General features: G+C 61.5%; 43 protein-coding genes and 3 pseudogenes. 30 read left to right on the top strand and 16 right to left on the bottom strand.

Features of this window, described 5'->3' with window-relative positions:
* Positions 1–216: 216 nt before the first annotated feature.
* The 4 genes and pseudogenes from GNP00_RS22685 to GNP00_RS22670 form a co-directional block, all read right to left on the bottom strand.
* Positions 217–1,551, bottom strand: coding sequence for an NAD(P)/FAD-dependent oxidoreductase (locus GNP00_RS22685; RefSeq protein ID WP_011579029.1), 1,335 nt, complete (start codon positions 1,549–1,551; stop codon positions 217–219).
* Positions 1,552–2,068: 517 nt separating this feature from the next.
* On the bottom strand, positions 2,069–2,443 hold the full coding sequence (locus GNP00_RS22680) for a cupin domain-containing protein (protein WP_011579030.1): 375 nt from the start codon (positions 2,441–2,443) through the stop codon (positions 2,069–2,071).
* Between the two features lie 127 nt (positions 2,444–2,570).
* Complete coding sequence (locus tag GNP00_RS22675; RefSeq protein ID WP_011579031.1) at positions 2,571–4,088, bottom strand: aldehyde dehydrogenase; 1,518 nt, start codon at positions 4,086–4,088, stop codon at positions 2,571–2,573.
* 39 nt (positions 4,089–4,127) lie between these two features.
* Positions 4,128–4,631: pseudogene (locus GNP00_RS22670) on the bottom strand (hydantoinase/oxoprolinase family protein); the annotation flags it as partial.
* 626 nt (positions 4,632–5,257) lie between these two features.
* Between GNP00_RS22670 and GNP00_RS22665 the strand changes: the two are divergent.
* From GNP00_RS22665 to GNP00_RS22655, 3 genes are all read left to right on the top strand, one after another.
* A complete protein-coding gene (locus GNP00_RS22665) occupies positions 5,258–5,947 on the top strand; it encodes a helix-turn-helix domain-containing protein (RefSeq protein ID WP_011579033.1) in 690 nt (229 codons plus the stop codon).
* 381 nt (positions 5,948–6,328) lie between these two features.
* Positions 6,329–7,180: a type IV toxin-antitoxin system AbiEi family antitoxin domain-containing protein gene (locus GNP00_RS22660; RefSeq protein WP_011579034.1), complete on the top strand. Its 852-nt coding sequence runs from the start codon at positions 6,329–6,331 to the stop codon at positions 7,178–7,180.
* Positions 7,167–8,099: a nucleotidyl transferase AbiEii/AbiGii toxin family protein gene (locus GNP00_RS22655; RefSeq protein WP_011579035.1), complete on the top strand. Its 933-nt coding sequence runs from the start codon at positions 7,167–7,169 to the stop codon at positions 8,097–8,099. Before GNP00_RS22660 ends, GNP00_RS22655 begins: the two co-directional genes overlap by 14 nt.
* 87 nt (positions 8,100–8,186) lie before the next feature.
* On the opposite strand, the gene GNP00_RS22650 is transcribed toward GNP00_RS22655, so the two are convergent.
* Positions 8,187–8,420 (bottom strand): hypothetical protein, encoded by a 234-nt coding sequence (locus tag GNP00_RS22650; RefSeq protein ID WP_049764983.1) that lies wholly within the window; start codon positions 8,418–8,420, stop codon positions 8,187–8,189.
* A gap of 304 nt (positions 8,421–8,724) precedes the next feature.
* Between GNP00_RS22650 and GNP00_RS22645 the strand changes: the two genes are divergently transcribed.
* The 6 genes from GNP00_RS22645 to GNP00_RS22620 all read left to right on the top strand — a co-directional run bounded on the left by GNP00_RS22645 (position 8,725) and on the right by GNP00_RS22620 (position 14,572).
* The gene (locus tag GNP00_RS22645) at positions 8,725–10,086 is read left to right on the top strand and encodes a DEAD/DEAH box helicase (RefSeq protein WP_011578991.1); all 1,362 of its coding nucleotides are present in this window, start codon (positions 8,725–8,727) and stop codon (positions 10,084–10,086) included.
* A 60-nt stretch (positions 10,087–10,146) separates the two neighbouring features.
* The gene (locus GNP00_RS22640; RefSeq protein WP_041545889.1) at positions 10,147–10,335 is read left to right on the top strand and encodes a hypothetical protein; all 189 of its coding nucleotides are present in this window, start codon (positions 10,147–10,149) and stop codon (positions 10,333–10,335) included.
* Position 10,336: 1 nt separating this feature from the next.
* Complete coding sequence (locus tag GNP00_RS22635; RefSeq protein WP_041545890.1) at positions 10,337–12,274, top strand: AAA family ATPase; 1,938 nt, start codon at positions 10,337–10,339, stop codon at positions 12,272–12,274.
* Positions 12,271–12,732: a hypothetical protein gene (locus GNP00_RS22630; protein WP_011578993.1), complete on the top strand. Its 462-nt coding sequence runs from the start codon at positions 12,271–12,273 to the stop codon at positions 12,730–12,732. Before GNP00_RS22635 ends, GNP00_RS22630 begins: the two co-directional genes overlap by 4 nt.
* A gap of 21 nt (positions 12,733–12,753) precedes the next feature.
* Positions 12,754–13,425 (top strand): DUF262 domain-containing protein, encoded by a 672-nt coding sequence (locus tag GNP00_RS22625; protein WP_011578994.1) that lies wholly within the window; start codon positions 12,754–12,756, stop codon positions 13,423–13,425.
* A 241-nt stretch (positions 13,426–13,666) separates the two neighbouring features.
* Entirely contained in the window at positions 13,667–14,572 is a 906-nt protein-coding gene (locus tag GNP00_RS22620; protein ID WP_166016326.1) for an HNH endonuclease family protein, read from the top strand.
* A gap of 6 nt (positions 14,573–14,578) precedes the next feature.
* Here GNP00_RS22620 and dndA read toward each other — a convergent pair whose 3' ends face one another.
* The 9 genes and pseudogenes from dndA to GNP00_RS22575 all read right to left on the bottom strand — a co-directional run bounded on the left by dndA (position 14,579) and on the right by GNP00_RS22575 (position 23,941).
* On the bottom strand, positions 14,579–15,745 hold the full coding sequence (dndA, locus tag GNP00_RS22615; protein ID WP_011578996.1) for a cysteine desulfurase DndA: 1,167 nt from the start codon (positions 15,743–15,745) through the stop codon (positions 14,579–14,581).
* 11 nt (positions 15,746–15,756) lie between these two features.
* Entirely contained in the window at positions 15,757–16,134 is a 378-nt protein-coding gene (dndE, locus tag GNP00_RS22610; RefSeq protein ID WP_011578997.1) for a DNA sulfur modification protein DndE, read from the bottom strand.
* Positions 16,115–18,130, bottom strand: a complete 2,016-nt coding sequence (gene dndD / locus GNP00_RS22605; protein ID WP_011578998.1) for a DNA sulfur modification protein DndD — start codon at positions 18,128–18,130, stop codon at positions 16,115–16,117. Before dndD ends, dndE begins: the two co-directional genes overlap by 20 nt.
* Complete coding sequence (gene dndC / locus GNP00_RS22600; protein ID WP_011578999.1) at positions 18,127–19,614, bottom strand: DNA phosphorothioation system sulfurtransferase DndC; 1,488 nt, start codon at positions 19,612–19,614, stop codon at positions 18,127–18,129. Before dndC ends, dndD begins: the two co-directional genes overlap by 4 nt.
* Positions 19,614–20,726 carry a DNA sulfur modification protein DndB gene (dndB, locus tag GNP00_RS22595; protein WP_011579000.1) on the bottom strand — a complete coding sequence of 371 codons (1,113 nt, stop codon included), beginning with the start codon at positions 20,724–20,726 and terminating at the stop codon, positions 19,614–19,616. Before dndB ends, dndC begins: the two co-directional genes overlap by 1 nt.
* A 296-nt stretch (positions 20,727–21,022) precedes the next feature.
* Positions 21,023–21,718, bottom strand: a complete 696-nt coding sequence (gene scpB, locus GNP00_RS22590) for an SMC-Scp complex subunit ScpB (RefSeq protein WP_011579001.1) — start codon at positions 21,716–21,718, stop codon at positions 21,023–21,025.
* A gap of 5 nt (positions 21,719–21,723) precedes the next feature.
* A complete protein-coding gene (locus GNP00_RS22585) occupies positions 21,724–22,659 on the bottom strand; it encodes a DUF1403 family protein (RefSeq protein ID WP_011579002.1) in 936 nt (311 codons plus the stop codon).
* A 467-nt stretch (positions 22,660–23,126) separates the two neighbouring features.
* Positions 23,127–23,666: pseudogene (locus tag GNP00_RS22580) on the bottom strand (GNAT family N-acetyltransferase).
* A complete protein-coding gene (locus GNP00_RS22575) occupies positions 23,663–23,941 on the bottom strand; it encodes a type II toxin-antitoxin system TacA family antitoxin (protein WP_011579005.1) in 279 nt (92 codons plus the stop codon). The pseudogene GNP00_RS22580 and the gene GNP00_RS22575 overlap by 4 nt, the downstream one beginning before the upstream one ends.
* 186 nt (positions 23,942–24,127) lie before the next feature.
* Between GNP00_RS22575 and GNP00_RS22570 the strand changes: the two genes are divergently transcribed.
* From GNP00_RS22570 to repC, 7 genes are all read left to right on the top strand, one after another.
* Positions 24,128–25,261 carry a site-specific integrase gene (locus GNP00_RS22570; RefSeq protein ID WP_041545892.1) on the top strand — a complete coding sequence of 378 codons (1,134 nt, stop codon included), beginning with the start codon at positions 24,128–24,130 and terminating at the stop codon, positions 25,259–25,261.
* Between the two features lie 90 nt (positions 25,262–25,351).
* The gene (locus GNP00_RS22565; RefSeq protein ID WP_011579007.1) at positions 25,352–25,618 is read left to right on the top strand and encodes a type II toxin-antitoxin system Phd/YefM family antitoxin; all 267 of its coding nucleotides are present in this window, start codon (positions 25,352–25,354) and stop codon (positions 25,616–25,618) included.
* Positions 25,615–26,037 carry a type II toxin-antitoxin system VapC family toxin gene (locus tag GNP00_RS22560; protein ID WP_011579008.1) on the top strand — a complete coding sequence of 141 codons (423 nt, stop codon included), beginning with the start codon at positions 25,615–25,617 and terminating at the stop codon, positions 26,035–26,037. Before GNP00_RS22565 ends, GNP00_RS22560 begins: the two co-directional genes overlap by 4 nt.
* Positions 26,038–26,082: 45 nt before the next feature.
* Positions 26,083–26,733: a DUF6904 family protein gene (locus GNP00_RS22555; protein WP_049764978.1), complete on the top strand. Its 651-nt coding sequence runs from the start codon at positions 26,083–26,085 to the stop codon at positions 26,731–26,733.
* A gap of 795 nt (positions 26,734–27,528) precedes the next feature.
* Complete coding sequence (gene repA / locus GNP00_RS22550) at positions 27,529–28,722, top strand: plasmid partitioning protein RepA (protein WP_011579010.1); 1,194 nt, start codon at positions 27,529–27,531, stop codon at positions 28,720–28,722.
* Positions 28,722–29,729 (top strand): plasmid partitioning protein RepB, encoded by a 1,008-nt coding sequence (gene repB / locus GNP00_RS22545; RefSeq protein WP_011579011.1) that lies wholly within the window; start codon positions 28,722–28,724, stop codon positions 29,727–29,729. Before repA ends, repB begins: the two co-directional genes overlap by 1 nt.
* Before the next feature lie 154 nt (positions 29,730–29,883).
* Positions 29,884–31,092: a plasmid replication protein RepC gene (gene repC, locus GNP00_RS22540; RefSeq protein ID WP_011579012.1), complete on the top strand. Its 1,209-nt coding sequence runs from the start codon at positions 29,884–29,886 to the stop codon at positions 31,090–31,092.
* 54 nt (positions 31,093–31,146) lie between these two features.
* Here the strand turns inward: repC and GNP00_RS22535 are convergent, their stop codons facing one another.
* Positions 31,147–31,449 (bottom strand): DUF982 domain-containing protein, encoded by a 303-nt coding sequence (locus tag GNP00_RS22535; protein WP_011579013.1) that lies wholly within the window; start codon positions 31,447–31,449, stop codon positions 31,147–31,149.
* A gap of 172 nt (positions 31,450–31,621) precedes the next feature.
* On the bottom strand, positions 31,622–32,101 hold the full coding sequence (locus GNP00_RS22530; protein WP_166016324.1) for a DUF982 domain-containing protein: 480 nt from the start codon (positions 32,099–32,101) through the stop codon (positions 31,622–31,624).
* Positions 32,102–32,875: 774 nt separating this feature from the next.
* On the opposite strand from GNP00_RS22530, the gene GNP00_RS22525 reads away from it, so the two are divergent.
* From GNP00_RS22525 to GNP00_RS22460, 14 genes and pseudogenes are all read left to right on the top strand, one after another.
* Positions 32,876–33,790 carry an ArdC family protein gene (locus GNP00_RS22525; protein WP_011579015.1) on the top strand — a complete coding sequence of 305 codons (915 nt, stop codon included), beginning with the start codon at positions 32,876–32,878 and terminating at the stop codon, positions 33,788–33,790.
* Positions 33,790–34,356, top strand: coding sequence for a hypothetical protein (locus GNP00_RS22520; protein ID WP_011579016.1), 567 nt, complete (start codon positions 33,790–33,792; stop codon positions 34,354–34,356). The genes GNP00_RS22525 and GNP00_RS22520 overlap by 1 nt, the downstream gene beginning before the upstream one ends.
* A pseudogene (locus GNP00_RS22515) lies at positions 34,328–35,264 on the top strand (hypothetical protein). The gene GNP00_RS22520 and the pseudogene GNP00_RS22515 overlap by 29 nt, the downstream one beginning before the upstream one ends.
* Positions 35,257–35,772 (top strand): hypothetical protein, encoded by a 516-nt coding sequence (locus GNP00_RS23200; protein WP_011579019.1) that lies wholly within the window; start codon positions 35,257–35,259, stop codon positions 35,770–35,772. The pseudogene GNP00_RS22515 and the gene GNP00_RS23200 overlap by 8 nt, the downstream one beginning before the upstream one ends.
* Positions 35,773–35,863: 91 nt before the next feature.
* Positions 35,864–36,271 carry a hypothetical protein gene (locus GNP00_RS22505; protein ID WP_011579020.1) on the top strand — a complete coding sequence of 136 codons (408 nt, stop codon included), beginning with the start codon at positions 35,864–35,866 and terminating at the stop codon, positions 36,269–36,271.
* Positions 36,268–36,468 carry a hypothetical protein gene (locus GNP00_RS22500; RefSeq protein ID WP_041545893.1) on the top strand — a complete coding sequence of 67 codons (201 nt, stop codon included), beginning with the start codon at positions 36,268–36,270 and terminating at the stop codon, positions 36,466–36,468. The genes GNP00_RS22505 and GNP00_RS22500 overlap by 4 nt, the downstream gene beginning before the upstream one ends.
* Before the next feature lie 160 nt (positions 36,469–36,628).
* Complete coding sequence (locus GNP00_RS22495; RefSeq protein ID WP_011579021.1) at positions 36,629–38,719, top strand: ParB/RepB/Spo0J family partition protein; 2,091 nt, start codon at positions 36,629–36,631, stop codon at positions 38,717–38,719.
* A gap of 80 nt (positions 38,720–38,799) precedes the next feature.
* Entirely contained in the window at positions 38,800–39,276 is a 477-nt protein-coding gene (locus GNP00_RS22490) for a hypothetical protein (RefSeq protein ID WP_011579022.1), read from the top strand.
* An 81-nt stretch (positions 39,277–39,357) separates the two neighbouring features.
* Entirely contained in the window at positions 39,358–39,747 is a 390-nt protein-coding gene (locus GNP00_RS22485) for a hypothetical protein (RefSeq protein WP_011579023.1), read from the top strand.
* A 78-nt stretch (positions 39,748–39,825) separates the two neighbouring features.
* The gene (locus GNP00_RS22480) at positions 39,826–40,260 is read left to right on the top strand and encodes a DUF4262 domain-containing protein (protein ID WP_011579024.1); all 435 of its coding nucleotides are present in this window, start codon (positions 39,826–39,828) and stop codon (positions 40,258–40,260) included.
* A gap of 124 nt (positions 40,261–40,384) precedes the next feature.
* The gene (locus GNP00_RS22475; RefSeq protein WP_011579025.1) at positions 40,385–40,636 is read left to right on the top strand and encodes a hypothetical protein; all 252 of its coding nucleotides are present in this window, start codon (positions 40,385–40,387) and stop codon (positions 40,634–40,636) included.
* Positions 40,633–41,226, top strand: a complete 594-nt coding sequence (locus tag GNP00_RS22470) for a DUF1419 domain-containing protein (protein WP_011579026.1) — start codon at positions 40,633–40,635, stop codon at positions 41,224–41,226. The genes GNP00_RS22475 and GNP00_RS22470 overlap by 4 nt, the downstream gene beginning before the upstream one ends.
* Positions 41,227–41,677: 451 nt before the next feature.
* The gene (locus tag GNP00_RS22465) at positions 41,678–42,100 is read left to right on the top strand and encodes an antirestriction protein (RefSeq protein ID WP_011579027.1); all 423 of its coding nucleotides are present in this window, start codon (positions 41,678–41,680) and stop codon (positions 42,098–42,100) included.
* Positions 42,101–42,270: 170 nt separating this feature from the next.
* Positions 42,271–44,124: strawberry notch-like NTP hydrolase domain-containing protein (locus tag GNP00_RS22460; RefSeq protein ID WP_166016322.1), on the top strand; the 1,854-nt coding region annotated here is incomplete at its 3' end.

Below are 44,124 nucleotides of genomic sequence, written 5' to 3'. Positions count from 1 at the left end.
AAATTAACTGCCAATTCTCAAATTATGTGCCGGCCGAAGCATCTGGAATCGCTTGTATGGCATTCTCATAATTAAGTGCCAAGCGACATCTGATCCCCCCTGCTATCGAGGCAATCGAGCGCTTCTCGTCTGGTTCTAGCTGAAACAAAGTCCATTAGTCCTGCCCGCTACTAGCTCTCGTTTTGCCGGCTCTGGGCCGGCCAGGTATTTGCAAGTTCAGAACCCGCCGGTGATGAGCTCGATCTTCGAACCATCCGAAAACCGACTGAAACGGAAGGCCTTCGGGTCCACAATAGGCGTATGTCCCGTTACGAGGTCGGCCATGAGTTTGCCCGCCGCAGGTCCGATGCCGAAACCATGGCCCGAGAAGCCCGAGGCCAGGAAGAACCCAGGCACCTTTTCGACGGGTGAGATCACCGGCACGGCGTCGGGCGTGACGTCAATATAGCCCCCCCAGCGCTGGGCGATCTCGGCTTTCGCGAGCACCGGGAAGGCCCGTTGCGCAGCGCAAAGCGCAGAATCGGCGAGACGCTTGCTGGGCGCCGGATCGAGCACGCGATGGTATTCGAACGGGCTGGCCTCGTCGAGCGACCAACGCGTGGGTATTCGCGCCTCGTCGAGGAAGCTGAGGTCGAAACGCAGGTTCAGCGATCGCCATTCCATGCACAATGCAGGCAGAAACTTGAAAGCGTACTTGAAGCTCTTCGGCTCGATCCGAGTAATGTTCTCGTGCCCGGACGCGATGGTATGGCCGCCATCCCTTCGTTTGGAGATAGCAAAATCGTCATGCCAGATAGTCTGTTCCGGCCCGCCGTCGATCGGCTTGGTGCGTAGCACTGAATTCAGCACTTTGAGCTGTGGGAAATCGACGCCAGCATTGCCGGCAAACAGGTTTGACCATGCTCCTCCGGCCAGCACGACCGCCTTGCAGGCGATGTTCCCGCGCTCGGTCACAACGCCGCTTACAGCCCCAGCCGAAGTCTCGATTCCGCGCACGGCGCATTCGATCAGCACATGTGCCCCCCGGTCACGCGCCGCTTCGGCGATGGCCGGCGCCGCAAGCTGCGGTTCGGCCCGGCCATCGGAGGCGGTGTAGAGCGCACCCTTGAGGTCGAGCGTCGAACCGGGCAACAGATCACGGAACTCCTTGCCCGAAACCATCCGGCTGTCGAGCTGATAGGGCGCGAGCAATTCGTTCCATTTCTCGTGTTGGGCATACTGGCGGTCCGTCGCGCAGGTGAAGATGATCCCGGCACGATGAAAACCCGTCTCGCGGCCGGTTCGCTCGTTCAGCTCCGGCCACAGCCGCAGCGCTTCGGCCATCAGCGGCACCTCGCGCGGATCGCGGCGCGAAATGCGAACCCAGCCCCAGTTGCGGCTGGATTGTTCCCTGCCGATGCCGCCCTTTTCGCACAAGGCCACTCGAAGTCCACGCTCGGCCAATTCTAATGTGGTAGACGTTCCGATGATCCCCCCGCCTATGACGACGACATCAACCTGCTCGGGCAGGTCAGCATCACCGTGGACGGGTGTGACGTAGGGGCCGGGCATTGAATACCTTTCTCTACTTCGCAGGGGACGGCCAGCTCGGCAACGCTCGCCTCATTTCGCAAAAGCATCAGCATCCGCTGAACCCGTTGCCTGGCGCCTCGCACTCGTTACTCGTCACGCTACACACGATTAGCGATTTTGCAAATGATTTTTTGTTTCTAGAATGATTTGCTAAACAGTGGCGCACGGCTTTGCTCAAGGCGGCGTAACGTCGCCGGCGGCGCCTCGAACCGTTAGAAAAATGGATGCCTCTGAATTACCTCGCTTTTCTCGGCGGGAATTACGATCGGCCGCAGCGCCTATTTGCGCGGCGGACATGCGGGACCGGAAACCATCTTGCCTGGTGTCGTCGATCTGATCCGCCCTCTACCCAGGTCGGCCAATCTCGGCGACCACAAACGGCCGGAAACGCTACCTATCCAGCCGACCACATCAGATGGTCAAAGGGTTATCACTACATCGACAAGGAACATCATCTACAAGGTAGGGATTTCTCCACCTGATAAATCAGATCTGTTCAATCACGGTTTTCTGCAATTCTTACGATCACGAAAGTCTTCTTTACATAGTTATCGACGGTCCATTCCATGCGGGAACCATTCTCCATCACGAACGCATCGCCAACCTTCATAGTCTGCACGGTTCCATCATCCAGGGACTTGATGGTCACCTCGCCTTCGATAATCTGGCAGAACTCGACAATGCCATCCATGACGTCGAGAAACACTGATTTGTTCGCTTCCCAAACACCGGAGCGGATCACACCCGACCGGTCCTCGAAATGCAGCCATCGACCAAAAAGCGGATCGCCCGAAATGTTATTCTTTGTATCATCGACAACCTGACGAACAGGCGCGTTCTTGGAAAAGTTAGTGATAAGTCCCTTGTTCATTTCATACTCCATTGGTTACGACGGAACGCTTGCAACGCGGTTCAGGCGCACGTCACGTCGCCATTCAGGCAAATCGTCGCTGTGTTCAATTACCGGCTTACCGGAAATTATATCCTTTGCTGGCCAATTATCCGGCGATAGATCCCCGGTTGGAGGGCCCCCGCAGAGTTATCCATATCGTCTTGGTCTGGAGATATTGGTCCATAGCTTCCGTTCCGTTGTCGCGCGACAAAGAGCCGGATTGTTTGTACCCTCCGAAAGGAGTTTTTATATCTCCCTCGGAGAAGCCATTGACCGAGACCGTGCCGCAGGGCAGGCGACGCGCAAGATGAAGCGCCCGATCCAAGTCGCGAGTGAACACGGTTGCGTGCAGGCCGTATATCGTATCCGATGCAATCCGCAGGGCGTCATCCAGCCCCTTGACAGGCATCACGCCCAAAACCGGACCGAAAATCTCTTCCCGGGCGATCGTCATTTCCGGCCTCAGACCCGAAAAAACGGTCGGCTCGATAAAATAACCCCTGCCTTGACGAGCGCCGCCAGTGAGCCGGCGGGCGCCTTCCGATTCACCGCGCTCGATATAGCCAACCACGCGCTTCATATGTTCTTCGGTGACCATTGCGCCGATATCGGTTGAAGGGTCCAGAGGATCTCCGACTTTGTACTTCTCAGCCCGCGCCACAACACGTTCGACGAATTCATCCGCGACGCGGGTATCGACCAGCTGACGCATGTTGGCCGAACAGTTTTGACCACCGTTCCAGAACGCGGAAGAAACCGCATGCTCGACGAGATCATCGTTGAGATCCGCGTCATCCAAAACTATAAAAGGACTTTTGCCTCCCATCTCGAGGCCCACGACCTTGAGATTGCTTTCACCGGAATACCGAAGGAAGAAGCCACCGACTTCAGTCGATCCGGTGAATGAGATGATGTCGACGTCATTGTGTCGACCGATTGCCTGTCCCGCGGTCTCGCCCAGACCTGGCAAGATATTGAGCACTCCGTCCGGCAAACCGGCCTGTTGCGCCAGTTCTGCCATCCGGATTGCGCTGAGGGGTGTCTGTTCGGCCGGCTTCACGATGCAGGAACATCCCGCAGCAAGCGCTGGCGCTACTTTCCAGGCCGTCATAAGCAACGGGAAGTTCCAAGGCACGATAATCCCCACGACGCCCGCCGGCTCTTTAACAATCAAGGCCAACGCACTTTCGCCAGTCGGCGCTACCTTGCCGAACGATTTATCGATAAGCTCACCATACCACTGGAAGAAATTGGCGACTTCCGTACCAATTTCCTTAAGACAATCCGTGATTGTCTTGCCGCTGTCCAGGCTTTCGAGAACGGCAAGCTCAAATGCATTCTCCCGAATAAGATGAGAGAGCCTGGTCAGAACCTCCTTGCGATGTTCAGGCTCTGCACGCGACCATTCTCCGTCATTAAAGCTGCGGCGTGCCGCAATGACCGCTTTGTCAACATCTTCCTTTTTGCAGTGTGCGACCGAACAAAGGACCTCGCCCGTTGCTGGATTGACCGTATCAAATTTATCACCATCTTCTGCCCAACATAGTTCCCCGTTGATGAAAGCCTGTGCTGGGAAGCGGAGAGTTGAAGCGACTTCTCGAACCTTGTCATAAGATATTGTCATGTCCTTCCCACCATTGTGTCGTGTAAAAGTTTAGCTTCAACATCCGAGTGCCGCCGCGACGCCGGGACTCGGTGGCACGAGTACCGTCGGAATTGCCAGGTCCTTGGCCAGCGCGACGCTGTGTAGAGCACCGGCGCCGCCCATTGCGACAAGCACGAAGTCGCGTGGGTCATAGCCACGGCTGATGGAAATCAGCCTTATCGCATCCGACATGTTTGCATTCGCCACCGAGACGATCGCCTGTGCTGCGTCCTCCGTGCCGAGGCCGAGCGGCTTGCCGATGACTTCGTCAATTGCATTGGCCGCCTTTTGCTGCGATAGCACCACCCGCCCGTTTGCCAGGCTGGTACCCAACCGACCGAGGACAACATTGGCGTCGGTGTTCGTCGGTTTGGCGCCCCCGTTCGGATAGCAGGCAGGACCGGGGTCGGAACCGGCCGATTGCGGACCGTTGTGCAAGGAGCCGGCCTGGTCGATCCACGCGAGTGAGCCGCCCCCCGCGCCGATGGTAAGCACTTCAATGCTCGGAAATCGGATCGGGTATTGACTGCAATTTGGCTCTACCATGTGCCAAACCTGATCCCCTTGCACACCGCCTCGCACTTGTTATTCGTCACGCTACACGCGATTAGCGATTTTGCAAACGATTTTTTTCTTTCTAAAATCATTTCACATATCTTGCGCATCGACTTTTCTCAAGGTGGGGTAAACGTCGCCGACGGCAGATCAAGATACAGCAAATAGATAGCTTTGATTATGTCGCTTTTTCGGTGAGGTTTCGACGATAGCGGTGCCGATTTGCGAGAAGGAGATGGATGCGGGACAGGCCGGTTTGGAACATTGACGAGCGTTACGCGCGGCTGGTTGTACCGGACCGAAACAAGTCATGAGTTGGCATATGGCCGTTGTGAACCCTCGCGTGCCCGAAGAACGAAAACCGGTTGCCAACGGGCATCGCAAGCGTCAAACTTGTTTTTAATGCCATCGACTCGACGGCACTGCGCCACCACACCGCCTGATCTGCCGCGTTCAGCCATTTCCTGCCAGAGCTCAAATCGGACTTGCCCTTGCCTCTTGAGATATCAGCAAGTAAGTTTCATTTAACCGGCCCCGAACGGTGAACGGACATAATCGGCACGGATATTGGGGTCCTACAAACTGGATTAGATATGAGCGGAATAAATGCATTGAATGTACAGACCTCGGATGAGAAGGGCCCAGCAAGCCCCTTCTCCGTGGATCAATTGCGTATTGGACCAAGGCTTAAGGCTGCTCGCCGTTTGCAGCGCATTACGTTAGCTGAACTATCCAAAAGAACTTCGATTTCTATTAGCCTTCTTTCTCGTATCGAGAATGACAAATCGGTTCCCTCACTGGAATCTCTTTTCGTAATTACGAACACGATGGGGATCGATATCACCACTTTCCTCACGCTGGAGATTCCTGACGAGTTCCTGATCAAGAAGGAGTCTCGACAGACTGTGACTGTCGTAAACGGCGAGGTTGAGATAGAGGTCCAAGTTCTGACCTTGGACAGTGAGAGTGCACTCCTCGAAGGGTTTCTCCTGAAACTTCCTCCGCGCGCATCGGGCGGCCCGTCCATGTCTCACGAAGGGGAAGAATTGATCTACGTGGTCAAGGGCGAGCTTGAGGTCACCGTCAATGATTCGACCTTTGTAGCCAAGCGTGGCGATTCACTCCACTATCCGTCGCATTTTGACCATACATACCGAAACGCCAGCGACCAGGAGACGGTCGTTATCTGGATTAACACGCCCCCACCGAAAATATCCCGACTACGCAAGCCGCCATCCAACGGGGACGGTGAATCTCACCGGTCTGAAGATCCGATTCGGTAAGTCGCCGCCGTCTTGAATGAGATATTCGACCCACCGCTGGTGGCGGGTGCTTATCCCTTGTTTGCTATCCGAAACTCTCCTTTGCTAAAGAGGATATAGCAGGACAAAGACGGGACGTCGTGGCGCCTCTGCGCTGACCAGACTCTACGCTGCCGTGCGCCGAGCCCTGTGGCAGATTATCGGTCCTCCGGGTAAGAGCTTGCGCGGAAACGCTCGGTGACCATCAAAGCAGGCTTGCGCCTGGTCGCCGGCTCCGTCATCACGGCCGCTTGAGGCGACGAAATGTCAGTTTGAGAATCCACTGATTTGTAGCCTTAGGGTTTATCAAAGGAAGGATACTAAAACTTGATCGAAGTTTGAAAAACCACTATAAACTAAACCATGAGTGAAGAATCCACTGGAAAGTTAAACCAGCTACAGCGTCTCCTCCCCGAGGGCCTGGTCGTGGATTCCGGCTGGCTCAAAGAGCGCGGCTACTCTCCGCAGCTGCTGCGCAAGTACGTTCTGAGCGGCTGGCTGGAGCGTCCCTTCCATGGCGTCTACCGCAAGCCCGGCGGCAAGCTCCTCTGGCAGCATGTCGTCATATCGCTGCAAAGCCTGCTCCTGAAGCCGCTTGTCGTCGGCGGACGCACAGCACTTTCCCTTCACGGCTTTTCCCACTACCTGCGGCAGGAGGAGCGGGAGGTTCATCTCTACGGACCCGAGAACCCGCCGTCCTGGCTGAACAAGCTGACATTGCCGATCAGATTCCTTCATCACAACAGCGCCACCCTGTTCGCCAACGAGCCGATACATTTCGGGCTTACGAGCCTTGAATGGAACCTGAAGGATAACAGCGCGCACCGCGCCGACAACCTGCATGGCGGCTCGTTCCGGGTCATGCCGTGGGGACCTTGGGAGTGGCCCCTCACGCTTTCGACTCCGGAGCGCGCCATCCTTGAAATGCTGGACGGGCTGCCTGCCCATGAAAGCTTCGATGCGACCGACAAGCTGTTCGAGGGGCTCAACACCCTTAGCCCCCGGCGACTGCAGAAACTGCTCTCCGACTGCAAGAGCATCAAGGTCAAGCGCCTCTTCTTCTTCTTCGCCGACCGTCACAACCACCCGTGGCGCAAGCACCTTCACAAGGAGTCTTTTCATCTCGGCACCGGCAAACGCCTGCTGGTTCATGGCGGCCGGCTCGATCCCACCTACCTGATCACGGTCCCGGAGGAGCTTTATGGCGGTCAGTGAAGATTATCGCCGGCAGGTCCAGCTTCTTATGCAGGTGCTGCCGTTCGTTGCCGACGAAAAGGAGTTTGCGCTCAAAGGCGGCACGGCGATCAATCTCTTTATTCGCAACATGCCGCGCCTATCGGTCGATATCGACCTCACCTTCCTTCCTGTGGCCGGCCGTGAGGAGTCACTCGTCGCGATCAAGGCCGCGCTGTTGCGGATCAAGGAGCGCATAGAGAAAGGCGTGCGCAAGGCGAGGGTGGCTGAGAGCCGCCAGCAGGACGGCACGCTCACCCGGCTAATTGTGCAGCTGGGCAGCACGCAGATCAAGATCGAAGTGACACCGGTGCTGCGCGGCACGGTGTTCGCGTCCGACATCCGGCCCGTGGCGCAGGCCGTCGAAGACGAGTACGGGTTCGCGGAGATACAGGTCGTCTCACCCGCCGATCTTTATGCCGGCAAGATCATGGCGGCCCTTGACCGGCAGCATCCGCGCGATCTTTTCGATGTGCGCGATCTGCTTGCAAATGAAGGGCTCGATGAGACGCTGCGGCAAGCCTTCATCGTCTATCTCATCAGCCATGGCCGGCCGATCCGGGAGGTGATCGCCTCGCCGCAGAAAGACATCGCCGCCGAGTACGAGAACAATTTTGTGGGCATGACCGGCGGCGATCCCGTCACCCTCGAGGAACTGATCGCCGCGCGGGAGCAGCTGGTCAAAGGCCTGATCGGCGGCATGCCGGCCACCCACCGGGAGTTCCTTGTCGGCTTCAAGAATGGCACGCCCGACTGGGACAAACTGGGCCTGCCGGCAGCGGCGGAGCTTCCGGCCGTCAGGTTCAAGCAGCTCAATCTCGACAAGCTCCCGGCGGGCGTGCGCGGCAAGCTTGTGCGCGACCTCGCGGAATTCCTGGGCGTTGAAAGTGATGGCCCGTAGCGATCGCGGCGGGACCGTCGCTTGCGTGATCGCGGTCAACGACATCATGGATTGAGCAGCTGACGAAGGAAAAGGATCAGGTCGGCGTTACTCGACGACTTCAAACGGCCAATCGAAATGGGAATACAGAAACGGCTTGCCGCCTTCACGGTTGGTCTCCTTCGCATAGATGCGAAACTTCGTGCCTACAGGGTACAGCTTGCGCAGGGAACGGGAGCATTCGACATCCATCGTAGGCGGAAACTGCTGCCCGGCAACCGGCCGAACATGCACTCGCGAACTCTTGCCCGATTTCACGGCATGATAGATCTTGACGATCACCTGCTGATACCGTGACCAAGGATCCCTAGGGCATATTGTCTGGATCAATCCCACGACCACCGGGCCTCGTCACGTTGACCCTGCGGGAGGGGAGTTCCGGCTGATCGCGGACGGCCTCCTTGAGTTTAGAATTGCAATTCCGACCGGGGAACTGGACGGCGACTTCCACGACAAATTTGGGACTTTTCGAGATGAGGCCGGGGATGCGGTAGCGTTTCATGGGTCACCGAATGACAGCGAAAAGGCTTTTCGAAACTACGAGTCGATTAGTGTTTTCTATTCCTGGATAGACGGTCGCGAGGCCATGCGAGTCCAGAACGAGCAGGAGCGGTTCAACCTCATCTGGAACAACGGTGACATCAATCTGAGGGTCTATGACCTGCCAGACGCTGTTCGGCGCAATTTGATCGAGTTCACGAGCCGCACGGCGCGGCCTTATCCGGCGCCACCGGCGGAAGCGGAGGGCGGCGCCGTTCGATGGGAGCATCAGCGCGATGCAGTCGCCGCTTTTCTCAAGGCTAAGGCCGGCATTCTGGAAATGGCGACCGGCACGGGAAAAACACGAACTGCACTAACCATCGCCGAGGAACTCCAAGCGCGTGGCGAGATCAAAACCGCTGTGGTGGCGGCCTATGGCACCGACTTGCTCGACCAATGGCACAAGGAGCTGGTTCGCCGCACGACCATGCCGGTCTTCCGGGCCTACGAACGCCATCATGAGGCGCAGTCGTTCCTGAACGATCCCGACGGCGCGATCTTGCTGGCGTCTCGTCAGTCGCTCGCCGACATCCTGCCGAAACTGCGTGCTGGTGCCTTCGCCAAGGCGCTGCTCATCTGCGACGAAGTGCATGGGATGGGATCGCCCAGCCTGGTTGCGTCACTGGCCGGTCGTTTAAGGCCGTTCGCCTACCGGCTCGGCCTAAGCGCCACCCCCGAGCGCGAATATGACGGCGACGGCAATCGCTTCATCGAAGACGAAATCGGGCCGGTGATCTTCGAGTTCGGCCTGAAGGACGCCATCCAAAAAGGCATTCTCTGCGGCTTCGACTATGTAGAGCTAGAGTATGAATTTTCCGACGAGGATCGCGCGGCCTTGGCCCTGGCGATCCGCCGCTATCACGCAAAGGCACGCGCCGGTGACGCACCCCCGATTGAAGCGCTGTATCAAGACATCGCACGCATACGCAAACTGTCCCAGGAGAAGATCCCGCCGTTCCGCTCCTACGTGAGGGAGCATCCGGAAGTTCTGCAGCGCTCGCTCATATTTGTCGAGACTGCGGAATATGGTCTGCTCGTTCAAGACATCCTCATGGCTCAGCATGTCGATTTCCATACCTACTATGGGGATGACGACCGGGCGAACCTTGGCCGTTTTGCGCGCGGCGAGCTCGGTTGCCTCGTAACCTGCCATCGGATTTCGGAAGGCATCGACATTCAGTCGGTGAATAACATAGTTCTCTTCGCTTCAGCTCGGGCGCGCTTAGAGACTGTTCAACGCCTCGGCCGGTGTCTGAGGATCGACCCCAACAACACCGAGAAGCGCGCCACTGTCGTGGACTTCATTCGAGTGGAACATGATGATCAAAATGATCCAACTGGGGAATTGAGCGCCGACGAAGAGCGTCGTGACTGGTTTCGGGATCTCTCCGCTAGCAAACAGACCTAGCCATTCTGCTTTGTGTGCTAGCGTCATTTCAACTAAAGCAGCAAAAAAAGGGGATCGCGTGTGGGCGCCTTGCACTCAGACCTCGACACCGCGGTAGCGGAAGCCTTGTCGGCCGCCGTCGATCAATCGGCGGAATTCAAGCGCCGGCTGCGCAAGCTAATCGAGAACGCCACAACTTCGAACCTCGGCGATGACGACGTCCGCGAGGTCATCGAGCTCGCCACCATCGACGACGGCCTGGAGGACTGAAGTGGAGATCAGGGTTCTAGGTTGGCGCTATGAGAACCTGCGCGGCGGTTTGCGCGACGTCAGCATCGACCTGGAGAGCGCGCCGGGCCGTTGGACCCTGATTCAGATGCCGAACGGCACAGGCAAGACCACGACCATGTCATTGTTCCGGGCCGCGTTCTCCGGCGAACACCTAACGCCCGAATTTGTGCGCGATCTGCGCGCCGCCGACGACGTCGACAATGGCCTATTCGAGGTCCGCCTCTCGATCGATCGCAAGCCGTTTCGCATCCAGATCCGGTTGAACTTCAAGGACGGCACGCATCAATATTGGACCGCCCGTTCCGAGGTCCGCAGCGGCGGCCTGGAAGAGGGCCTCTCCCTTCCGGTCGATCTGAAGCGGCTCATGACGTCCGACTTCACGCGGCTCTTCGTGTTCGATGGGGAATTGGCCAAAGAGATTCGCGCGGTGGGCAAGGACCGGGCGGCGATGGCGATCCGAACTCTTTACCGCCTGGACAGGCTGGAGCACCTGAATGTGCAGATCGGCCGGCTTGTCGAGGAGCAACAGCAGCGCGCGGCCGCGGTCTCGACCGCCACTGAACGCAAGGGGGTAACCCGCTGGAAGCGAGCCTACGACGCGGCCGTCGCCCGCAAGACGGCCTTGGCCGCCGAGCAGCGCGAACTGCAGAAGCGTCGCAAGGAAATGGAGGCACGCCGGACCAACCTGGCGGCCGAGATCAACGAGCGGATCGAGCAGGACGACGCGCTCAAGCTGCGCAAGTCGCAGTTGGACTCCGAGCGCGAGACTATCGACCGCGCCATTTTCGAGGCCACCACCCAGGGTATGGGCGTCCTTCGGCTGCCAGCGAAGATCCATCCTAACGTAGTCGAACGGTTGCGCGCACTCGGCAACAAGTTGACCCGGCTCAAGCTCCCAAAAACGATTTCGGCCGAGTTCTTCAAGGAGTTGGCGGAACAGCCCGAATGTGTCTGCGGCCGCGAGATCACGCCGAAGGACAAGGCGGCAATTCTATCGCGAGCCGACAGCTACCTTGCGGAGGACCAAATCCTTGTAATCAACAAGATGAAGCTTGCCCTGCGCGAGAGCAGCGCCGACGCGGCCGAATATACCAGCATCGCCACAACGCTGAACGGTGCCCTGCGCGACCTACGGCGCAATAAGAGGGCGCACGATCAGCTGGAACTGGAGCGGGTCGAGGCCGGCGACACCGAACTCGAGCGCCTGCGCGCTGAGGTTAATCAGCTGGGTCGGGATTTGGAGACCGCTGAGACCAAACTCGAAAAGCTCACCACCCGCGACGTGATCCGGCAACGGCTGTTGGACGCCAGCGATCAAAATAACATCCCGCTCTGCGACGCAGAAGTGAAGCGCTGTCAGGAGAAGCTCGCGACCGCCACCGACACCCTGCGTTTTGTCCTCCAATCGGAGCGGGTGAAGGAGCTCGTGAGCACGGTCGCCGCGCTGGCCCTTGAGCGGCTGCGCGAACGAGTCCGGGTCGCAACCAATGCGAAGCTGGTCCAGTTCGTCCCCAGCGAGTTACTGCAGGTGGCGCGCATCGGTGGCTCCCTAGAGCTCGGGTCAAGCGGCCTGGCGGCCAAAGGCGGCGTGAGCGAGGGCCAGAGCTTGGCAGTGGCTTACGCCTTCCTGACCTCGCTGCTTACCGAAGCACCCTACAAGCTGCCCTTTATCGTCGATAGCCCAGCGGTCTCACTCGACACGGCAGTGCGGCGCGAGGTCGGCGACCTAATCCCCGACCTCTTCGACCAGATGATCATGTTCGTAATCTCCAGCGAGCGGGAAGGTTTCGCCGACGCGTTCTATGGCCGAACGGGCGTGCGCTACATCACACTCTGGCGGGCTGACAGCGAGCGCACGGAGGTTCGCGACGGGTTACCGGTCTTCCAGTCGTTCCATCAGGTCGAGGCGGGAGCATGAGCTTCGTAATCAGCCAATCCGGTCGTACATTTTTCCGCGGGATCATCGCCCCGCCGAAGTTCCTGATGTTCGACGCCTACTACTGCTGTCTGATGGCTGGCCTAGACGCCCGTAAGATCGGATCGGCGGAAGACCTGGACAGCGATCCCTTCCTCAATGGCTATCCGGACGACTTCAAGGGCCAAGCCGACATCATCGCGGGTCTGCTCATCGACGCCGAGCTCGATCGCAAGGACATCCAGGCCGAGGACCGCGCCAGCATCGAACGCGAGATGACCCGGCTCATCGATCCGACATCCGCCACGCGCCTCAACAACGATGGCGACAAGCTGCTGAATCTCTACGCCGCCGCCGGCCTGGCGATGATCCAGGACAAGATCATGCCACCGAGTACGATCGAGGAATTCCTCGTGGCCTACCACCGCTTCTGGCATGTGGACGCCGAGCCAACCGCCTGAGCCCCGGAGTGTTCCAACCGCATGTCGATCCATCCCGCATTGGAAAGCGTCGGCCAGCTTTTCGGAGCTAACCTCATTTTCCGTGTCCCGCGCTACCAGCGCTACTACGCTTGGGACGCCGAGCAGATCGGCGACTTCCTCGCGGACCTCGAACTCTGCCTGAAGGCGCGCGCCGGCGGCAATCGCCGCGAGCATTTCTTCGGCGGCCTGGTGACCGTCCGTACGGACGTCGAGGGGAGCTCCCGCCAAAACATGGAGGTCATCGACGGTCAGCAACGGTTGGCGTCGTTCTCCATGCTAGCGGCGCAGTTGCGCAACGCCGCTGTTCAGCTTGCGGAGTCGGTGGACGCCGCAGTGCCGGATAATCCCAAGGAATTCCTGCTGGAGTTCGCCAAGACCCTGAAGGCGGAGTTCGAGCGGTATAAGGACAAGATCAAGCTGCAGGTCGTCGAAATCGACAGGCTTGAACTTTCCAAACCCGACCTGATCTTCTTCAAGGACCTCGTCGAAGGCCGCAACCCGACCCCGAGTCGCATGTCTCACAGGCTGCTCAAGCAGGCCTGGGACCGAATAGGGGCGAAGCTAGCACAGATTGTCGCCAGCGAGAACACGGACGTCGAAAAAGCGCAGGCCCTCTCCCTAGTCGACACCGTGATGGAGGAGGACTGGAATCCTCATCCACATGATCACTGACTCCAAGGCTGAAGCCTACCGCCTCTTCCGAGTCTTAAACGATCGTGGGACAGGCCTCACCGAAGGCGAACTGCTCCGCGCGCAGCTTCTTGAGGCGCTCGACGGCGTCGCGACCCCAGTCGAGATGCAAAGCGTCGAGGATACTTGGGACACAATCTTGGCAGAGCCGCCTGACGTGGTCGAACAGCAACTGCGCTCGATCTATGCCTCCCGGATTGGCAAACGGCCGGGGAAGACGACCTTGCTGGACGAATTCCTCGCCGGCTGTTTTCCCGAACTCGCCAGCTTGCCCTTGTCGGCTGGCGACGTTGCCGGGGTCGTCGCCAAGGTCAAGAAGCTGCATGAGGAGATCCATCTGCTGGTGAAGCTACAGGGCGGCGAATGGCCGTTCTCGTCCAGCACCAAGGTCACCGCCTGGGACCGCAGTCGCTTGGGCCTCCTCATCAACGAGCTCAAGCACACAAACTGCATGCCGCTGCTACTCGCCGCCACTCAGTTGGCCGAGAAGGACTTCGCCGATGTCGTGCAGATGCTTGAGCGCTTCATGTTCCGCTACAAGGTGATTTCCGATGCCCACATTGGGGCGGCGACCAGCGTCTACCACGAGCAGGCCGTGGCTATCCGCAAGGCGCCGGCGGCATACAAGATCGCTAACCTCCGTAAGAAGCTTCAGGCGCTGCTCGACAAGAGCGCCAACGACGCCGTCTTCAAAAGCCGGCTTCAGGGCATGATGTATGAGCGCGAGCTCACCAATAAGCCTCTGAAGTACCTGCTTATCACCTTAGAGAGCTATCTCCGCTGGTATCGCGATGGGGCGAAGGGCGCGCCAAGGTGCCTGGACAAGATGGTAGTGTTTGATCCGTCGGCAACGACGGTGGAACACGTTTACCCAGAGAAAGCCTCAGCCGCCGATGCAAGCCTTGATCCCTTGCTCGACACCTTGGGTAATCTGACGCTTCTGGGTTCGACCGACAACGACGCCGCTGGCAACAAGCCCTTTGCTAAAAAGAAGGCCATCTTCGAGAAATCGCTTGTCGGCCTCAATCAGGAGATCGCCAAGAACGCTGCTTGGACCGCGGCGGTTGTCGAAGCGCGGCAGACCGACCTGGAACAAGTCGCCCTGAAAGTGTTTCGCATGACTCCTTGAAGCCGGTCAGGCCGCGGGCCGGGCGAAGCTGCTCAATATTCCCGCTTCGGCGAGAATTAGGTCAAGGGCGCAGTCCATGTCGGCTTGCGAGGTGTGACGCCCTGGCGCGATCCGGAACGCGGTTCGCGCGCGCCCCGTGTCGCCGAACATCGCCTTCAGGACGTGGGAAGTCTCGATCTTGTCCGTTGCGCAGGCGCTGGCGGCAGAGAAACTCAGGTCCGCTCGCAAGTTGCGGATCAGGGCCAGTGGTTCGACCCCTTCGATCGAGAACGATAGGTTGTTGGCCAGCCGCTCCGCCGGGTGCCCGTTGAGCTTGACGCCGGGCAGGCTTGTTTGAAGCCTGTCGCGAAACAGGTTGCACATGGCACGAAGACGAACGCCATCCGCCTGCGCGCAGCGCCGCGCGATCGCCAAGGCTTCGCCCATCCCGACTATAGCGGCGGTGTTCAAGGTCCCCGGGCGCAGACCGCGCTCCTGACCGCCGCCGAAGAAGATCGGGGCGACGCGGGCCTTGGGTTTGCGCGAGCGGATGTAGAGCGCGCCGATGCCCTTCGGCCCATAGGCCTTATGGGCTGACAGGCTGGCCAAATGAATGTGGTCGCGCTCGACGTCCACCGTGCCATAGGCGACCACCTGAGCCAGGTCGCTGTGGAAGAGCACGCCGCGCGCTTCACAGAGTTCGCCGATTGCCCGAATGGGTTGAAGCGTCCCGACCTCGTTGTTTGCCGCCATTACCGAGACCAGGGTCGTTTCGTCGGTGATCGCATCCGCGATCGCATCGACGCTCACCCGACCAGCCTCGTCCACCGGCGCGTACGTGACGCGCCAGCCATCTCGCTCAAGCGCGCGGGCCGGCTCAAGGATCGCGGGGTGTTCGATTGCGGTGGTGACGATATGCTTCTTGTTAGGGTGAGCCCGTGCGACGCCCAGGATCGCGAGGTTGTTTGCCTCGGTGCAACTGCCGGTGAACACGATCTCCTTAGGCTGCGCTCCCAGCGCTTCGGCCACTTGCGCCCGCGCGCGGTCCACCGCCAACCCGGCCGCATGACCATGCGCGTGTTCGACGCTTGCCGGATTCCCGAATATCTCGCGCAGGAAGGGCTCCATCGCGGCGACAACGGCTGGATCGATCGGCGTCGTAGCGTTGTGATCGAGATAGAGGGGACTGGCCACGGCGCGATCGCTCAGGCGGAAGTCGGCACGAGGCGCAGGATGTCGGCCGGCGACTTTGCCCGCACCGACAAAGTCCCGACGCCCCGATGAATGTGGCCCCGCAACCGGTCCAGCAAAATCTCGTCCTCGAGCGGCGGGTCGGGTTCCTGGCCCTCTTCGACGAAGCGCAGAAAGGCGGCTATCAATGCCCCATACTCGCCAGTTAGCGTGTAGGCGTTGAACTCCGAGCCGTCCTCGTCTGGTATGGCGGCGCCGCCAAGCGGGCCTTCCTCGAGCGAGGTCATGATGGCCATCCGGCAAAGCAGGTTGGGTGTGACGCCTGTGCGCTGGCGCAGCGACCGCAGCTTGCTGGTGGCGTCAGCGGAAATCCTAAGCTTGCTGTAGTGCACGACGGCCCTCCCGCTTGGTTTGGGTATCAGCGAAGTAGCCATGCGAGGCCACCGTTCGGCCGCTGGCCGGGTCATAGTCCAGGCGATAGGCGTGCGAGACGCTGGCCTGCAGGTCCCCGACGAGGTGATCGTCGATTTCGGTGTCGGTCGATAGCAAGATCACCTGATGTGACGCGGCAGGAAAATAACGTCCGACGAGATTGGCTCGGTGCTCGGAATCAAGCCGCGCCAGCGGGGTGTCGATAATCATCGGCAGCGGCCGGCCGCTGGTCCGCGCCAAAGCCCATAGCATGGCTATGGCGTAGACCTGCTTTTCTCCCGCCGAGAGTGCCGCCTTCGGCACTTCGCGGCCGGCAGCGTCTATCAGGGTGGCCGCGAAGGACGCCGAGTCGATGCGCACGTCGGCGATTAGATCGACCTTTCGCACGAGGTGATTGAAGCAGCGCACGAATTCGGCGCGCAGCTGCGTAAGCTTGTGGTCCAAAAGGCGATGCTCGTAGTCCGCGAGGGCCTGTGCAGTCCGGGAGGCGAGTTCCGCCCGGTGCGTCGCGGCGTCCGAACCGGCCTGCTCCTCAAGAAGACGTCGGCGCTCACGCTCCATCGTGACCAACTGGCCCCGGAGCAGCTTGAGCTCCTCTTGCTTACCCTTGAGGAGCGATTCCGTCGATCCGACCCTTTGATCGGCTAAGCGCAGCTCGTCGAGCATGATCCCCGAGGCGGCGTTATCGGCCCGAGCGAGCATGACCTCCAACTCGCGACTGCGCCGAGCGAGCGCGTCAAATTCGTCCAGCAGGGCGAGCGCCCGCGGCCGCACCACGGTTTCGACCTCCGCCAGCCGGGTCAAGGCTGCGGTGCCGTCACCCACTTCGCGGAACGCCGGCGACGTCACAGCCAGTGCCGCCCTGCCGCTATGGGCTTCCATGAAACGTCGAAGGTCGGTCCAGTGCTTTTCGCTCCAGGCAGCGTTACGCTTAGGCCCGTCGCCGGTGCGCCAAGCTACCAGCGCTTTCTCTAGCGCTTCGGTGGACATCGCCGTAGCGTCGCCACCGCTCACGCGGGACAGCGCTTTGCGGAACGCGCCAATCAGCTTCGGCGCCATAGAGAACGGCAGTAGCTTGTTGGCGAGATCCCGAAGTTCATGCTCGCTGCGGTGCATGGCGCGCCGGACTTCCTCACGTTCGGCCTCGATCCGGACCCGATGAACCGCCGCGTCACCGCCTTCGGCGACAAATCGGCGCCTCACCTGCTCCGCCGCGCGCGCCTGGGAGTCTCGCGCCGACGTGAACTCGGCAACCTCGTCGCCCAGCACCGTGGCTTGGCGCTCGGCGACGCTGATGTCGCGGAGCAGGTTTTCAAGACGAGTGACGAGTTCCCCATCATCGTCCCGCTGATGCCGGGCGAGATAGAGCCCCAAGTCAGTGCGCAGGCGGCCGACCAGCTCGATCCCGAGCAGGCCCCGAACGGCTTCGGCCAACTGCTCGTTGTCTTCCTCGGCATCGGCGATCTCGCCGATCTTCTCGCCATCGAAAAAGAACAGTTGCGAAACTCCAGGGGGGATCAGCTCCTGAAGGAAGTGGTGCCATTCCTCGCGCGGTACCGAGGCGATTGCCGCTCCGTCCTTGTCGAGAAGCAAGCTCTCGACAAGGCTCTTGCCGCGCACCGCCCACTCCCGCCGGACGCGGTAGCGATGCACCGTCCCGGCCTCGGCGTAGTCGAACTCCAGGGCGACGGCGGCCGCGGGAGTTGTCGCGTCGCGATTGATACGTTGACGCAGGTAGGCCTCGTAGTCAGCTTGGCTGACGCGAGCGCCAAGGGCTCGCCGACCATAGAGCGCAAGGCGAACCGCTTCCAGGAGCGTCGTCTTTCCAGCGCCGTTCTTCCCACCGATCAGAATGATCGGCGTTGGACCGCCCAAGCGCTGTCGCGGGACGAGATCCAAATCGGTCACCCCCGCATAAAGGCCAAAGTCTTCAAGTCTGATGCTACGCAGGATCACGGCGCGCTCTCCGCCTGCGCGTCCCCTAATGGCAACTCCAGCGCGTCAGCCTCCTCGAGATCATCGACCTCAACAATGTCCGCCGAGCGGCTCCCCAGGCGTTCCTGCAGCACCGTCTCGAGGTCGCGCCACTCCTGACGAAACAACTCCTCGATCCGGGTATGGATGGCGTGTCGGCGCTTCAGGCCATGGGCGGCGCGTTCCACGTCGAGCAATCGTATGATTAGCTCGGTCGGCACAGAACGCTCGCTACAAACCTCCTCGAGCAGGCGGCCGTCCTCAGCCGTGAACCTGACACTGTCTTCCATCACCCAGTCGAGCTCGCGGCCAATGGCCGCGCGCACGATGGTCGGAACCGAGTCGGCCCAATCGCCCCGCTCAGCGCGCCAGATGCGGCGAATCTCATGCAGCTCCGCATCGTGGATCAACAGAGTGTCGTCGCCGGGCGGCGCCTCGCGCTGTACACGCACCTGCGTTTCGAGCAGACGCTCTAGGAGGGTCTTGCAGTAGGTCAGCGTATAGGGTCCGGGCACGGGGGTGTCAGTGCCCCGGATGAAGGAGACGTGGCCGTTACGGCGACGGAATTCCCGATAAAGCCGCTTCTTCTCGGGCGTTTGAGTCTCAGCCAGCAGATCTCGGAATTCCAGAAGTGGCTCAAGCCAATCCTCACCGGAATCGATCATCGCCTCCATCGAGCGATCCCGTTCGACCACGGTGCAGACCCAGCACCCAAACCGGGAATTGCCGCAGCTGGGTGTCGTGGTGTCCACCACCAGTGGACACTCGCCCGCCTGGGCGTTGCGATACATCGCCACGAGGTCGCGGTTGTTGTTCCCCCAAGGCGACGGGCTTTGCAGCAGGTAGGTCCAGACATCGTCCGTCGAAAAGGCCTCGATGGGCCCATAGACGAAGGCGTTCTGTAGCGAGGAATGCCGGGAGAGCACCGAGCCCTTGATGCGGTGGAACGACATGACCTGGGCCCGCGTAGCGCTCTCCGACGAGCGAACACCCAACACCATAACGACCTCGCCGAACTCGGCGACGCGCGCCTTGATGAAGTCGTTGGCCGGCTCGATTTTCAGGCGCTCGGTGCACCAGCGGAACCGGCGAGATGGCGCGGGATAGCCCCGACCGATCAGGTTAACCCAGAAGCTGCGGTCAACGTTGGGCGTCACTTTCTCAGTCTTAATAGGTAGGCCCTGTTCGGCCGCGGCCGCCGCAATGCGGGCCAGCGTCACGTCGATGTAGCGGACAATCACTGGCGTCTCGACCAAGGTATCCGAGGTGATCACATAGACCGGCTTCGTCCGATGTTCGGCGGGCAGGCCGAGCAGGGCTGTCCAAACCAGCTGTAGGGCGCAGGTTGAGTCTTTGCCGCCGGAATAGCCGATCACCCATGGGCGATTGTCGGAAAGGTATACCTCCCGTATCTCGCGGAGCCGGCTTTCGACGATGGCACCATCCAAAGGCGAGGGCCGCACCATCAGCTTGCGACCTTCAGCCGCGCCTCGGTTGAGGGTGCGTAGAGGTCCTCGATCCGCTGGGCTTCAGCGGACAGCGGCAGGCCTAAAGCCGTTACAACCACATTGGTCACGAGGGTTACGTTGTTTTTCGACTTGTTCACCTTGCCGGCGACCAAGGCGCGATTGTCCCAAAGCGCACGATTGGCCCGCGACCAGTCAATGGTGCGCAGCTTGGCCAGACGCGCTGGCCAAGCCTTTGGCACGCTCTTCATCAACTGCGCGCCTGCCGTCGCGATCGCCTGCACCGCCACGCCATGAGCGTGTATGTAGTCTCGCCGCAGCTCGTAGGAGGCGACGTCACGCGTTCCCACCCGCTGCCAATCCGGCATGTTGGCAATAACTGCCGTCCAAAAGGCGATGGCCTTGTCCTTGTCGTCAGGCTCCACCTGGCCTGCGCCGCTTTTCCCGATCACTTCGGCCGTCGCCTGGTGCAGGCTACTAAGCGTGAACAGCTTGATCGACCGGTTGGAAATGCTGCTGCTGTCGTAGCAAGTGAAGTCGCGAAACAACGGCACGGCAGCGACGACGTCGCGAGAAAGGGCCGCCAACGCGTCGCGATGGTTGTAGAGCAGCTTGATCGACTTCGTCGGCCGCACCGCATGGATGTTGAGGTCCGCGAACATCTGCTGCGAACGCTTGAGACCTCGATCGGCGAACACCACCACTGAGATGGTCTCATCGCCGAGTAGCGGTCGTTCGCGGATCGCTTCTTCAATCGCCGCCCGCCGGTGCTGGCCGTCATTGATGAGGATTGTCGCGGCCATGGCGATGCGCAACTTTCCGACAGCTCGCAACGGACCCTCCGTCGCCGCCGGTTCGAATTCGATCTCGCCGTCGATCGAAGCGCACAGTGACGAGAGAATATATTCTGATGCGTTGTTGGTGATGTAGGCCGCGATCGCTGGGACCCGCGCTCTGTTCAACACCCGTTGTGCGCGCAACTCAGCCGGCATAGCCTCGTCGTCGAACTTGAACAGCCGTGGCACGACCTTCAGCGGGACCATGATGACAAAGTAAGCGCTGCCAGCCTGCACGCCGCGGATGGCCGTAAAATCCAAGCTGTTGCCGTCCATCACTCATGCTCCGATCAACGCTGACGGAGCCTACGTTGGAAGAAAATGGAAGTCAACTTTTTTGCTCTGGACGTTTGACGGCTACGCAGCTTTGACTTCCAGTGCGTGCAGCTTGCCGGATTATCGATGCACCGTTGGGAGCCGTGCCGCAACAACTACAGCGAATCTAAAAGCTCTACGTCGGCGATGATGAAAGATTGTCCACAGGTCAAAGCGGGGCGCTTAGACAGTCATCTGCAGGCCACTGCTGGAGCAGGTGACCTGCAGCGGCGCAAGCAGCTTAATACGCGCACAACCTATTCATCGGCCATCATGCCGATTTCCGACTCGCCGTTGCCGGCAAAGTTCGAAATGACGTCTCCGGCCAGCAGCTTCTCCTTCGACAACAGCCCGGCGTCCTCTAGCGCCTCAAAATCCGGCAGGTCGCGCAGCGTGTCGAGCCCGAACTCCAGCAGGAACTCCTTTGTCGTGACGTAAGTATAGGGAGCACCCGGCGTCGGGCTGCGCGGTCCCGACGCGATCAGCTTTGCGCCGCGCAGATGGCCGATCAGGTCGCGCGACACTTCCTTGCCGAAGAAGGAAGAAAGCTCTCCGCGCGTGATCGGCTGGAAATAGCCGATGCACATCAGCACCAGCACCTCGGACTGCGTCAGGTTGGTCGCCTTCTCACCTCCACCGACGGCCGTCCGGATGGCGTCGGCATAGGCCGGCCGGGTCAGGTGTTTCCAGCCACCGGCGACCGCAACGAGATCATAAGGCCGGCCGCGCAGTTCCTCGCGGATGTCGTCGATGAGCAGATCAATGCTGCAGGTTTTGCCGACGATCTTTGCCAGCGTCTCGCGCCCGACCGGTTCGCTGGCGGCAAAAATCGTCGCCTCGACCCGCTGCATCCATTCGCGCCAGCGTGCTTCCGGCGGCAGGTGATCCAGCTCGCGATCGAACAGGGCATCTTCGTCCGCCCTGCCCCGTCGTTTGCGCGCAGCCTCCGCCATCGTCTTTACAGCCCGTAGATGCGGAAGGTTGGTCGGCCGGACAGCTCACGCACGACGCCGAGTTCCACCAGCCGGTCGAACAGGCGACGCAGGCCGCGGTCGCTCATACCGGCGATGTTCTCGGACGCGACAATCGCATCGTCGGACAACAGTCTTTCGACGACAAGATCGGACGCCCGAGCCCGCAACTTCGGCGCCACCGCCAGCAGCCGCTCGGATCGGCGACCGAGTTCGGAGGACAGATCAACCGCGCGCAACGCAGCACGGGCCTGGGCGGCAAGCAGGCTCTTCACCTGAGCGCCTTTATCTTCCATGCCCGCCAAAATGGCGGTTCCAAATCGGCGCGGACGACTGGCACCGCGACCTGCATTCACCTCCGCGCCCAGCAGCGGCACGGCATGGGTCCAGCCCAGACGCTGCGCGACAAGAGCGTCGGCGAGCCAGGCGCCGACCGCGCGCCCTACGCCGTATTGCTCGGCGGCGGTGAAGGCACCAGTCACCATCTCGACAATCCCGCCTGCGGAGAGCCGGTGGAGCTCGCCCAGCAGCTCGTTGATAGCCTCACCGTCAGAAGCGTGGCCGAACTCCTCGGGCACTGCGCCGAGGTTTTTTCCCGTCAGCAAGTCCTCCGGCGGCAGAGTGGCCAACCGGCGCCACGCCAAAAGCATGCGGCCCGCGGGGCCCACATCGTCACCAGCCTTCGTCAGCAGCGCGGCATCGCGCAGCGCCGCCTCATCCTCGACTCGGGCGGCCTGCTGTGCCGTTACCGCGGCGGCGGCAAGCGCCAGTCGCTGCCGCCAGGCCCCGGCCCAGCGCTCCTGCCGGCGGACCACCGCATCGAGCGCGCCGAGGACAGCGCCTGCGGTGAGCGCGACGTCCTCGACTTGTTTTCCCGCAAGGCTTTGCGGATCCGGGACAGCACGGCGCAGCCAGGCTGGCACCGTCGCTCCCGGCGCGGCCGACGCGGCGGCGCCGCGCGAGGTAAGGCGAGACGGTAAAGGTTTGGGCCGAAGAATCATCCGAGGGAGGATGAATCATGGCGGCGCTTTTTACAACGAAAATGCGGAAAAAGCGCTGTGGCTGTAGTATGCCTATAAGGAACGATAAAATTGCATTATCGGTCGTTTTTGGAAGTACGCAGGAACCCGTTCGCCGGAGCGCTTTTCGAGCGGATTTTTGAGATTTTTCGTTGGTCCGGTCACCGGCCGCGGCTCGTGCGTCGCAAATCAAGCCCGCATGCGGACCAACTGTTTCTGTGTAGCCCATTTTCGTCGTTTCCGCAACGGCCGGATACGAAGCTGTCGTCAGCAGACGCATTGGGTGCCGGCGTTTCGCGCGTCAGTGCTTAGCCAATGCTCCATCTGCGGACGCAGTGACCGCCAAAGTGCAATCGCTGGATAGTTGGCCATCAGAGATGGCCGGAAGCTCGCAGATCGGTCGCGAACGTCGTCAGGTGGAGCACCAGCCGTGGAGCGTGGCCTTCAGGTTGGTCGCGCAAGCGCTCGGCCCCAAAGGATTCGTACCACCTGGCCGCGCGTTCGCCCTTGGCGTCGATGATCATGAGAATGCCGCCGCCCTCCCGCCACCAGACGAAGGCACCGCCTGGCTGCGGCTACCAACAACTGTCCACCAAGCCCCTCCCCCGCAACCGATTTATCGGTGGCAATCCGCGCCAACAAAAAACCTGGGACCTCGTGACGCGCGAGCCCCTTCGGTATCCGCGACGGCACGGCAGCGTGGGCGACAGCCGAGGGGCAATCGAATAGAATCCCAATACGTGCCCAGGCCGCGCCGTTTCGATCGCGCAATAGGTCTTTGTGGCGTTCTGTTCATGGCTCTGACGCGCATAGCGAGCGAGAAACACGTTCATGTCGGGATCGCCGCAATCGAAGCCGCCCCGATCGTGCTCCTTGGAGATCGGCTCCTCATGCCACGCAGGAAGGCTCATCGGTCCCGCGGCAACGCGGCGATCGCAACACGGAGCTTTTCGTTCGGTGGCGGCGGATTGTCCAGCAGTTCCAAAATGCGCAGAAAATCCCGCTCCGAGACTTCTATTCTTTCGGCGTCCTTGATCACCGCTTCGGCCTCCCGCATAGCCGCGCGGGTGACGAACTCTGTCAGATCCGAATGCACAAGCGCCGCCGCCCGCATCAACATCGCCTTCTGCCGCGCGGCCACCCTGAGATTCATCCGCTCATTCGCTTCCACCGCTGCCCGAGGCATAATTGCCACCTTTCATCTCACCATCGGGCTCATATTGTCGAACGGCGCCCACCCGGTCAACGATATGTGTCTTAAAGGCGTACATAACTGCCGCGTCGAATGACCCGGATAGCTGCCTTTGATGGCCGAAGCGCAGAGTTCGTCGCCCCTCGCCTTCGCCTGCCAAATCACGCTAGAATCTCGACTATGACCAATACCGTCCATCAGCCCGCGGATGATCTGCCCGACATCGTCGATCTCGTGAAGGAGATGTGCCGTCCGACGCAACTGGAACGGCAAAGCGGTTCCGACAAGCCCAACCCCCCTGCCCTGCCCGCAGCACACCGAGCAGAAAACCAGATCCCAAGCCATCTGGACGGTTTGGCTGATCGCGCGCGCGGCTATGTCGAGGCGGCGAGTTCCTCCAACACCCGCCGCGCCTACGCGTCCGACTGGAAGCATTTTGCGAGCTGGTGCCGCCGCCAGGGTTTCTCGCTAATGCCGCCCGATCCACAGACGGTCGGACTCTACATCACCGCCCAGGCCTCAGCATCAGGACGGGATAAGAAATCGGTATCGACGATCGAGCGTCGCCTGTCCTCGCTGACCTGGAATTATTCGCAGCGTGGCCAGCCGCTAGACCGCAAGGATCGGCATATCGCGACCGTCATGGCCGGCATCCGTAACAAACACGCCTCCCCTCCCCGCCAGAAGGAAGCGATCCTGCGCGACGACCTCGTCGCCATGCTCGAGACACTCGATCGCGGCTCGCTGCGCGGCCTGCGCGACCGCGCCATGCTGCTGCTCGGCTTCGCCGGTGGCTTGCGCCGCTCCGAAATCGTCGGCCTGGACGTCGCGCGTGATCAGACCGAAGACGGCCGTGGCTGGATCGAGATCCTCGACAAGGGCATGCTCGTTTCCTTGCGGGGCAAGACCGGCTGGCGCGAGGTTGAGATCGGCCGTGGCTCGTCCGACGCTACCTGCCCGATCGTCGCGCTTGAAACCTGGATGAAGTTTGCCCGCATCGCCCATGGCCCGGTATTCAGACGCGTCACCGGCCAGAGCAAGGCGGTCGGCGCCGATCGGCTCAAAGACCAGGAAGTCGCGCGTCTGGTCAAGCGCGCCGCCCTCGCTGCCGGCGTTCGCGGCGATCTGCCGGAAGGCGAGCGCGGGCAGAAGTTCGCAGGCCATTCCCTGCGTGCGGGCCTCGCCTCCTCGGCCGAGGTTGACGAGCGCTACGTGCAGAAGCAGCTCGGCCATGCGAGCGCGGAGATGACCCGCAAATATCAGCGCCGCCGAGACCGCTTTCGTGTCAATCTCACCAAGGCGTCCGGGCTGTAAGGCGCCTAAAAAGCCTCTCCCCTCCCCTATTGCAAGCCATATCGCAGATCCTATATAGTCATAGTAGTCAGAATGGTCATGGAGGCGACAATGTTATCTTCGCATAAACAGGATGCCAAGTGGACCGTTGCCGGGGCAAAGGCCCGACTTTCGGAAGTGATCGAGCGCGCGCAATCTTCGCCACAGACGATCACCCGCAACGGAAAGCCGAGCGTTGTTGTCGTTTCAGCCGAGGAATGGCAGCGCAAGATCGCTCGCAAGGGCACGCTTGCGGAATTCCTGCTGGAATCGCCGTTGCGCGGCACCGATCTTGACATCGAGCGGCTCCGCGACGAACCGCGCGATGTGCAGCTATGAGGCTTTTGCTCGACACCAATGTCCTGTCCGAAGTGACGAAGCCGGCTCCCGACGCACGCGTCCTGGAATGGCTGGATAGTCTTGATGAAGATCGCTCCTTCATCAGTGTTGTGTCGATCGCCGAAATTCGGCGTGGTGTTGCCCTCATGGACGAGGGACGGAAACGGGAGACTCTGGCCGAATGGCTGGCGCAGGATCTCCCACAGCGTTTCGAGCAAAGAGTTCTCCATGTTGACGAGCCGATCGCTCTGGCCTGGGGCGATCTGATGGCTCTGGCGAAGCGGCGCGGTCGCGGCCTTTCATCCATGGATGGCTTGATCGCCGCAACGGCGACCGTGAAACAGCTCACCCTGGCGACCCGCAACACGAAGGATTTTGAAGGCTTCGGAATCGATCTCTTCGACCCCTGGTCCGTGTGAGCCGCCGGCGAGCAATACATCCGACGCGGACTGCAAGAAGGAGGGGTGGAATTGCTGTCGTATCGCCTGCTGAAGAACCATGCTGGCATCTTGCTGGTCGGGGACTACACCTCGCTTCGCTGGCTCCACGAGGTCGTCCACGACGTTAATGAGCGCTCGCCTCTCGTTCGTGACAAGGAAGGGATGTTTCTTGGCCTCGCATACGATGTCCGCAAGGCATACGAGCAGCAGCGCGAAATTCTCAAGGCGCCCGAGCACTACGAGGAGATAGGCCTCCGTTACGGTGTAAGGATTCTGTGGCCGGTTCTCCTGCTTCAACAACGAATGCTGCGATCCTCGCTCGCCTATCTCGACCATACAGCCAAAACCCAAGCCATTGCCTACGCACTGGAAACAATCATCGAGCAGGCTCTTCTTGAAGATTTTGGGCAGCAAGGAAAAGACGCGGTTGCGCTGTGGCAACGTATAGATCCAGCCCAACCGAGTGTGTTCGAAATGCTTGGAAGCCGCGGCGCGATTTTTTGTTCATGGACGAAGGCAGAGCGAAAGCGGAGATTCCTCTATCTTCTGACCAGCTTTGATCCGCTTTACGACAGCTACTACACGCTCCGTCTCCAGCGCGGAGAAAAGAACCTGGTATCTCCTGGAGAACTGGCATTGTGGGCAAACGCGGAATGGCCTGATCCCAAGTGGTAGCCACAAGTGTTGCTAACAACCGGTCGGCTATCCAACGGTACGCGAGTCGGACTGAATGCCCCGGCGCCCTCCCCTAACCAGACAGCCGCTTGATCGTCAGTTCCGGCATTTCGACGGATGAGCAGACTAGACTACAGAGCGCGTGGCTGGAGTTGCGCACGGGCAAGCGCGAGACGATTTACTGGGGCAAGATTTGGATGGTGCCTCGTCCGCCCTGCTTGCACCCGACTCCTCGATATGCTGGTTCACCAAATCGCCTGTGGCAGGCAAAATCTGATCGGGTGCCGGTTGCGTGGCGTTCGAACTTCGTCCGGAGTGATCGAGATGGCCCAGGCCCCCCGATCAACAGAAGATGCCCCAGGATTGTGCAGTATGGCTTCATGTCGCAATCGCATACACGACCGCCAAATGCGCCATCCCGAGGAAGCCCGACCGGAATTTCTGGGCGATCTCAGTGACGCAGTAAGAGTGGTTACAGCCATCCGCCGAGCTCCGTAGCGCGAAGGATATGGCAACGGCACTCGTCTGGTCCGGCATGAACAACGACCCGACCCCTTAGCGAACGGCGAGAGCCTTGAGTTAGAGGCCGCGCCGCTTGGAGGCAGCGTTGTTACGATGGATCGCCATGCGATCAAATCGTTCTCGCACCCATGACGAGTTGTCCGCGGACAACTCGTTTTCGGGCGGCCATTTCTCTCATGGTTAAACGTTTGTAAATTATTTACGAATCGGGCCATACTGTAACTGCGCAGATTGAATGAAATTCCAATCAGAAGCGCAGTTCGAGGAATCACTATGCTGCAGACGACCAACCAAGGAAGGGAGCAGGAGCACCTTCCGTCGCTGTTGTCCGCAGATTCGTTAGAGCTGTCACGCCAGCTCCAACTGCACCAGCAAAAGATATTTCCGCCGACGTCCCAAAAGACGATCCGACATTTCACTCCGGCCGAAGCTGCGTACTATATTGGCATCGGTGAGGGCTACCTGCGGCAGGTCGCTTCGGAAGGAAACGGTCCGGAGCCGCTGGCTAACGGCCGCCGCATCTACTCGCCCGCCGACATGGAAAACATCCGCCGAACGCTCGATGAGAAGAACGGAACCCCGAAGTATGTTCCGATCAGGCGGCCTGGCGAGAAGCTGCAGGTCGTCGCCGTCATGAACTTCAAGGGCGGTTCTGCGAAGACGACTACATCGGCGCATCTGGCCCAGTACTTGGCATTGCGCGGCTATCGCGTGCTTGCCATCGACCTCGACCCGCAGGCCTCGCTCTCCGCACTCTTTGGCCATCAGCCTGAGCTTGATGTTGGCGAAGACGAAACCCTCTACGGAGCAATCCGCTACGAGGAGCCAGTACCCATCGCCGGGATCGTTCGAGCCACCTACACGCAGAACCTTCATATCGTACCAGGTAATCTCGAACTGATGGAATTCGAGCACGAGACGCCGAGAGCGATTACGTCCGGGTCGGCGGAATCGATGTTCTTCGCGCGCATCGGAGAAGTGCTGGCCGACATTGAGAGCCTTTATGATGTCGTGATCATCGATTGTCCCCCGCAGCTTGGTTTTCTGACGATGTCGGCTCTGTGCGCGGCGACGTCAGCGCTGATCACCGTGCATCCCCAGATGCTCGATGTGATGTCGATGAGCCAGTTTCTTGCGATGACGAGCGAGATGATGGCCGTCGTCGAGAGAGCCGGAGGCCGTACCAGCTATGATTGGATGCGATATCTCGTGACCAGATACGAGCCGAATGACGGTCCTCAAAGCCAGATGACCGGCTTCATGCGGGCAATTTTCGGAAATCGCATGCTCCAGAACCATATGCTGAAGTCCACCGCGATTTCCGATGCGGGAGTTACCAAGCAGACGCTCTATGAGGTCGAGCGCTCTCAGTTCACGCGAGGCACTTATGACAGGGCGATGGAATCACTCAACGCTGTAAATTCCGAGATCGAGGGTCTGCTGCGCATCACTTGGGGCAGGAAATAATGGCACGTAAGAATCTCATAGGGATATCTTCTTCGGACGAGACTCCGGCTACGCCAGCGGATGTGAGGCCGATCGCCGGCTTCATTCCGCCAAAGGCCCGCAGCGCGCCTATCGGCGGCATCACGCGCACCCTTGGCAATATCACCCAGAAGTTCGAGCGCGCGCAAGACATCGAGAAGCAGTTGGCTGAGGGCAAGCTGGTCGTCGAACTCGATCCGGCCCTGGTCGACAATTCCTTCATCAGCGACCGCCTCGGCATGGACCCCACGGAACTGGGCGACCTCGTAAACCAGATCCGCGAGCATGGGCAGCAGGTGCCGATCCTTGTTCGTCCCCATCCAATGACCGGCGGCCGCTACCAGGTCGCGTATGGCCACCGCCGGCTGGCGGCGGTAAGGCAGCTCGGCTTCAAGGTAAAAGCCGTTATCCGGGAAATGTCCGACGACCAACTAGTCGTGAGCCAAGGGCAGGAAAACAACGCTCGAACGAACCTGACGTACATAGAGCGGGCGTTGTTCGCCTCCCGCCTTGAGGATCGATCCTTCGAGCGGGACGTGATCATGGCAGCGCTCAACGTCGACAAGGCAGCGTTGTCGAAGATGATCTCGGTGGTGCGCCAAATCCCGATCGAGCTGATAGAGGCGATAGGTGCAGCTCCGCAGATCGGGCGCCGGCGTTGGTTGGAACTGGCAGAAAAACTGGCGAGCGCGCAGGTCGAATTGAAAAGAGTTCTGGCTTCGTTGTCCGCGGACAACTCAAGCGACGAGCGCTTTCAAGAAGCCTTTGATGCGCTGACGCCGTCGCGACCGATCACCGAAGCGCCAGGATCCAAGCCTTGGTCGCCCGAAGATGGTTCTGTCAGCGTCACCGTCAAGACGACGGCAAAGAGGGTGGTTGTGACCTACGAAGCCAAGAATGGACCGAGCTTCGCAACATACATCGCAGAGCGGCTGGACGAGCTCTACGAAGCTTTCCGAAGGTCGGAAAACACATCAACAGGAGTCTGAAGCCGCAAAAGAAAAAGGCCCCCGAACGGCGAACCGCGGAAGCCTCTCTCGTATTCCTAGCAAGATCGAGAATCACATTTCCGCGAATCACTGTCAAGAGTTTAGGCGTCGATTCGGCGAGCAAGTTTCTTTTGCCTGATAGAAGGTGAAGGAAATGGAGAGGGAAATTGCAACGACTCCCTTTGGGAGTCGGCGGATGTCGCTTGCCCTGGTGACGGCGCAGATGGAAGCCAAAGAGATTCCTGACGGCAAGGCCGTCGACAAATGGCAGGTCTATCGCGATCTGTGCGAGGGTAAGGGCATTGTCGGGGTCGGCGATCGCGCCCTGGCCGTCCTGGCGGGCCTGTTGTCATTCTATCCGGATGATGAGTTGTCCGAAGAAAACGGGTTGATGGTGTTCCCGTCGAACAAGCAGCTGTCGCTGCGCTCGCATGGCATGGCAAACGCCACGCTGCGCCGGCACCTTGCAGCGTTGCTTGAGTGCGGGATCATCCTGCGCCGGGACAGTCCCAACGGCAAACGCTACTCCCGCAAGGGCAGGGCAGGGGAGCTCGATGACGCGTTTGGCTTCTCCCTGGCGCCGCTGCTGGCACGCGCCGAGGAGTTCCAGGCCGCGGCCGAGCGCGTCAGGGCGGACCATCGAGCGCTGAAACTCATGCGCGAGCGTATCACGCTGCAGCGCCGCGACATCGGCAAGTTGATTGACGCCGCGATCGAGGAAGGTGCGCCAGGCGCCTGGCAGGCTCTCTGGCGGCGCTTCAGAGCGATTGTCGACCGATTGCCGCGCAAGGCAAGCATCTCGGAGTTGGAGCCGTTCGCGGCCGATCTCGACGCGCTGCGCGAAGAAGTGGATATCACATTGAAAAACTTCATCAATGTTACGAATCCGAGCGCCAATGAGTCTCAAAATGAGCCGCAGCAATCTGATTCAAACCCCGACTCCCATTTTGAATTTGAACCCGCTTTCGAGAAAGCCAGGGCAACCGGTGAGCCAAAAACGCGACCGTATGAGGCGCCAAAGACGTATCAACTAGGACTTGTACTGAAAGCCTGCCCGGATATTGCGGATTATGCCGCCGCCGGGATCGCCAACTGGCGCGACCTGATGGTGACCGCCGCCCAGGTGAAGGGCTACCTCGGGGTCTCCCCGTCGGCCTATGAGGATGCCTGCCACGTCATGGGGCCGGAAACGGCGGCGATAGTCGTGGCGTGCATTCTGCAGCGTGCCCAGCACATCAATTCGGCCGGCGGCTATCTGCGGGCGCTGACCGACAAGGCGAGGGCAGGGCAATTCTCGGTCGGACCGATGCTGATGGCGGCCCTCAAAGCCAATGCGTCGCCGCTGGAAAGAAGGGCAGGGTAGCTGGTGACCATTCACAGAGATCCGTCCATGCCGGCCGGCTCATCCACGTCGTCCTCAGGTCAGAACGCCGCCCGGGCCCGACTTCGGTCCCGTCATCCAGGCCGGCATGAGTGCGACGTCTTCGAGGATATTGGCGGATTTTGCCCATTTGGCGAAGGTGTCGCGGGCGGCGTTGAGCGGATGGCCGCCATCATGTGCCGACATGCAAACACGCATCGTCGTTTCGTAGAGAACATCCTGGAGTTCGATCGGCCACTCATCGAGAAAGTCGAGGGCGTCGCCGAGGGAGGCGATTTCCACGATCGTGAACTTTCCATCCTTGACGAAGACCGGACTGTCGAAAATCTTGTCTTTCATTACAAACTCCTGGGCTCTCCCGCGCTGCAAGCATCATGGCCAAGCGAGAATATGAGTTTGGCGCCACTGGGCTTCAAGTTATCAGCGGTGGCTCGCCGAGCGTACGACAGGCAGCCTACGAGATGCACTGTCGGCCGCCGTAGCTACTACTCATGTCGACGCATCTGCAGCGTTACTTCCGATCGCGCTCGATCTCGGCTGCCAGATTGTCGAAGATCACCGTCAGGCCCCGCCTCGATGCCATCTCAACTACAAGTTCTTCGATCGCCCGATCGGAAAGCCGCGTCGGAGTCGTCTGTCGGATCCGCCTGACGACCTTCCTGATCGGGATGGGACCGGGATCTCCGTCATCGACACGGCGAGCGATCTCGATGACTAGCTCGACATCGATGTCGCCTGGCAATTCCCTCATGATCCTTCTCCGCTTCGGCAGGAAATTATTGCCGCGTTGCGCGGCGTTGTCGAAGAACGTGCGGTACGACGGGCAGAGGTCGAAGTCGGCCTTGGGGATTGCGCGCGCCGAACTGAGTGGGTGCTGGCCATCATGGGCGGAACAGCAAACCTGCGCGGTCGTCTCGTATGCGGCATCCTGAAGTTCGACTGGCCACTCTTCCAGAACGTCCAGCGCGTCGCCGATGGATGCGATTTCCATGATCGTGAATGGTCCAGCCTTGACGAAACGGGAGCGTCGAAAAGCCTGTCGTTCATCGCTTTGTCTAGCTGTTGGCTCCGCGCTCTTTCTGAGTCCCGTCGGCGACAGAACAAGCAAAACCATGCGACGGACACCGTCGCACTTCAAGGGAATGAGCATCAGCGCGAGCGACAGAAGCTCGATCGGTTGTCGCCCTGACGATTGTTCGCGATGATCGTCTTCCAAAAGCTGGTCTGCTCGTGTCGCGCGAAACCGTGTGCAATTCTCAAGATATCGCAGTCGGCAATCGCTTGGAAACCATTCTTCGACAGATTGATGGTGCCCGGTCACTCCGGCACATTGCCGTCGAGCCGAACTTGTATTGCGTACCGCTCGACGGCTAGTTCATTCGTCCGAGGCGCACGCCGCACTGCCGAAATACATTGGCGGACATGATCGGCCGCTCGGCGTAGGCGCGAACGAGCGCCTTGCTCGCCACCCACAGACCAACGATCCGACTCACCCAGACCCCACCACGGCTGGCTCATGTAGGTCGCGACGATATCGTCCCAGTTGAAGCTCATTGTTTCTCAATGAGGAGCTGTCCGGTGGCGCTTGTGAACATACAGGGAACACGGCGCGAGCGCAAAGATTTTCGCCTGCTCCGGTAGCGGGCCGGGAAGGGCGATGGCGACGGGTGCCGGGGACGCCGAGAGTGAGAGGTCGCGGGCGGACGCCGTGACGGGAGAAGGGCTGGAGGAGAGGCCTCCGGCCGCCCGTTGCGGAGTTCCCACCATGAGCGATGAGCGCGCAAGCATCTACGAACGTATCACCAACCAAATCGTTGCCGCGATCGAAGCCGGCGCCGCGACATTTCGAATGCCGTGGCACCATGACGGGTCCGTCACCACCCGCCCGACCAATATCGCCAGCGGCAGAGGATATCGAGGCGCCAATATTCTCGTGCTGTGGGCAGCCGCCGAGAATGCCCACTTCACGAGCGGGATCTGGGGCACCTACCGGCAATGGATAGCGCTTGGCGCGCAGGTCCGGCAGGGGGAACGCGGCACGACCATAATATTCTGGCGGCTCGCATCGGCCGAGGACAAGGAGTCCGCGTCCGCCGACGAGGCCTCGGCGCCTGCCGGCCGGACGCGGATGTTCGGTCGGGGCTACACTGTCTTCAACCGCTGCCAGGTCGATGGCTTTGAGTCCGCGGAAATTCAACGCCTCGACGAGGCCGAACGGATTCGACACGCCGATGCCTTCTTCAACGCTTTGCGCATCCCGGCACAGTTCGACGCGGCATCCGCGTTCTATCGTCCTTCCGATGATCGCGTCTTCATGCCGTCGTTCTCGGCGTTTGTCGACCCCTTGGCCTTCTACGGCGTCCTCTATCATGAGGCCGGCCATGCGACGGGGGCAAAACACCGCCTGGACAGAAATCTCGAGAAGCGGTTTTCGGCTCGGGCCGCGGCTATGGAAGAGATCGTCGCCGAACTTACGGCCGCCTTCATCCTGGCCGACCTCGACCTTGCCTTCCAGCCTCGCCCGGACCACGCCGCCTATGTCGCCAACTGGATTGAGGCACTCAAGAACGATCCCCGCGCCATCTTTGCATCCGCCGGACAGGCCCAGGCCGCCGCCGACTGGATGCACGCCATGCAGCCTGCGACCGAGCACATGCTGCCGAACGAGGAGATGGCGTGATGGATGTGAACCTCTCACTGCGCCGGGATCGGTTGCTGATCCTCGCCGGCTCCGCGAGCAAGCGCCCAGATCCCGGTACAATCCCGGCCCGGGATCGGTATGACGGCCCGCTCTGGCGCACCCTGCGCGCCGACCCAAACGGCGTTCTCGCCAAGGTCGGCTTTCTCTCGGCGCGTTTCGGGTTCCGCGCCGCCGATACCCTGATCAAGGACTGCGACGCACGCCTCACTCGCGAGCTTGCCGACCGCATGATCGTCGGCGGCATGATCACACGGTGGCCGCGCCCGCCATCACCAAACCGGCCGGATAATTCGGGCATGCACCCCGGCGCCGAGATCGCCTCGCTCTGCCTCACCCGGGAAGGCAGGGTGCCGTTCCGCGACGTCGCCCTGGTCGGTGGCTGTCTCTATGTCGAAGTCATGCGCGCCTTCCTGTCGGGATTTCAGCGCATGGGCTGCGTCGCACCCGATGCGCGCATCGTCGAAATCTCGGCTCCGATCGGCATCATGCGACAGCGCATGGTGGCCTGGCTCAACGATCCGCAGGGCGGGAGGCGGTCATGCTGACCCCGCCTACGATCCCGATCGTATCGGCCTGCGCGTCCTCAGCCTCGGCGCCGGCGTGCAATCGACAACGCTGGCGTTGATGGCAGCCCATGGCGAGATTGGCCCTATGCCGGATCTCGCCATCTTCGCCGACACCGGCTGGGAGCCGGCTCGCGTCTACGAGCATCTCGACTGGCTATCATCGCCCGACGTCCTGCCGTTCCCGATCCACACCGTCTCGGCCGGCAATATCCGCGATGGCCTGATGCGCGGCGCGCGGGCAACGCTGGGCTTCGATCCCCGCTTTCTCGCGGACCGTCACGCAGGCAGGCACCCGCATCATTCACTATGAGGAGGATGCCGACGGCGAACGCCGGCCGGTCGGCCATCGCATTCTCGAGTGCGACGAGATCGAGATCGGCATGATTATCCGGCAATGCACGACCGAATACAAGCTCGTGCCGATCCGCCGTCATGTCCGCGTGCTGGCCGGGCTGGAGGGCTTACGTTCGCCCTCCTATCCCGTCGTCGAGCAATGGATCGGAATCTCGACCGACGAGGCGATCCGGATAAAGCCGAGCTTCCAAGCCTGGCAGATCAATCGCTGGCCGTTGATCGAAAAGCGGATGAGCCGGTCCGATTGCATCGCCTGGTTGCAACGCCACGGCTACCCAATTCCGCCCAAGAGCGCCTGCCTCGGCTGTCCGTTCCATTCGAATGCCCGCTGGCGGCAGATCCGCGACGAGGATCCGACGGGATGGGCGGACGCTGTCGATGCCGATCGGCGTATCCGCACAGGCTTTCGCGGCATGCGCGCCGAGCTTTACCTGCATCGCTCCTGCGTCCCGCTCGACGAGGCAGACCTCTCCGATGACAGCAACCAGCTCGACCTCTGGCCGCTCGAATGCGAGGGCATGTGCGGTGTTTAGTCCTCGCTTCACGGATGTGCAGTTCCGTGCGATTGAGCGACCCGATCTCAATCTGCTCCTGGTCGAATGGGAGCACCGCATGGGACCGGTCCGGCGTCCGAACCGCGGCTGGTCGCATGGGCTCTTTCACGACGGGCAACCCGTTGCCGTCGTTGCCACCGACCGACTCATCCGCGAGCGTGTCGCCGGCTTTGATCGTGCCCAGGCGATCGAGCTTTCGCGTCTCGCAGCGGCGCGACCGGACCTCACCCGTGTCGTGTTGCGCCTCTGGCGCGCAGTCGTCTTTCCAGCGATTTGCGCCGAGGGCGGCTACACGTGGGCCGTGAGCTATCAGGACGCCGTTCTACATCGGGGCAATCTCTACAGGTTCGACGGCTGGGTTACCGTCGGCCGATCGCGCAGCGGCACCGGCCAGCGAACCAAGCGCAAAGGGCGCAGCAAGGTCATCTGGGGATGGTGCGACGATAAGCGGTCGCGCAGTTCTCGCTCAACAATCTTACATCGATGACACCGCCGCCCGCCGCCAGAGGGGCGGCCTTTCGCCGTGACGGCTCGATGAGGTCGAGGAGGTCCCCGGCCGGCCGTCGCGGAGAAAGAATATGACCACGAACCAGCCGGACAGCTCGCGCTACAAGCCCGATATCGACAACGCGCTGAAAACCAATGGTGGGCACCTCAGCATCGGTCGCGGCGGTTTCACCCTCCATTATGGGAACGGCGCTCGATTGTCGGGCTATGACATCGAGCCGATCAAGGCCGAGTGCATCGCCGCCGGGCTGCCAGTCATCGACAGCCTGTCGGTCCCGTTTGACGCCGTCGCGGACCTCGCCATCCGCGGCCCAATGGTCGCCGTAGGGCGCGATCCCGATCCCCAGCCCTGGCACTGCCTCTCCTTTGCGTCGCTGCAGGAGATCGCCCTTGCTTATGCCGAAGCGGGCGCCGAGGTCTGGAACGTGCCCGGGATTCCCGCGTCCCGGCAATCAGCGATCAGGGGAACCTCGCTGTGAGTCCGCGCCCGCTGATCGAGCTCTACACCACGATGAGCGAGTTCGAGCATCTGCACGAACGGCACGATCGGACCCGCAGTACTAGCAAGTTCATCACGGTCGAACGCGAGGCGTTGATCCATATCCTGATGGACCATTCGCGCTTGGTCGACGCGCTCCGCCAGGCGGGACAGGTACGCAGCCGAGATGGCTCATAGGCTCGTGCGGTCAAAACGGTCGCCCCGGCCGGTGGCCAACCGGCCGCGCCGGTGGGGCGGTGCGGCCGGTCATGAGAGGAAGAGGAGGGCAGGGGGCTTCGCGATGGGGTTGGAGGTTCGGAGAGAGGCTCCGAACCGCCCCGTCGTGGAGTAAATCACCATGGCGAAGGCCACACCGAAAATCTCCCTGAACCAGTCGGAGAACATTCCCTACGACAAGCTGGTGCTCTCACAGAAAAACGTCCGCCGCATCAAGGACGGCGTCACGATCGAATATCTCGCAGAGGATATCGCGCTGCGCAGGGGACTTCTGCAGAGCCTTAACGTTCGTCCGTTGCGCGACGAGACTGGCGCGGAAACCGGTCAGTATGAAGTCCCGGCCGGTGGCCGGCGCTTTCTCGCGCTTGGCATCCTGATCAAGCAGAAGCGGTTGGCGAAGGACCAGCCGACACCCTGCATCGTCAACCGCGATGAAACGACCTCGGCCGAGGACGATTCGCTCACCGAGAATATGAAGCGCGAAAGCCTGCATCCCCTCGACGAGTTTCGCGCTTTCAAAATCCTCCACGATCAAGGTCTTGGCGAGGAGGATATTGCGGCCCGCTACAAGGTGACGGCAGACACGGTCAAGCAGCGGCTGCGCCTCGCCGATGTGTCGCCCAAGCTCCTCGATCTCTACGGCAAGGGCGAACTCAAGCTCGAGCAGGTCAAGGCGTTTTCGATCACCTCGGATCACACGCGCCAGGAAGATGTCTGGGCGACCGTGTCGCGCTCACATGTGCAGGAGCCATACTACATCAAGCGCCTGCTGACCGAGACGGCGGTGCGAGCCGACGATCGCCGCGCCGTCTATGTCGGCGCCGAGGCCTATGAAACGGCAGGTGGCATCGTCCTGCGCGACCTGTTCCAGCAGGATGGCGGCGGCTGGTTCCAGGATCCGGCACTGCTCGAAAAGCTGGTGCTCGACAAGCTGCAGGCCGATGGCGAGACGGTCAAGGCCGAGGGCTGGAAGTGGGTCGCCGCGGCGATCGATTTCGGCTACGGCCACACCTCGGGTCTGCGCCGCGTCTATGGCGAACCCACGCCATTGAGCGAGGAAGAACTCGCCCGCCAGGACCAGCTCCAGGCCGAATTCGACAAGCTCGACGCCGGATATGCCGAGGCGCCGGACTATGATGAGGAGACCGAAAAGAAGCTCGAAGCGCTCGGCAACGAGCTCGATGCGCTCAACGATCGTCCCGATGTCTACGATCCCGACGAGGTCGCGCGCGCCGGGGCCTTTGTCACTCTCGATTCCGATGGCGAGTTGCGCATCGAGCGTGGTTTCGTCAAGCCCGAGGATGAAGCGCCGATCGACCAATCCAGTGCAGATGAAGATGCCGCTGACGGTGAGGCGTCCGTCAACGGTCGGCAGGCAGACAGTGTCGGCGGTTCTGCCTCCAACGACGTCTCGACCGAGGAATCGGACGAGGTCATTCGGCCGCTGCCCGACCGGCTCATCATGGACCTCACCGCCCAGCGCACGCTGGCGCTGCGCAACGCCCTCGCGCAGGACGTCGACACCGCCTTCGTGGCAGTCCTGCATTCCCTGGTGCTCCAGACCTTCTACCACTATGCCAGCGAAAGCTGCCTGGAGCTGAGCCTCAAGAGCGCCAGCTTCAGCCAGGTCCAGGGTCTCGGCGGCAGTGTCTGGGCCAAGGAAATCGCGGAGCGTCACGACAACTGGGGTCGCGAGCTCCCCAGGTCCACCGACGCCCTCTGGGACTTCCTCTTCGTCCTCGACCCGGCGAGCCGTCAGGCCCTGTTCGCGCATTGCGCCGCTCAGGGCCTCAATGCTGTGATCGAGCCCTGGAACAAGCGCCCGGGGGCCATCGCCCATGCCAACCAGATCGCGCGCACGATCGGCTTCGACATGGCGGAAGCCGGATGGGAGCCCACCGAGGAGGCCTATATCGGCCGGGTGACCAAGCGGCGGATCCTGGAAGCCGTCCGCGAGGCCAAGGGCGAGGAACAGGCCTATCTCATGGAAGACTCGCCGAAGGCCAAGATGGTGACCGAGGCTGTCCGTGTCCTCAAGGGCTCCGGCTGGCTTCCCGAAGTCCTCCGCCTCGATGCCGTCATCGAAGCGGATCCACCGGTGGATACCGACGCCGGTGCCGAGAGCACCGAACTGCCCGCCTATCTCAGCGACAACGCCGGTGAGCCTGTTGATGGCAATCCCGCCACCGAAGCCATGCAGGCGGCCGAATAGCACCGCACCGCATCGCGTCATCCGCCCCGGGGCCCGGCCACAGCGCCGGGCCTTTCTCATTTCTGGACACGGAGACAATCATGTCCGCACAGCACATTTACGACCACGCCCCTCTGGGCAGTCTCATAAAATATGCCGACGGCGCCCCGAAACCGCCCGCCCGGTTCACCCGCAAACTGCGGGACTGGGAATCGCGCAACGGCGTCGGCCGGCTGGTGAAGAAGGAGCCGCCGCGCGAGCGGCCGACATATAGCTCGCCCGCCTACTTCACGCTCCATGAGGGGAATTTCGGCGAGGGCGGCATGATCATCGTCACCGTCATGCGCACCTATTCCGTCGATAGCGCGCTCATCTTCAAGGTCGCCGAACGGCCGGCGATCGGCATGGTCCGCGTGATCCAGGCGGTCGGCGACAATAGCGAGCTGATCAACCTCGCAGAAAGTCAGCAGGCCGCCGAACTCTGGCTTGCCCGCCACCCGCATTTCAACGTGCGCTTCGAGGAAGTCACCGCCGACGAGGTCAGCGCCGACGTGGTCGAGGGCCGCGCCGCGGCCTGAGAGGTGCGTTTCAACCATCAATCCCTGCCGCCCGGCATCGCTCAGCGATTGTCGGGCGCCTTTGTTTTCATGGAGATCATCATGTTCGATTGGACCAAGTCCTGTTCCTACGACGAGGCACAGAAGCGCCGTTTTCATTCCATGGCGCGCTCGCGCCTCAGGCAGCTCGCCGCCGAGCTTCACCTGCCGCCCGGTACATTCGACATCCGCTCGAATCGAGGCGGAGTCGCCGTATCGGGTGAGGTGACTTTGCACCACACCGCCGCTTACATCCAGGTCGGACAGTTCGGCCTGTCTTCGGGTCACGGCATCCTGATCCGCACCTGCAAGGGCCGCAAGGACTATACCGGCGGCGCCAATCACTTCGCCGCGCTCACCCTGCTCGACGACATCCCGGCGCTTGCCGCCAGTGTCCACGCCATCACCGGCGTCGGTCGCCAGGCCAGCGGAGAGATTTCCCATGCCGCATGAACATGTCCTGCGACCGGGGCGGTCCACCGCCAGGCGCTTCACCCCCATTTCGTCTCTAGCCCTGAACGGAGGACAGCCATGACACCGCCCGGCAAGATGCGCGAGGTCAAGCAGAACATCGATGCCTTCGGCCAGCACCTGTTCCAGGTGTTCGGCGATGCCGAGAGCGACGCTTTCGCCTACACGGTCGGCAATGCCGAGCAGGGTCTGCCCGAACTTCTGGTGATCGGCAATTTTCCGGCACACATCATCGGCCTGCTGCTCAATGATCTCGGCGCCAAGATGCGCGAGGACGGGCGTCCGCTGCCTCTCGGCCTGGTCGACATCGGATGGTCCGTTCCGGTCAAGATCCGGATGTCCGGCCCAGCTGCTCGGGATCGCTTCACGATCCAGGCCAGTCAGTATTTCGGTCACGACACCTATGGCGTGCTTCAGGTCATGCTTTGCGACCCGAAGAACAGGTATCCCGGCGAGGACGGCTGCGATCCCCGCTACGACGTCGAACGTCCATAGAGCCCGATCCGGCACGACCTTAGCGCTGTCACCGACCCGAACCTCGAAGCGGCAGCGTGCCTTCAAGCACGCCCGGTTCGCTCCGGGTCCTTGTTCTCATCCAATGCCAAATCAGGAGATCACCATGCCGATATACCGGCTCGGCTCAAACGAGCTCGTCCACGCCCCCGGCGTCGTCGCCTGGGCCATCAACGGCTATGCCTTCCAACGCGACCGCGACGTCCTGCGCCGCGTCATCGTCGACGGTTGGCCCGGCGTCCCCGCCGCGGCCGCGCACCAGCTCCTCTCCGGCTCCGTTCCCTATTCGGTCGATGGCGACACCGTCGTCTTCACGGCCGAACGCGGACCGGACCGCTTCGACGGGAGGGCGCCATGACCGACCGACCTTTCCGCAAAATCCATCCCGGTGTCGCCGGCGGCCCGCAGATGTACGAGCTTTTCAATCGCGGCGCGGACCTACCCATCGAGCAGCGTATTTCCGGTGAGGCCTATGCCGGGGGATGGTTCGAAATCGACCAGGCCGGCTATCTCTTCATGCTCGACATGCTTCCGCCCCTCTTCATGCGCACCGGCATGTTCGGCATGTCGGAATTCAAGGCCGGCAACGTCACATCGGTGTTCTTCGAGATTACCATTCGCGGTCGCCGCCGGTGGTTCCACGGCCACTGCGATCTCAGCGATCGGCAAAGCCCCGAGCGGATGCGCGCCGCCATCATCGCTTTCGAGACCGACGCTTTCGACAGCATGACCCGCGCCGAGAAGCTCGAGGCCGTCTGGCATCGCACGCACGACGACTTCAAGGGCATCGCCGGTGCGGCAAGTCCCGATGCCTGGCCACCAGAGCATCGGGGCAAGCGCACAATCCTGGTCAATGGCGGTGCCGTCGGCACGGTGCTCAAGCTGCTGGAGAACCTGACGGATGCCGAGATTGCCGAAATGCTCGGCGCAAGGAGGGACCACGGATGAAAATCAGGCGAAAGACCCCACCGCGGTCGACCATCGTGGAAGCGCGCTCGGCCTACGCCGCAAGCCTCGAAACACCCGATCGTGCCCGGTATCGATGTGCGCCCGACCGGGACGCCACCGTCGCCGACATCGTCACCCCTGGCACAGCCGTGCGCACATCCTATGGAACCGGCGGCGTCGTGGTGCGTGTCGAGCAATGGTCCTTCACGGCCTACACCGGTGAGGCGTTTTCCCACCACACCATCGTCTATGTGCCTGCCGACCGGCAACATCGCTACCGCGATAGCGAAATCCGCAGCCTTCCCACCGCTGCCGGGCGAAGCAACCCGTCAGATCTGACGGGTCCCTGCGGGCAGGCCGGAAAGGGAGAGGGACGGCCGGTCGGGGTGAGCCGGGCGGTCGAGAGAGAGCCTCCGGTTCGTCGTTTCCGCTCTCTCCGGAGATCCACTCCATGTCCATATCACTGTCCAAAACCCGTGTCGCCACCCTGGTTCCCGACCATCGCCGAACGGACTTTCTGCCCAACCTCTTCGGCCTCCAGTTCCTGATCGTCGGAGAGAACACGCTCTACAGCTTGATGGAATGGCTCAGCCCCGAGGACTATGGCGGCGGCTTCTGGAACTTCTACGAGCTCGACGGCAAGCCGCTCTATCTCGTGCCGACGTCCAAGCCCCGCTATCGCATCATCTGCCGCACCAATGACTATTCCGGCGAGGTCAGCGCCAACGCGGCCGGCATCATCGCGACGCTGTTCACGTTCTCGCATCTGTCCTTCAAATACCAATCCGACCGCTTGGCCGATGGCTATAGTCGGCTCTTCGCCTATGCGGCCAACCATGCCGAGGCATCGGAAATCTTCCAGGCCATAGATTGACTCGCTCCGCGCCCCGACGGGTCGTCGGGGCGCTTTTTTTGTGCCCGGGCTACCGGTGGCCGCTGGGTCCGCGCCCGAGAGCCAGAGACGGGTCGGAAGGAGGCGGTTCGGCGGAGGAGGAGAGAGCGCCCCGCGAACCTCCCCCACTTCGCTCTCGACGGTACCCCTCCATGACTCCTATCCTATCCAACGCCGCGCTCGCGGCCGATCGCGTTCGGCCCGACGGCATCCCGAGCACCTCGCGCGCGACCCCGATCCTCGCGGCAGGCGGCGAACTGCTCGACTATCTCACCCGCGGCGAGACGATAAGTAGTGCCATGCTGCGCGCCGTCATGGTCAACGCGTTCGGCGGCAGCGACGCCGAGGGCTTCTGGCTCTGGAAGGACGCCTACGAGGCGTGCGAAGTTGCACAGGTCCTCTTCGCCCGCCGCTACGGTGCGGCCATTTTTTCCCAATCCGCAACGATGCGCGCCGCGCTCACGATGATCGCGCGCGTCAGCGACCTCATCCCCACCCATACACGCCGCAGCGAAGAAAGCCAGGCGCTCCAGCAATTGTCGACGCCGATGCCGCTGGCCTTCGTCGCGTCGCGTGCCGCCGGCCTGATGGATGACGATATCCTCCTCGAGCCATCCGCGGGCACCGGCATGCTGGCGGCCTTCGGGGCGATCGCTCGGTCGCGCCGCCTGATCCTCAACGACTATGCCGAGACCCGCGCCGATCTCCTCAAGGGTCTTTTCCCGGAAGCGCCGGTGACGCGGTTCGATGCCGCTCATATCGACGACTGGTTCGACGCGGCGATCCGTCCGACCGTCATCGTGATGAACCCGCCCTTCTCGGCCGGCGCGTATGTCGAAGGCCGCGTCGCCGACGCCGCCTGGCGGCACCTCGCTTCCGCCTTTGCCCGGCTCGCCCCGGGCGGAAGGCTGGTCGCAATCACCGGCGCCAATCTCTCCCCCGACAATCCGAGCTGGCGTCGCGGTTTCGAGCGCCTGCAGGCCGAAGGCACGGTTCGCTTGAGCGCCGCGATCGCGGGGCGGGTCTATGCACGGCATGGTACGAGTGTCGAAACGAGACTCACCGTCATCGACAAGGTGCCGGCCACCGATCCCGGTCAGCTCGTGCCCTCGCGCGGCCTGGCGCCCGATGTCGAAACCCTGCTCGACTGGATCCTGGACCTGCCGCCGCGGTCGCCTTCGACCGCCGGCAATGCCATCGGCGCCATCGCCAATAGCATCGTACGCGACGTCGCGGCCCGCACGGCCGCCGGGACCATGCGCCCTGCCGGGGTCGCAGCGCGCCCTTCGCCATCGCGGGCACGCCCGCGCCCGGCGCCGATCGTACGGGACGAGCCGGCGCCGCTGCCGTTGACCTATCGCCCGCGCGAAGCGGCCGCGCCATCCGCGACCTCGCTGACCGACAGCATCTACGAGCCCTACCTGGTGCAAGCGATCGACATCGCCGGCGCGCAGCCGCATCCATCCAGCCTCGTGCAGTCGGCCGCCATGGCCTCGATCGCGCCGCCGCTGCCGACCTACCAGCCGGTCCTGCCCGAGCGCGTGGTCGCCGAAGGTCTGCTCTCGGACGCGCAGCTCGAGAGTGTCATCTATGCCGGCGAAGCGCATGGCCAGCACCTGCCCGGCCGCTGGTTCGTCGACAAGAGCTGGGACGTCTCCCAGCTTGGCTCGGACGATGCCGCCGATACGGTCCGGTTCCGTCAGGGCTGGTATCTCGGTGATGGCACCGGTGTCGGCAAGGGCCGCCAGATCGCCGGCATCATCCTCGACAATTGGTGCCAGGGACGCCGCCGGCACCTGTGGCTGTCGCGCTCGGCCGAGCTGATCGAAGACGCGCAGCGCGACTGGTCAGGCCTCGGTCAGGAAAAACTCCTCATCCAGCCGCTCTCCCGCTTCAAGCAGGGCAAGCCCATCGTTCTTGTCGCTTGGCACTTAATTGTAAGAATACGGTGGTTTCGTCCGGACTTGGCATTTTATTGTGAGAATCGTGGTGGCCGGATTCTCAAA

It is taken from the genome of Chelativorans multitrophicus, assembly GCF_011317445.1.
Classification (GTDB): Bacteria; Pseudomonadota; Alphaproteobacteria; order Rhizobiales; family Rhizobiaceae; genus Chelativorans; species Chelativorans multitrophicus.
The sequence above is the reverse complement of the archived record's forward strand: the minus strand, read 5'-3'. Positions and strand labels throughout refer to the sequence as shown.

Excerpts from the sequence above, each read along its gene's own strand:
- GNP00_RS22565 (WP_011579007.1), top strand. The coding sequence starts at position 25,352 with ATGTTATCTTCGCATAAACAGGATGCCAAGTGGACCGTTGCCGGGGCA.
- GNP00_RS22480 (WP_011579024.1), top strand. The coding sequence starts at position 39,826 with ATGACACCGCCCGGCAAGATGCGCGAGGTCAAGCAGAACATCGATGCC.
- GNP00_RS22475 (WP_011579025.1), top strand. The coding sequence starts at position 40,385 with ATGCCGATATACCGGCTCGGCTCAAACGAGCTCGTCCACGCCCCCGGC.
- GNP00_RS22525 (WP_011579015.1), top strand. The coding sequence starts at position 32,876 with ATGAGCGATGAGCGCGCAAGCATCTACGAACGTATCACCAACCAAATC.
- repA (WP_011579010.1), top strand. The coding sequence starts at position 27,529 with ATGCTGCAGACGACCAACCAAGGAAGGGAGCAGGAGCACCTTCCGTCG.
- GNP00_RS22645 (WP_011578991.1), top strand. The coding sequence starts at position 8,725 with ATGCGAGTCCAGAACGAGCAGGAGCGGTTCAACCTCATCTGGAACAAC.
- GNP00_RS22680 (WP_011579030.1), bottom strand. The coding sequence starts at position 2,443 with ATGAACAAGGGACTTATCACTAACTTTTCCAAGAACGCGCCTGTTCGT.
- GNP00_RS22675 (WP_011579031.1), bottom strand. The coding sequence starts at position 4,088 with ATGACAATATCTTATGACAAGGTTCGAGAAGTCGCTTCAACTCTCCGC.
- GNP00_RS22630 (WP_011578993.1), top strand. The coding sequence starts at position 12,271 with ATGAGCTTCGTAATCAGCCAATCCGGTCGTACATTTTTCCGCGGGATC.
- GNP00_RS22490 (WP_011579022.1), top strand. The coding sequence starts at position 38,800 with ATGTCCGCACAGCACATTTACGACCACGCCCCTCTGGGCAGTCTCATA.
- scpB (WP_011579001.1), bottom strand. The coding sequence starts at position 21,718 with ATGGCGGAGGCTGCGCGCAAACGACGGGGCAGGGCGGACGAAGATGCC.
- GNP00_RS22665 (WP_011579033.1), top strand. The coding sequence starts at position 5,258 with ATGAGCGGAATAAATGCATTGAATGTACAGACCTCGGATGAGAAGGGC.
- dndC (WP_011578999.1), bottom strand. The coding sequence starts at position 19,614 with ATGGTGCGGCCCTCGCCTTTGGATGGTGCCATCGTCGAAAGCCGGCTC.
- GNP00_RS22575 (WP_011579005.1), bottom strand. The coding sequence starts at position 23,941 with ATGCCTCGGGCAGCGGTGGAAGCGAATGAGCGGATGAATCTCAGGGTG.
- GNP00_RS22485 (WP_011579023.1), top strand. The coding sequence starts at position 39,358 with ATGTTCGATTGGACCAAGTCCTGTTCCTACGACGAGGCACAGAAGCGC.
- GNP00_RS22655 (WP_011579035.1), top strand. The coding sequence starts at position 7,167 with ATGGCGGTCAGTGAAGATTATCGCCGGCAGGTCCAGCTTCTTATGCAG.
- GNP00_RS22520 (WP_011579016.1), top strand. The coding sequence starts at position 33,790 with ATGGATGTGAACCTCTCACTGCGCCGGGATCGGTTGCTGATCCTCGCC.
- GNP00_RS22570 (WP_041545892.1), top strand. The coding sequence starts at position 24,128 with ATGACCAATACCGTCCATCAGCCCGCGGATGATCTGCCCGACATCGTC.
- GNP00_RS22465 (WP_011579027.1), top strand. The coding sequence starts at position 41,678 with ATGTCCATATCACTGTCCAAAACCCGTGTCGCCACCCTGGTTCCCGAC.
- GNP00_RS22535 (WP_011579013.1), bottom strand. The coding sequence starts at position 31,449 with ATGAAAGACAAGATTTTCGACAGTCCGGTCTTCGTCAAGGATGGAAAG.
- GNP00_RS22495 (WP_011579021.1), top strand. The coding sequence starts at position 36,629 with ATGGCGAAGGCCACACCGAAAATCTCCCTGAACCAGTCGGAGAACATT.
- GNP00_RS22505 (WP_011579020.1), top strand. The coding sequence starts at position 35,864 with ATGACCACGAACCAGCCGGACAGCTCGCGCTACAAGCCCGATATCGAC.
- GNP00_RS22530 (WP_166016324.1), bottom strand. The coding sequence starts at position 32,101 with ATGGAAATCGCATCCATCGGCGACGCGCTGGACGTTCTGGAAGAGTGG.
- GNP00_RS22470 (WP_011579026.1), top strand. The coding sequence starts at position 40,633 with ATGACCGACCGACCTTTCCGCAAAATCCATCCCGGTGTCGCCGGCGGC.
- repB (WP_011579011.1), top strand. The coding sequence starts at position 28,722 with ATGGCACGTAAGAATCTCATAGGGATATCTTCTTCGGACGAGACTCCG.
- repC (WP_011579012.1), top strand. The coding sequence starts at position 29,884 with ATGGAGAGGGAAATTGCAACGACTCCCTTTGGGAGTCGGCGGATGTCG.
- GNP00_RS22660 (WP_011579034.1), top strand. The coding sequence starts at position 6,329 with ATGAGTGAAGAATCCACTGGAAAGTTAAACCAGCTACAGCGTCTCCTC.
- GNP00_RS22625 (WP_011578994.1), top strand. The coding sequence starts at position 12,754 with ATGTCGATCCATCCCGCATTGGAAAGCGTCGGCCAGCTTTTCGGAGCT.
- GNP00_RS22685 (WP_011579029.1), bottom strand. The coding sequence starts at position 1,551 with ATGCCCGGCCCCTACGTCACACCCGTCCACGGTGATGCTGACCTGCCC.
- dndB (WP_011579000.1), bottom strand. The coding sequence starts at position 20,726 with ATGGACGGCAACAGCTTGGATTTTACGGCCATCCGCGGCGTGCAGGCT.
- GNP00_RS22560 (WP_011579008.1), top strand. The coding sequence starts at position 25,615 with ATGAGGCTTTTGCTCGACACCAATGTCCTGTCCGAAGTGACGAAGCCG.